General features: G+C 57.0%; 38 protein-coding genes and 2 pseudogenes (1 of these 40 only partly in view). 19 read left to right on the top strand and 21 right to left on the bottom strand.

Translation table 11 applies throughout. From position 1 onward, the window contains the following. Together tehB and tehA are read right to left on the bottom strand one after the other, a co-directional pair. Positions 1-253 carry the 5' end (the start) of a tellurite resistance methyltransferase TehB gene (gene tehB, locus ACOTZF_RS10400; protein WP_013096650.1) on the bottom strand. The gene continues 341 nt to the left of window position 1, outside the view, so 253 of the gene's 594 nt are visible here — the first part of the coding sequence; its start codon is at positions 251-253; its stop codon lies off the left edge, out of view. Continuing rightward, the gene (gene tehA / locus ACOTZF_RS10395) at positions 253-1,254 is read right to left on the bottom strand and encodes a dicarboxylate transporter/tellurite-resistance protein TehA (RefSeq protein ID WP_129251664.1); all 1,002 of its coding nucleotides are present in this window, start codon (positions 1,252-1,254) and stop codon (positions 253-255) included. Before tehA ends, tehB begins: the two co-directional genes overlap by 1 nt. A 122-nt stretch (positions 1,255-1,376) precedes the next feature. On the opposite strand from tehA, the gene ydcK reads away from it, so the two are divergent. Further along, on the top strand, positions 1,377-2,357 hold the full coding sequence (ydcK, locus tag ACOTZF_RS10390; RefSeq protein WP_129317606.1) for a YdcK family protein: 981 nt from the start codon (positions 1,377-1,379) through the stop codon (positions 2,355-2,357). Positions 2,358-2,496: 139 nt separating this feature from the next. On the opposite strand, the gene ACOTZF_RS10385 is transcribed toward ydcK, so the two are convergent. From ACOTZF_RS10385 to ACOTZF_RS10375, 3 genes are all read right to left on the bottom strand, one after another. Continuing rightward, complete coding sequence (locus tag ACOTZF_RS10385; RefSeq protein ID WP_013096654.1) at positions 2,497-4,152, bottom strand: glucan biosynthesis protein D; 1,656 nt, start codon at positions 4,150-4,152, stop codon at positions 2,497-2,499. Between the two features lie 243 nt (positions 4,153-4,395). Continuing rightward, a complete protein-coding gene (locus ACOTZF_RS10380; RefSeq protein ID WP_014831878.1) occupies positions 4,396-5,169 on the bottom strand; it encodes an ABC transporter substrate-binding protein in 774 nt (257 codons plus the stop codon). A 10-nt stretch (positions 5,170-5,179) separates the two neighbouring features. After that, positions 5,180-6,349 carry a pyridoxal phosphate-dependent aminotransferase gene (locus ACOTZF_RS10375; RefSeq protein WP_129251872.1) on the bottom strand — a complete coding sequence of 390 codons (1,170 nt, stop codon included), beginning with the start codon at positions 6,347-6,349 and terminating at the stop codon, positions 5,180-5,182. Positions 6,350-6,462: 113 nt separating this feature from the next. On the opposite strand from ACOTZF_RS10375, the gene ACOTZF_RS10370 reads away from it, so the two are divergent. Beyond that, positions 6,463-7,305, top strand: a complete 843-nt coding sequence (locus tag ACOTZF_RS10370) for a LysR family transcriptional regulator (RefSeq protein WP_129317605.1) — start codon at positions 6,463-6,465, stop codon at positions 7,303-7,305. Here ACOTZF_RS10370 and ACOTZF_RS10365 read toward each other — a convergent pair. Together ACOTZF_RS10365 and hglS are read right to left on the bottom strand one after the other, a co-directional pair. Next, complete coding sequence (locus ACOTZF_RS10365; protein ID WP_129251662.1) at positions 7,292-8,797, bottom strand: carboxylesterase/lipase family protein; 1,506 nt, start codon at positions 8,795-8,797, stop codon at positions 7,292-7,294. The genes ACOTZF_RS10370 and ACOTZF_RS10365 overlap by 14 nt on opposite strands. A 42-nt stretch (positions 8,798-8,839) precedes the next feature. Beyond that, the gene (gene hglS / locus ACOTZF_RS10360; RefSeq protein ID WP_020688588.1) at positions 8,840-10,183 is read right to left on the bottom strand and encodes a 2-oxoadipate dioxygenase/decarboxylase HglS; all 1,344 of its coding nucleotides are present in this window, start codon (positions 10,181-10,183) and stop codon (positions 8,840-8,842) included. A 528-nt stretch (positions 10,184-10,711) separates the two neighbouring features. Between hglS and ACOTZF_RS10355 the strand changes: the two genes are divergently transcribed. From ACOTZF_RS10355 to ACOTZF_RS10320, 8 genes are all read left to right on the top strand, one after another. Further along, complete coding sequence (locus ACOTZF_RS10355) at positions 10,712-10,897, top strand: general stress protein (protein ID WP_004150795.1); 186 nt, start codon at positions 10,712-10,714, stop codon at positions 10,895-10,897. 89 nt (positions 10,898-10,986) lie between these two features. Beyond that, positions 10,987-11,481, top strand: coding sequence for a ferritin-like domain-containing protein (locus tag ACOTZF_RS10350; RefSeq protein WP_014831873.1), 495 nt, complete (start codon positions 10,987-10,989; stop codon positions 11,479-11,481). 23 nt (positions 11,482-11,504) lie between these two features. Continuing rightward, complete coding sequence (locus ACOTZF_RS10345; RefSeq protein WP_013096662.1) at positions 11,505-11,708, top strand: hypothetical protein; 204 nt, start codon at positions 11,505-11,507, stop codon at positions 11,706-11,708. 25 nt (positions 11,709-11,733) lie between these two features. Further along, a complete protein-coding gene (locus ACOTZF_RS10340) occupies positions 11,734-12,240 on the top strand; it encodes a ferritin-like domain-containing protein (protein ID WP_013096663.1) in 507 nt (168 codons plus the stop codon). Positions 12,241-12,255: 15 nt separating this feature from the next. After that, the gene (locus tag ACOTZF_RS10335) at positions 12,256-13,128 is read left to right on the top strand and encodes a manganese catalase family protein (RefSeq protein ID WP_129317604.1); all 873 of its coding nucleotides are present in this window, start codon (positions 12,256-12,258) and stop codon (positions 13,126-13,128) included. A gap of 67 nt (positions 13,129-13,195) precedes the next feature. Further along, the gene (locus ACOTZF_RS10330; protein WP_013096665.1) at positions 13,196-14,599 is read left to right on the top strand and encodes a cytochrome ubiquinol oxidase subunit I; all 1,404 of its coding nucleotides are present in this window, start codon (positions 13,196-13,198) and stop codon (positions 14,597-14,599) included. After that, positions 14,599-15,609, top strand: coding sequence for a cytochrome d ubiquinol oxidase subunit II (gene cydB, locus ACOTZF_RS10325; protein ID WP_020688583.1), 1,011 nt, complete (start codon positions 14,599-14,601; stop codon positions 15,607-15,609). Before ACOTZF_RS10330 ends, cydB begins: the two co-directional genes overlap by 1 nt. Positions 15,610-15,617: 8 nt before the next feature. Beyond that, a complete protein-coding gene (locus ACOTZF_RS10320; protein WP_062934432.1) occupies positions 15,618-17,243 on the top strand; it encodes an alpha-amylase family protein in 1,626 nt (541 codons plus the stop codon). Here ACOTZF_RS10320 and ACOTZF_RS10315 read toward each other — a convergent pair whose 3' ends face one another. Genes ACOTZF_RS10315 through ACOTZF_RS10300 form a run of 4 tightly spaced genes read right to left on the bottom strand, consistent with a single transcriptional unit; the run spans position 17,244 to position 19,725 of the window. Next, positions 17,244-18,230: an SDR family oxidoreductase gene (locus ACOTZF_RS10315; protein WP_020688581.1), complete on the bottom strand. Its 987-nt coding sequence runs from the start codon at positions 18,228-18,230 to the stop codon at positions 17,244-17,246. It lies immediately after the preceding gene. Between the two features lie 17 nt (positions 18,231-18,247). Continuing rightward, complete coding sequence (locus ACOTZF_RS10310) at positions 18,248-18,754, bottom strand: 2-oxo-tetronate isomerase (protein ID WP_028027876.1); 507 nt, start codon at positions 18,752-18,754, stop codon at positions 18,248-18,250. A gap of 11 nt (positions 18,755-18,765) precedes the next feature. Continuing rightward, positions 18,766-19,212 carry a DUF421 domain-containing protein gene (locus ACOTZF_RS10305; protein ID WP_013096670.1) on the bottom strand — a complete coding sequence of 149 codons (447 nt, stop codon included), beginning with the start codon at positions 19,210-19,212 and terminating at the stop codon, positions 18,766-18,768. 9 nt (positions 19,213-19,221) lie between these two features. Beyond that, positions 19,222-19,725 (bottom strand): hypothetical protein, encoded by a 504-nt coding sequence (locus tag ACOTZF_RS10300; RefSeq protein WP_129251660.1) that lies wholly within the window; start codon positions 19,723-19,725, stop codon positions 19,222-19,224. A 138-nt stretch (positions 19,726-19,863) separates the two neighbouring features. On the opposite strand from ACOTZF_RS10300, the gene ACOTZF_RS10295 reads away from it, so the two are divergent. From ACOTZF_RS10295 to ACOTZF_RS10280, 4 genes are all read left to right on the top strand, one after another. Further along, positions 19,864-20,253, top strand: coding sequence for a YdeI family stress tolerance OB fold protein (locus ACOTZF_RS10295; protein ID WP_013096672.1), 390 nt, complete (start codon positions 19,864-19,866; stop codon positions 20,251-20,253). Positions 20,254-20,315: 62 nt separating this feature from the next. After that, a complete protein-coding gene (locus ACOTZF_RS10290) occupies positions 20,316-21,200 on the top strand; it encodes an SDR family oxidoreductase (protein ID WP_013096673.1) in 885 nt (294 codons plus the stop codon). A 165-nt stretch (positions 21,201-21,365) separates the two neighbouring features. Then, positions 21,366-22,289 (top strand): LysR substrate-binding domain-containing protein, encoded by a 924-nt coding sequence (locus ACOTZF_RS10285; RefSeq protein ID WP_014831860.1) that lies wholly within the window; start codon positions 21,366-21,368, stop codon positions 22,287-22,289. A 265-nt stretch (positions 22,290-22,554) separates the two neighbouring features. Beyond that, positions 22,555-24,939, top strand: coding sequence for a glucose/quinate/shikimate family membrane-bound PQQ-dependent dehydrogenase (locus ACOTZF_RS10280; protein ID WP_129317602.1), 2,385 nt, complete (start codon positions 22,555-22,557; stop codon positions 24,937-24,939). An 81-nt stretch (positions 24,940-25,020) separates the two neighbouring features. Here ACOTZF_RS10280 and ACOTZF_RS10275 read toward each other — a convergent pair whose 3' ends face one another. The 3 genes from ACOTZF_RS10275 to ACOTZF_RS10265 all read right to left on the bottom strand — a co-directional run bounded on the left by ACOTZF_RS10275 (position 25,021) and on the right by ACOTZF_RS10265 (position 28,298). After that, positions 25,021-26,712 carry a methyl-accepting chemotaxis protein gene (locus tag ACOTZF_RS10275; RefSeq protein WP_129251657.1) on the bottom strand — a complete coding sequence of 564 codons (1,692 nt, stop codon included), beginning with the start codon at positions 26,710-26,712 and terminating at the stop codon, positions 25,021-25,023. A gap of 160 nt (positions 26,713-26,872) precedes the next feature. Then, positions 26,873-27,991 (bottom strand): S-(hydroxymethyl)glutathione dehydrogenase/class III alcohol dehydrogenase, encoded by a 1,119-nt coding sequence (locus tag ACOTZF_RS10270; protein WP_023619503.1) that lies wholly within the window; start codon positions 27,989-27,991, stop codon positions 26,873-26,875. 31 nt (positions 27,992-28,022) lie between these two features. Further along, on the bottom strand, positions 28,023-28,298 hold the full coding sequence (locus tag ACOTZF_RS10265) for a metal/formaldehyde-sensitive transcriptional repressor (RefSeq protein WP_013096678.1): 276 nt from the start codon (positions 28,296-28,298) through the stop codon (positions 28,023-28,025). A 560-nt stretch (positions 28,299-28,858) separates the two neighbouring features. On the opposite strand from ACOTZF_RS10265, the gene iraM reads away from it, so the two are divergent. Then, positions 28,859-29,242, top strand: a complete 384-nt coding sequence (iraM, locus tag ACOTZF_RS10260) for an anti-adapter protein IraM (RefSeq protein ID WP_306295019.1) — start codon at positions 28,859-28,861, stop codon at positions 29,240-29,242. Between the two features lie 169 nt (positions 29,243-29,411). Here iraM and ACOTZF_RS10255 read toward each other — a convergent pair whose 3' ends face one another. Beyond that, a complete protein-coding gene (locus tag ACOTZF_RS10255; protein ID WP_129317601.1) occupies positions 29,412-30,338 on the bottom strand; it encodes a LysR family transcriptional regulator in 927 nt (308 codons plus the stop codon). A gap of 82 nt (positions 30,339-30,420) precedes the next feature. Between ACOTZF_RS10255 and ACOTZF_RS10250 the strand changes: the two genes are divergently transcribed. The 3 genes from ACOTZF_RS10250 (at position 30,421) to ACOTZF_RS10240 (ending at position 32,028) form a co-directional block, all read left to right on the top strand. Further along, the gene (locus tag ACOTZF_RS10250) at positions 30,421-30,897 is read left to right on the top strand and encodes a GNAT family N-acetyltransferase (protein WP_040020818.1); all 477 of its coding nucleotides are present in this window, start codon (positions 30,421-30,423) and stop codon (positions 30,895-30,897) included. Positions 30,898-30,980: 83 nt separating this feature from the next. After that, the gene (locus ACOTZF_RS10245; protein WP_020688571.1) at positions 30,981-31,649 is read left to right on the top strand and encodes an epoxyqueuosine reductase QueH; all 669 of its coding nucleotides are present in this window, start codon (positions 30,981-30,983) and stop codon (positions 31,647-31,649) included. A 106-nt stretch (positions 31,650-31,755) separates the two neighbouring features. Next, positions 31,756-32,028, top strand: coding sequence for a DUF883 family protein (locus ACOTZF_RS10240; protein WP_013096686.1), 273 nt, complete (start codon positions 31,756-31,758; stop codon positions 32,026-32,028). Positions 32,029-32,056: 28 nt separating this feature from the next. Here the strand turns inward: ACOTZF_RS10240 and ACOTZF_RS10235 are convergent, their stop codons facing one another. Beyond that, positions 32,057-33,520: an EAL domain-containing protein gene (locus tag ACOTZF_RS10235; RefSeq protein ID WP_129251655.1), complete on the bottom strand. Its 1,464-nt coding sequence runs from the start codon at positions 33,518-33,520 to the stop codon at positions 32,057-32,059. A gap of 327 nt (positions 33,521-33,847) precedes the next feature. Here ACOTZF_RS10235 and ACOTZF_RS10230 point away from each other — a divergent pair, with 327 nt between their 5' ends. Then, entirely contained in the window at positions 33,848-34,732 is an 885-nt protein-coding gene (locus ACOTZF_RS10230) for a MarR family transcriptional regulator (RefSeq protein ID WP_129251654.1), read from the top strand. 40 nt (positions 34,733-34,772) lie between these two features. Here the strand turns inward: ACOTZF_RS10230 and ACOTZF_RS10225 are convergent, their stop codons facing one another. The 5 genes and pseudogenes from ACOTZF_RS10225 to ACOTZF_RS10205 all read right to left on the bottom strand — a co-directional run bounded on the left by ACOTZF_RS10225 (position 34,773) and on the right by ACOTZF_RS10205 (position 57,661). Continuing rightward, positions 34,773-35,948, bottom strand: coding sequence for an HlyD family type I secretion periplasmic adaptor subunit (locus ACOTZF_RS10225; RefSeq protein WP_013096690.1), 1,176 nt, complete (start codon positions 35,946-35,948; stop codon positions 34,773-34,775). Beyond that, positions 35,945-38,125 carry a type I secretion system permease/ATPase gene (locus ACOTZF_RS10220; RefSeq protein WP_095453722.1) on the bottom strand — a complete coding sequence of 727 codons (2,181 nt, stop codon included), beginning with the start codon at positions 38,123-38,125 and terminating at the stop codon, positions 35,945-35,947. Before ACOTZF_RS10220 ends, ACOTZF_RS10225 begins: the two co-directional genes overlap by 4 nt. 71 nt (positions 38,126-38,196) lie before the next feature. Next, positions 38,197-55,854, bottom strand: a pseudogene (locus ACOTZF_RS10215) (Ig-like domain-containing protein); the annotation flags it as partial. A 3-nt stretch (positions 55,855-55,857) separates the two neighbouring features. Beyond that, a pseudogene (locus ACOTZF_RS10210) lies at positions 55,858-56,202 on the bottom strand (BapA/Bap/LapF family prefix-like domain-containing protein); the annotation flags it as partial. A 121-nt stretch (positions 56,203-56,323) separates the two neighbouring features. Further along, a complete protein-coding gene (locus tag ACOTZF_RS10205; protein ID WP_013096692.1) occupies positions 56,324-57,661 on the bottom strand; it encodes a TolC family outer membrane protein in 1,338 nt (445 codons plus the stop codon). Positions 57,662-57,671: the final 10 nt, after the last annotated feature.

The following is a 57,671-nucleotide window of genomic DNA, read 5'->3' as shown; positions in this document are numbered from 1 at the left end:
CTTTGATCGCCGTCTGCAGATTCGCTATGCCTTCCGCCGCTTTAATGCGTTCGATGTTATCGATGCTCATGGGGTTTTTATCCCACGCCGTCACATCGTAACCGTTAGCGGCCAGGTAGAGGCTGTTGCGGCCATTGCCGCAGCCGAGATCGAGCGTTTTACCGGGCTTAACGATCTCTGCGCTGTACAGCACCTCTGAATGGGTACGGGTGAGTCCATATTTCTCGGTAAAGTAATTTTCGTCAACAGCCATTATTGTTCCTCAGATTGCATAAGCCGTGCTTTCTCAGTGCGCACCAGAAGTTTGCCCTGTATCAGCAGGATGAATGTACGAACCAACAGCATCCCAATGATGAAGTTAGTGAAGATAAAGAGCGGCACAGCAATGGCGTGGAAAAAGCCTGACGCGCTGCTGTGCCCCAGATGCAGACCGGTGGTTGCCAGTGCCGACACGCCAAACGAGAAGCTCCAGAACGATGCGTTAAACGGCTGAGACATATACCACGGCAACAGACGCAACATAAACAGCAGTTGCAACAGGCCATAACCGAACAGCATTTTGGCAAAGGTATCGGCTTCCCCGCCGTTGACGCTAATCCAGGCGCTACAGGCAACCAGCGCCGGGGCCAGTTGTATACCCAGCGACGTACGCAGTGCGGTGGGCAGTTCACCCGCGCTGCGAAGGCGCTGGAGAATAACCGGTTCCAGGCTGAGCCAGGAAAAGACGCCTGCGCCGAGGAAGACTAACCCTGCATCGTGAAACCCCAGCGCACCACACGCCATCGCGCTGATAAAATTGTTTGCCACCGTAGGCAGATATAACCCCGGCGTTGTCGCCTCCTGAGGATGGTTACCGCGCCATAGCCCGGCGCTTTGCCAGGCGGCATAGGCAAGCTGCACCACCACGCCCACGGCAAATAACACCAGCGAAACCGGGCGGTACCAGGGGACAAACCCAATGGCAACCAGCATCGTGGTGGCCGGAAAAAGGCTGACAAAGCTGCTCATCACCGGGTGTCGCATTTCCGCCAGCACGCTACGCGGGAAACGCACCGCGCGCGTAATAAACGCCACCGTCAGTAAAAACCAACATACCACCGCAAGGGCAACCAACCCCTCACCCGGCCAGCGCGTAACCGGCCAGAGGGTGCTGGCATATCGCCAGGCGAACCCCATGCCGATAATGCCAAGGACCATGCCAAAATAACCTACGGGCAGGTTAAGTACCTGCCGGGTTTCGTCATTTTTATTCATTAATTTTAAAATTTAAAATGTATTTGAAATGCCATTTTAAGGTGTTTCCGCCTCGGATGCCAGCACAACGCAAAGCTGAAAGTTTGCTACGTTTAGTGAAGACGCTTACCAGGGATAACACGATGAAAAAGTATCGGCTCAGCGATGAAACCCGGCTCTGGCACTGGAAAAACGGCGAAACGCCCCACTCGGCTACGTTAAAGCAGATTATCGCCACGACAGATTTTAATGACGTTGTCGCCGGGACGAAAGGCGGCTGGATTGAGGATGAACGCGCCTTGTCTCAGGAGGGGAACTGCTGGATCTACGACGAAAACAGCGTGGTCTTCGCCGGTGCGACCGTCTCCGGTAATGCCCGTCTGACCCTGCCGTGCGTCGTCAGCGACCATGCCCATATTAGCGGCAACAGCTGGCTGGACGGGGCAAACGTGAGCCATGGGGCGCGAATAAGTGACAACGTCACCATTCAGAACTCCACCGTACGGGGGGAATGCCATATTTTTGGTGATGCCCGGGTGCTGCATAACAGCATGATTATCGCCGCCAAAGGTTTAACCCCAGACCAGGAACAGATCCTTAAAATCTACGACAACGCGACCGTCAGCCAGTCGCGCGTGGTGCATCAGGCGCAAATCTACGGCGAGGCCATCGTCAATTATGCGTTTATCGAGCACCGTGCCGAGGTGTTCGACAAGGCCATTCTTGAAGGGAACGATATCAATAACGTCTGGGTCTGCGACTGCGCAAAAGTGTACGGCAACGCGCGCCTGATTGCCGGATTCGACGACGATGCCATTCCTACCGTGCGCTACAGCTCTCAGGTGGCTGAGAATGCTGTGGTGGAAGGCAACTGCGTAATTAAGCACCACGTGCTGATTGGCGGTCAGGCGTGGCTACGCGGGGGGCCGATCATGATTGATGATAAGGTCGTGATTCAGGGGCGGGCGCGGATCAGCGGCGACGTACTGATTGAGCACCACGTTGAAATCACCGACAATGCAGTCATTGAGGCTTTCGACGGCGACAGCATTCATCTGCGCGGCGAAAAAGTGGTTAACGGCGAGAGTCGAATCACCCGCACGCCCCTGCTGGGCGCGCTATAGCGGGAAGATACCGGGATAATTTCGGATTTTGCTGCGGTTATTGCCCCTCACCCCAGCCCTCTCCCAAAGGGAGAGGGGGCCGTCTGTGCAGGCATTATTTATGGGGATCCCTCAGCCCGAAGGGAGAGGGAATCGATCGTTAACGCATTACCCGGTCGTCAACGTAATTACGTTTGTCCGGCGCTGGCGGGAAATACTGATACAGCCAGGTTTCACTGATGGCATCGCCCTGACAGCGCAGGAACAGGCGCATATCCACCGGCTCCGTCGAATCCGACGTCGGGTACCAGTCAAACAGAATGCGGTATCCGTCAAACGGCTCAACGTAGAGGATTTCCACCTGCTTCGCTTCACCGCTGGAGAGCGTGATCACCGGCTCAATCCCCTTCGGCGCGGCCGCTTTCAGATCGCCGCCGACAAAGTCGATGGCGAAGCGGCGGGCCCACACTTTCGGGTAGTGTTCACCTGGCGCCCAGCCTTCCGGGAAGCCGCCCATACCGGTACGCGTCGCGAAGACGTTGGCCAGCGGGGAACGTACCGGCGGCATGGCGCTCCAGTACAGGCGATATTTGAAGTCCAGCTCATCGCCCGCTTTGACCGCTTTTTCCGGCTGCCAGAAGCAAACCACGTTATCCAGCGTTTCACCCGTGGTCGGGATCTCCATCAGGCCAACCGCACCTTTACCCCAGTCGTTACGCGGCTCCACCCACAGGCTTGGGCGTTTGTTATACCAGCCCATCACGTCCTGATAGTGGGAGAAATCCCGGTCAAGCTGCAGCAAACCAAACCCTTTCGGGTTTTTATCGACAAAGGCATTGAACTGCAATTTCTGCGGGTTGTTCAGCGGACGGCAGATCCACTCGCCGTTACCGCGCCACATGGCCAGACGGTCCGAGTCATGGATCTGCGGATGAATGGTGTCGCACATACGGCGCTCGTTATTGCCGCAGCTGAACATACTGGTCATCGGCGCGATACCGAGCTGTTTGATGTCTTTACGCGCATAGAGATGGTTTTCTACTTCCATGATCACCTGGCTCTTCTCGCAGTGGATCACGAACTTATAGGCACCGGTAATGCTTGGGCTGTCCAGCAGCGTATAGACGGTAAAGGTGGTGTCGCCCGGTTTGACGGTTTCAAACCAGAAGGCCGTGAAATCAGGAAACTCTTCCGGCGTGTCGGTAAAGGTGTCCACCGCCAGACCACGCGCCGACAGGCCGTACTGGTAAGTGTCATCCACCGCACGGAAATAGCTCGCGCCGAGGAAAGAGACAATATCGCGACGCGCCAGCTCAGGCGCTTTGAAGGCGCGGAAGCCGGCAAAACCGAGGTCGCTCTGCCCTTCCAGCTGTTTGGTATCTACCCCGGTATCCCCGTAGCTGAAGAGCTCCGGGCGGAAGTGGATCTCACGCGCCTGGGAGGTCGACTGGTCCAGGGAGAACATCCGCACGCGGCGGCGGAAGCCCATCCCCATGTGGAAGAACTGCACGTCAAGCTGACGGCCTTCAATGTTGTTCCACAGGGACTGCTTTTCATCGTACCGGATGGCGTTATAGGCCTGCGGCGTCATGGTTGCCAGCGTTTCCGGCAGCGGACGCGGCGCACCACCCCACGGGGTTTTCGCCAGGTCATGGGCCATGGATTGCAGTACGGAGAAGTCAAAACGACGGCTCTGGCCATCGGCGATGTCAGAGTCAGCGGCATAGGCCGCTCTGGAGAACAGTGAAGCAAGGCCAGAAGTGCCGCTCAGGGCTGCCATTGCCAGCGAACCTTGTAAAAAACGTCTGCGATTCATGCCTGGAAAAACGTCCTTATGGTCGTGTGAATGTGTTTCGCGCTCGGCGAAATGACGGCAAGAAAGAACGCACAGCCTAAACAAAAACGGTTAAGAATCCAATTGTTGGCCGGTGAATATATGAGCAAAGTGAGAAATATTTTCTGTCGACCAGAACGGCCCGAAAGTGGTGTAAAGAAAGCCTGGAAAGTGTGAAGAAAAATGCCCCGGTGCGACATCGACAACCGGGGCGAAATGAGGTGGTTATTTTACGCTGACATCGATACCCGGGAAGTACTTATCAGCGAGTTTTGCGATCGTGCCGTCGGCACGAACTTTATCAATCGCGGCATCAAGCTGCTTTTTGGTGGCCTCATCCCCTTTGCGCAGCCCAAAGCCGATCCCGCTGCCGAGGATGGTGTCGTCAGACACCGGTTTGCCGATAAAGCCAAACCCTTTCCCCTGCGGCTTGCTCAGGAACCCTGCCTGCCCGGCCGCGGACATCACCAGCGAGGCGTCGATGCGGCCATTCAGCAAATCGCCCCACGCCATATTCTGATCTTTATACGACACTACCGTGACACCCTGCTTTTCCCAGTGCTCTTTGGCATAGGTTTCCTGAATGGAACCCTGCAACACGCCAATGGTTTTGCCCTTAAGCCCTTCAGGTGTCGCCTCTACTGCGGTTCCGGCCTTGCCGACTAACTGCGAGGGGATGCGGTAGATAGGTTGGGTAAAATCGATACTTTTGCGCCGCTGTTCGGTGATGTTCATCGCCGAGTTGATGGCATCAAATTTTTTCGCCACCAGCCCCGGAATCAACGCATCAAAGGATGTTTCCACCCAGGTGCATTTCAGCGCTGCGGCTTTGCAAATGGCATTCCCCAATTCAACGTCAAACCCTTCCAGCTCGCCGGAGGCATTGCGGCTCTCAAACGGTGGATATTCCGCTTCCAGTCCGTACCGCAGTTCGGTGGCCGCGAATGACGAAAACGTACACAGCAGTCCCATGCCGACAACTAACGCGCGTAATTTCATCTCAAACTCCTTAGCGTGGTTTAACCCGACACAGGGCCTGGGCACCTGCCCGTAACGTCGCCTCATCTTTGGCAAAAGAGAGACGAATCAATTTATTGTCCGTACCATCCGTATAGAAAGCGGACAGCGGAATGGTCGCGACACCGCACTCAACGATCAGCCGTTTCACCATCCCGCTGTCGGGCTCGTCGCTGAACGGGCTGTAATCTGCCAGCAGGAAGAACGAGCCCGCGCTCGGCAGCAGTTTAAACGGCGACTCAGCCAGCAGAGTTTGCAGCAGATCGCGCTTGCGCTGATAAAACACCGCCAGCGACAGCCAGGTTTGCGGATCGGTCATATGTTCGGCAAACGCATGCTGCATTGGCGTATCGGCAGAAAACATCAAAAATTGATGCACTTTACAAATCTCTTCCATCAGTGCCGCCGGCGCAACACAGTACCCCACGCGCCATCCGGTAACGTGATAGGTTTTTCCGAAGGAAGAGATAATGACGCTACGCTCCGCCAGCTGCGGATGTGTAGCCATACCGTGGTGCGGTTCACCGTCAAAAACGACGTGCTCGTACACTTCGTCAGACAAAATAATGATATCGGTATTGCGCGTCACGGCCACCAGCTGCTGCAGGTCATTCGCGGAGAACACCTGCCCGCTTGGATTATGTGGCGTGTTGATGATGATCATGCGCGTTTTGGGGGTGATGGCCGCGCGGACCTCATCCCAGTTCACGGCAAAATCCGGCACCGTGAGTTTGATGGCGACCGGGGTGGCGCCCTGAAGGCGAACAATCGGCGCGTAGCTATCAAATGACGGTTCGAAGTAGATCACCTCATCGCCCGGATGCACCAGCCCGCTGATGGCGGAATAGAGCCCCTGGCTGGCACTGGCGGTAACCAGCACCTCGCGCCCCGGGTCATACGTGGTGCCGTAAAGGGTGGCAATTTTCTCCGCGATACGCTCTTTCAAAGGCTGCAGGCCGGTCATCGCGGCATACTGGTTATGCCCTGCCTCCATTGCGCGGGTTACGCCCGCAATCAGTTTCGGGTCGCAGGAAAAATTCGGTGCGCCCTGAGAAAGATTGATGGCGTTGTGCTGAGCAGAAAGCTGGCCGATTACGGTAAAAATGGTGGTACCCACATCCGGTAATTTGGAACGGGTTTGTACCGCGGTCTTCAGGGTCATCATTTATCCTTCTCATGGGGATTGCATAACTATTCAAACAACAACGCCGTTGCCGGGACAATCGAATTGTTGTCATAATAGCCATGAGAAAAATGCATAGCTGAGGTGTTTTTATGTCGCGCCGTTCGCTCCCGCTCAATGCCATCGACGCCTTCCTGGTGACCGCGCGTCACCTGAATCTCACCCATGCCGCCAGAGAGCTTTGTCTGACTCAGGGGGCCGTGAGCCGTAAAATCGCCGCTCTGGAAGCGTGGTTTGGCTTTCCGCTGTTTGAGCGCCACGCGCGCGGGTTGCGCCTCTCTTCCCAGGGTAGCGCCCTGCTGCCGGAGCTACAATCCGCTTTCGAACAGATGCTGAACGTGGCCGATCGGGCCCGCACCCAGCATACGGTGATCCGGCTGAAAGCGCCCACCTGCGCCATGCGCTGGCTGGTGCCGCGCCTGCTGGAGGTAGAGCGCGAACAGCCCGATCTGCAAATCGCGTTGACCACCACCACCGATCATAACGTCAACTTTAAAACCGAATCCTACGACGCCGCCATCGTGTTTGGCACGCACATGAGCGCGGGCGATCTGCTGTTCGAAGAGGCGTTAACTCCGGTGCTCAGCCCGCTGCGGGCGGGGACCGGACTGGGTTCATTAACCTTTCTTCACCCGACACGGGATAAAACCGACTGGTCACTGTGGCTGGCGAAACAGGATGAGCCGGGCGTTGTTATGCACAAAAATCAACACTTCGACACGATGGATCTCGCCATTACGGCGGCCATTCAGGGACTGGGCATCGCCATCGCCGATGAAACGCTGGTGGAAGAGGACATCCGTGCAGGAAGGCTGGTGCGGCCTTTTGCGACCAGCATCAAAACCGGTGCGAGCTACCGGCTGGTGCTGCGCGAAGCGCCAGGCACAGAAAACGGCCTGGCCGCGTTTCGCGCCTGTTTGCTTAATCGAGGTTAACGTGGTGCTTCATCACCCGTTTAAAGAGGCTCATGCGGGCGCGCATAAAGCGGTTTTCAAGCTTAAAACCTGCATGCTTATTCACACCAATGCGTAACAGGACGTCACGCCCTTTACGGCAGGCTGGCCAGTGCGTCGGCCCAGGCAGGCTGTCACGATGCCCCGCATCGCGGGCAAAACTCACCCAGTAGTCGGCCACGTGGGCGGCGAACTGTAAATCATGCGCGTTCACATACTGCCGTGAAGGTTCCACCTCTCCGAGCGTATCAAACACATACGGCACCTCGTTGCCGTGCCAGGCACCGTTGATATAGGTGGCGTGCTCGGCTTCGGCCACATAGTCAAACCAGTAGCGCCAGCACGGCGCGCCGACGCGCTGCTGGGCCTGCATCACCACATAGCCCATGGTGGTGAACGCCATATCCCGGCACACCTGCCTTCCCAGCTCTTCATCGCCTTTCACGCCTGGATAGAGCAGCTTGATCAGCCCCAGACCAAAGCGCCGCTCCCGGCGGAGCTTCTGAATTTGTCCGGCGAGATCGATGCCAAACACCGCCATTACGCTCGCCTCGTCGCTGTTGGAGCCAATCATGATGGGGACAGGCTGCTGACGGGCGGCGAAGAAAACATCCAGCATTGCCTCCGGCAGCACACAATCTCCGGCGACAGGCGCCGGGGCGATATTCAGCGGTGCCGTTAACGGCCAGAACGACTCAGGTGGAATAGCGCGCAGCTGCTCCGCTGTCGCGTTCTCCAGCCCAAAATGCGCGGCCAGCGCTTCCCCTTTTCGCAGGGCCTGCTCGCGCGGGGTATCCGGCAAGGTATAGCCACTTTGCACAATCGCTTTATGAAATAACCCTTTCGCCAGCGGCGAGGCCAGCAGCGACAACACGCTGCGTGCGCCAGCTGATTCACCAAACAGCGTGACGTTTTCGGGATTGCCGCCAAAGGCGGCGATATTGTCCCGCACCCATTCGAGAGCGGCGATCTGATCCAGCAGGGCAAAATTGTGCACCACGCGATCTTCTTCCCCCTCCAGCGCAGGATGGGCGAAAAAGCCGAGATGACCAAGACGGTAATTGAGGGTGACCACCACCACGCCGCGTTCCGCCAGCGCCCTGCCGTTATAGGGCGGTAACCCACCCGCGCCGAGCGTGAACCCACCACCGTGCAGCCAGACCATCACCGGCAGCGGCTCAACGCGGTCAACGGGCGACCACACGTTAAGATAAAGACAATCCTCTGAAAACTGTCCGGGATCCCCGCCGCCCAGCTCCTGGCAATATTCGCTGCTTTGCCAGCTTGAGGCGGAAAACGCCGTTGCCGCGCGAACCCCATCCCAGCGTTCGGGCGGTCGCGGTGAGCGCCAGCGCCAGTTGCCAACGGGCGGTGCGGCGTAGGGAATGCCGTACCACGCCTGAACAGTATTATCCGTAAAACCAGCCAGTGCGCCGTAGCGCGTTTCAACCACAGGGGCGGAGGGATATTGCATAACTACCTTCTTTTTCCATCACACCCCTGAAGAGTAACGATTTCAGAGCAAACCGCAACGCTGTTTGCTGCGGGTTTCCGCCTCCTCGTACAGTGCGAACTCGTCATAGACCGGGCAGCCCAGCGCCGCTTCGAAGGCATCCCGGCTGGCGTTACCGTGGCTGCGCGCCTGGGTTTCATTCCCGAGATTGGACTGGAAAATCCCTGCGGCGCTGACCGGCAGGAAATCTTCATAGGTGATCGGCTGGGCAACCACCCACCCGCGTTCAATTAACGGCTGCGGATCGTCGCCCGGACGAAACGCATGACGATGCGCTTCACCCGCTGGCGTCAGGCGATAGCGGAAATACGCCAGCTCCTGTCGGCGCATCATCAGCTCGCTGTCCGGGAAGGCGCTGAACACTTCACGCAGATGAAGCTGATGGGTCAGGTTGTCTTTGCCGGTGCCGGACTCGGCGAGCAAACTGTCATAAAGCTCGCGACCTTTCGGCGTCAACGCCACCCCGCGCTGTTCAATTTCACCAAAGCGCGCGGTATGGGTGCCTTTATGTTCCCCGGCAAACAGCACCGGCTCTTCCAGCGCCTTGAAGCTGGTCTGACGCAATAACACCGGCACCTCGCGGCGCGGCGGCCCTTCAATCAGAATTTTGGGTTCAATGCCGTACTTCGGCATCAGCTCCTGCACCCGGTCAATATCCAGCGTGCGTGGCGTAAGGTGGTTGATGTGGCATCCCGGGAAACAGACCACATCCGCAATCAGGCGATGCTCATTATGCAGCGCCAGATAGGTCTCCTGATCGACCGTCGCATGACGGTGCCAGCGGAAGGTTTCTAACGCTTCCTGAACAAACTCCCGCGCCTGCGCCTCGGTGAACGCCCCTTCTTTTTCATGCAGTTCGATGAGCGCCAGGCAGCGCGGCGTAAAGATGTTGCGGTGAGAGAGGATCTCCGCCGCCCGCTCGCGCAGGGCAACGTTCTCAATCAACTCAAGGCGCAGCAGTGAGGTAAAGATACGAAACGGGTTACGGCACAGCGCCGCATCATCCACCGGGCGAAATGCCGTCGAGTGAACCGGAACGCCCGCCTGAGAGAGATCATAGTAGCTGACCGGGTACATGCCCATGATGGCAAACATACGACGTAAGGTAGAAAGCTCTTTTGCGGTGCCCACGCGGATAGCCCCGTGACGCTCCACATTCAGGCGCGCCAGCTCATCTGCATTCGCCAGTTGTTCATGTAAGAGTGGATTGTTTTCCAGAACCGCCAGGTTTACGTCCGCGACCAGCTCAAGCAAGGTGCCGTACTGCGGAACTTCCTGCTGGTACATCGCCGACATAGCCTGCGAAAAATGTTCCCGAATATCATCAGCCGTGATGGTGTTCGCCATGGTGTCATGCCTCCAGTGAATATTACCTGGAGTGTAGAGAAACCCGTTCCTTCCGGGGGGAAGAATTTACGATTTGTGATCTTACGACGACAGTGGTCAAACCGTGTGCTGCCCGAACCTGTCGCGGCCGTACCAGACCCCCTTCCTTTCCCCCCAGCCCGTCGTCCAGGAGTTTCCTTATAATTAATGATTATTCTGTTTTCTAGCTATAAAGGAGTAATTTCGGAGGCCATCCCGGCTAAAAATTGAACGAAATTGTGGCGCTACAATTTTTATCCTCACCTTTCAGGTTTTTAGCGGCAACTTAGGATTAATCCGAGCATTTTTTTACAAGTCCTTCCCACTCATCCATATTTTTTCGCCAAACGAAGCGTAAACCCACCAATATTTTTAAATAACGCAACCGTGAATGGCGAAACGCATTTGACGCATGCCGCACAGCGTCTAAAGTTATTACTCGAACGACGAGTGATACGGAATATTTCTGTATCGTACTGACATAACCAATATATGACTATGAGGTTTAATATGGCAGAGCATCGTGGTGGTTCCGGTAATTTCGCTGAAGACCGTGAAAAAGCATCAGAAGCTGGACGTAAAGGCGGCCAGCACAGCGGCGGTAATTTCAAAAACGATCCGCAACGCGCATCTGAAGCAGGTAAGAAAGGGGGTCAGAATAGTCACGGCGGAGGCCGTAAATCTGATAACTCCTGATTTTATTAAACTGTCTCAGTAATACCAGAGAGCATGCTGCGGGCCGAAAGGCTCGCAGTTCCCTTAACGTTTTAACCGGAGCAAAATATATGAATATGAAAAGTATCGAGGATGTTTTTATTCATCTACTGTCCGATACCTACAGCGCGGAAAAACAGCTCACCCGAGCCCTGAGCAAACTTGCCCGTGCCGCCTCCAGTGAAAAGCTCAGCGCGGCTTTCACCGCCCACCTTGAGGAGACGCAGGGTCAGATTGAGCGTATCGATCAGATTATCGAACAGGAAGACGGTATTAAGCTTAAGCGAATGAAATGTGTGGCAATGGAAGGCTTAATTGAAGAGGCCAATGAGGTCATCGAAAGCACAGAAAAAAATGAAGTCCGTGATGCAGCATTAATTGCCGCTGCGCAAAAAGTGGAACATTACGAAATTGCCAGTTACGGTACCCTTGCCACATTAGCAGAACAACTTGGCTATAAAAAAGCCGTTAAACTTCTTGCCGAAACACTGGAAGAAGAAAAAGAAACCGATCTTAAACTCACCGACCTGGCCGTAGGAAATATTAACCAAAAAGCGCAAAAATGACGCTATAACACAGGTTAAATATAATTAGCATCAGTCCCAGGACAATTAAACGGTGCCATTTAACGGCAGCTATAATATGGTTCATTCTTGCTATCCCTTCCGTAATATGGTGGAAAAATAGCGTACTATGGGTCATTATCATCAGTATTTACGCCAATATTGTCGGCCATTTATCTGGCTACAGTGCCGCACGTGCCGATCAGGCTGCTGAAAGTGAGACCAAATAAGCGAACCTATAATGAGGAACGAAATATGAATCACGTAGAACACTACCATGACTGGCTACGCGATGCCCATGCAATGGAAAAGCAAGCCGAATCAATGCTGGAATCGATGGCCAGCCGTATTGAAAATTATCCTGATGTTCGCGCCCGTATTGAGCAGCACCTTAATGAGACAAAACGGCAAATCACATTGCTGGAGGAAATCCTCGATCGTAATGATATTTCTCGTTCGGTTTTAAAAGACTCAATGAGCAAAATGGCTGCGCTCGGCCAGTCCATCGGCGGCATGTTCCCGTCCGATGAGATTGTTAAAGGCTCCATCAGCGGCTATGTTTTCGAACAGTTCGAAATTGCCTGCTACACCTCCCTGCTGGCCGCGGCCAAAAAAGCGGGCGACACCGCCTCTGTACCCGCCATTGAAACCATTCTCGCCGAAGAGCGCGAGATGGCCGACTGGCTGATTCGTCATATTCCGCAAACGACGGAACAGTTCCTGCTGCGTTCTGATGCATCAGGTGTCGAAGCGAAAAAATAAACCACAGGAGAGTGTATGTTTCGACACGTCAAACAGCTGCAATACACGGTTCGCGTTGCTGATCCGAATCCCGGCCTCGCCAATCTTCTGCTGGAACAATTTGGCGGGCCGCAGGGTGAACTGGCGGCCGCCTGCCGCTACTTCACCCAGGGCCTGAGTGATGACGATCCTGGCCGTAAAGATATGCTGATGGATATCGCGACCGAAGAGTTGAGCCACCTTGAAATCATCGGGACGCTGGTCGGCATGCTGAATAAAGGGGCCAAAGGCGCGCTGGCGGAAGGGGTAGAGAACGAAGCCGAGCTGTACCGGTCCATGACCGAAAACGGCAACGACAGCCATATCACCTCCCTGCTCTACGGCGGCGGTACCCCGCTCACTAACTCCGCGGGTGTGCCCTGGACGGCGGCCTATGTTGATACCATTGGTGAACCCACGGCGGATCTGCGCTCGAACGTGGCCGCAGAGGCGCGGGCAAAAATCATCTATGAGCGTCTGATCAACGTGACAGACGATCCCGGGGTGAAAGATGCACTGGCGTTTCTGATGACGCGAGAGGCGGCGCACCAGCTCTCCTTCGAGAAGGCGCTTCAGTCTATTCGCAATAATTTCCCGCCGGGGAAATTGCCGCCAATCGAGGAATTCACCAACAAGTACTACAATATGTCTGAAGGTGGCGAGGTCCGCGGAAGCTGGAACAGCGATAAGCATTTCGACTACGTTGAGGCCCCCCAACCTGCGGTTGACGGTGGAGACGGGAGTGCAAGCGTGACGCTCTCGACCGAACAGGCTACGCTCGTCAAGGCGATGTCTGCTCGCACAAAATCCGATCCGAACGCCGACCCGTTAACAGGTGCCGAGCTAGGCGCCGGTAAGAAAAAACCGTAACCGGTTTTGCCAGGCAGCTCCCGCTGCCTGGTAATTCTCGTGCCCCATCGTTCCAGAGGTACGGACCATGTTCGAACTCGACGCGTTTCATCTGGCGAGAATTCAGTTCGCTTTTACCGTCTCGTTTCATATTCTCTTCCCGGCGATCACCATCGGGCTTGCCAGCTATCTGGTGGTGCTCGAAGGGATGTGGCTGCGTACCAAAAACGACGTCTGGCGCTCCCTGTACCATTTCTGGCTCAAAATATTTGCCGTCAACTTTGGTATGGGCGTTGTGTCCGGGCTGGTCATGGCCTATCAGTTCGGCACCAACTGGAGCGGGTTCTCTCAGTTTGCAGGCAGCATCACCGGGCCATTGCTGACCTACGAGGTATTAACCGCTTTCTTCCTGGAGGCCGGTTTTCTCGGCGTAATGCTGTTCGGCTGGAACAAGGTTGGACCGGGACTGCACTTCTTCGCAACCTGCATGGTGGCGCTGGGTACGCTAATGTCCACCTTCTGGATCCTCGCCTCTAACAGCTGGATGCACACCCCGCAGGGCTTCACCATTGAGAACGGCCAGGTGATCCCTGAAGACTGGCTGGCCGTCATCTTCAACCCCTCTTTCCCGTACCGGCTGATCCATATGTCCATTGCCGCATTCCTGTGCAGTGCGCTGTTTGTGGGCGCGTCGGGGGCCTGGCACCTGCTGCGCGGCAACGACACGCCCGCCATTCGCAAAATGTTCTCGATGGCCATGTGGATGGCCCTGCTGGTCGCCCCCATTCAGGCCGTAGTCGGGGATATGCATGGCCTGAACACGCTTGAACATCAGCCTGCCAAAATCGCCGCCATCGAGGGGCACTGGGAAAATCCGCCAGGGGAAGCCACCCCGCTGCTGCTGTTTGGTCTGCCGGATATGGAAGAGGAGCGCACCAAATACGGGCTTGAGATCCCGGCCCTCGGCAGCCTGATCCTCACCCACAGTCTGGATAAACAGGTCCCCGCGCTGAAAGATTTCCCGAAAGAAGATCGCCCGAACTCCACCATCGTCTTCTGGTCGTTCCGCATCATGGTTGGCATGGGGCTGTTGATGATCGCCCTCGGCGTCCTGAGCCTGTGGCTACGCTATCGCCACCGGCTGTATCACTCGCGCCCGTTCCACTGGTTTGCCCTCTGTATGGGGCCTGCCGGTCTGCTGGCGCTGCTCGCCGGGTGGGTGACCACCGAAGTGGGTCGCCAGCCGTGGGTGGTCTACGGCTATCTGCGCACCATCGACGCGGTCTCTCTGCATAGCACGCTGCAGATGAGCATCAGCCTGCTGGCCTTCATCGTCGTTTATTGCTCGGTGTTTGGCGTGGGCTATGTCTACCTTGTGCGTCTGATTAAGAAAGGACCACAGCCGGTGGACACGCTAACCTCAAACACCTCGGGCACTCCCGCCCGTCCGCTGTCTGCCGCTGAGTCTGTTCCGGAAGAGGAGAGAATCTGATGGGCGTCGATATCTCGGTTATCTGGTTTGCCATCATCGTCTTCGCCACCCTGATGTACATCATCATGGATGGCTTTGATTTGGGGATCGGTCTGCTGTTTAACTTCGTGGGCGATGCTAAAGAGCGCGACGTGATGGTGAACAGCGTGGCCCCCGTCTGGGACGGCAACGAAACCTGGCTGGTGCTGGGCGGCGCAGGGCTGTTTGGCGCCTTTCCGCTGGCCTATGCGGTGATCATCGATGCGCTCACCATTCCGCTTACCGCCATGCTGATCGGTCTTATCTTTCGCGGTGTCGCCTTTGAGTTCCGCTTCAAAGCGACGCCCTCTCACCGCCAGTTCTGGGACTATGCCTTTGCGGGAGGCTCGCTACTCGCCACCTTCAGCCAGGGCGTGGTGGTCGGCGCGGTGATCAACGGTTTTGAAGTAGAAGGCCGACGCTACGTGGGGTCTGCCCTCGACTGGCTGACCCCCTTCAACCTGTTCTGCGGTATCGGGCTGGTGGTGGCCTACACGCTGCTGGGCACCACGTGGCTTATCATGAAAAGCGAAGGTGCACTGCAAAACCGCATGCGCGAACTGACCCGCCACGTGCTGCTGGCGCTGATTGTCGTCATCGCGGTGGTGAGCATCTGGACGCCACTCGGCTGGCAGTACGTGGCCGAGCGCTGGTTTACCCTGCCTAACTTCTTCTGGTTCCTGCCGGTGCCTCTGCTGGTAGGCGTATTTAGCCTGTGGATCTGGCGCTTGACCCGCAACCCGGCCAGCCACGCGCGTCCGTTCCTGTTGACGCTTGGGCTTATCTTCCTCGGTTTTAGCGGACTGGGCATCAGCCTGTGGCCGAACATTATTCCGCCGCGCATTAGCCTGTGGGATGCCGCGGCCCCGCCCGCCAGCCAGCTCTTTATGCTGGTGGGGACGTTACTGATTATTCCGGTGATCCTGGTGTACACCGCCTGGAGTTACTACGTCTTCCGGGGAAAAGTTTCTGATACAGAAGGTTACCACTGAGGTGCAGGATGGCAGGATGGCATACACGGGCCATTATTTATCAAATTGATACGGCACTGTTTTACGATTTAAACGGCGATGGCTGCGGAGACATCGCCGGAATAACGGCCAAGTTGCGATATATACGCCGCATGGGGGCGACAGTAATCTGGATCACCCCATTTTACCTTACCCCTTTTCTGGACGAAGGGTATGACGTCAGCGACCACCTGCAGGTCGATCCCCGGTTCGGCAAACTGGCGGATATTATCGCTTTTATTGAGCAGGCACGTGAGCTGGGGATGCAGGTCATTATCGAGCTGTTGATCCAGCATACGTCGGACGCCCACCCCTGGTTTCAGGAGGCCCGGCGCAACCCGAAATCCCCCTTTCGCGACTATTATCTGTGGTCAGATAATGACGATGACGATACGCCTCCGATGTTCCCCGGCGTGGAAAAGAGCATCTGGACATGGGATGACGAGGCGGGCCAATACTACCGGCATATGTTTTATCGCCACGAGCCGGATCTCAACCTCACCTCACCTGCGGTAATTAAAGAGATAGAGAACATTATCCTCTTCTGGCTCAAGCTTGGCGTATCGGGATTCCGTCTGGATGCCGCGTCGCATCTCACCACCCAGGCCGGAGGCGGTGACGAGAAAAAGGGGCTGTGGATCCTGGAGCACCTGCGCCGCCTGATTACCCAACATAACCCGCAGGCGATCCTGCTCGGGGAAGTTGACGTAGAGGTGGAAGCCTACAAGGACTATTTTGGCAATAACGACCGCCTGCATCTGGTGCTTAACTTCTGGCTTAACAAATATTTCTACGTGAGCCTGGCCAGGAAAAGCGCCCGCCCGCTGCGCAACGCGGTGAAGAAAATGATCGTCCCGCCGGACTCCTGCTGCTTTGCCAACTGGCTGCGTAACCACGACGAGCTGGATCTGGAGGGGATCGGTAAAAAGGATAAACAGTTCGTCCTCGACACGTTCGCCCCGGATGAAGAGATGAACGTGTACCAGCGTGGGATCCGCCGTCGCCTGGCGCCGATGCTGAATGGCGACCAGAAGCGGCTGGCGCTCTGCCACGCCGTGCTGTTCTCCCTGCCCGGGGTGCCCGTTATGCGCTACGGGGATGAAATCGGCATGGGTGATGATCTGGATTTAGAAGAGCGTTACGCCGTGCGTACGCCCATGCAGTGGGCGCCCTCTCAGGGCGGTGGCTTCTCTGACGCAGACCCGCAGAGCTTTATCGCGCCCATCATTGACCACGGGCCCTATCGTTATCAGAAAATTAACGTGGCGGATTCGCTGTTGCACCGCAACTCACTGCTGCACCGGATTATCGATATCGCCAACACCCGGTCTGAATTCCCGGAGATTGCCGTGGCGCCGTTTCATCTTATCGCCATCGATAATGATGCAGTGCTGGGGATTTACTACGAGGCTGAAGATCGCAGCATTCTTACCTTTGTTAATTTCAGCGATAAACCGGTGACCTTCACCGCCAGAGGGATCCGCCACGCCACCTGGACCGCCTGCCTGGCAGACAAACGCTACGAGGATGCGCTGGTCTGCGGCAAAACCGTTGAGCTGGATATAGGCGGCTACGGCTATCGCTGGTTCTGGACAAACCGTAGCGCGCTGCGCTGACTACTTTTTGCGGCCGCGCATCAGGCGTGTGAGCACAATCCCTGCGACGGCCAGGGAGCCCAGCAGCACTTTCCCGGGCGCGCCGGAGGAGACGGCGCTGGCGCGCGTTTTCGCCTCAGCGGAGAAATGGCCGTGGATTTTATGCAGGTCGTTGACCGGCTGGTCGAGATAATCCCGCCGGTCTTCTGCGTTCAGGGTGTCGGTCATCTGCCCTTCCCAGGCCTTTTTCACCATCAGACGATCAAGAAAGCCGGGGAAGAGGAACTGGCCGACAATCGACTGGATGGTACTGCTGCCCACCCACAGCTCGCGCACCGGTTTTTGCGCCACCCTGAAAATGGCACTCGCGGCCACTTCCGGCTCAAACACCGGCGGAACCGGGCGCATCGCCCAGGCAAACTTATTCCGTGCCCATTCAAACTGCGGGGTATTCAGCCCCGGCATCTGGACCATGGCGAGCTGCACCCGGCTGTTCTCATGCATCAGCTCGGTACGCACCGCATCGGTAAAGCCCCGGATCGCGGCTTTGGCGCCGCAGTAGGCGGACTGCAGAGGAATGGAGCGGTAGGCCAGCGCGGAGCCAACCTGAATAATCACGCCCCGATCGCGCGGCACCATCAGTTCCAGCGCGGCACGGGTACCGTTCACGTAGCCAAGGTAGGTGACTTCTGTGACGCGGCGAAATTCATCCGGCGTCATGGTCCGAAACGGCGCCAGCACCGCCCCCATGGCATTATTGACCCACACATCTATCGCCCCAAGGCGATACTCAATTTCGTTGGCGGCATCCACCACCGCCTGACTGTCGGCCACATCCGCCTGCACGGCCAACGCATTGACGCCAAAACGGCGTAGCTCTTCCTGGGTCGAGTGAAGGCTTGTCTCCTCGCGCGCAATAATGCCCACATCGTAGCCCGCTTTTGCAAAGTGCAGCGCCGTGGCTTTCCCCACGCCCGCCGTCCCGCCAGTAATGACCATCACAGCCATAAAACCTCCGCGTTATTTCAGCCCGACAATTTCGTCACTAATTCAGCCAGCGAGTAATGCACCGCTTTTTCCACCACGTCCTGACAGTCGCCGGAAAAGAGCACCCTGCTCGTTTCCGTCTTTCCGCCGATATTCCAGGCGAAGCACACGGTCCCCGCCGCCGTGCCGTCTTCTCCCCCTTCCGGCCCGGCATACCCGCTGATTGCAATACTGACATCGGCCTGGGCAATGTCGCGGATGCTGGCCGCCATCTCGGTGACGGTCTGTTCACTGACGGCGGTAAACCGCGCGAGGGTTTCCGGGCTTACGCCCAGGATCCTCTCCTTCGCGCTATCGCTGAAGACGACCAGCCCCACATCATAAAAATCGGCAGTGTTCTCTTCCGCGCAGAGCGCCACCGAAAGCTTCCCGCCGGTGCAGGATTCTGCGGTTGTTAAGCGAAGCCCTGCATCGATTAACCTGCTCGCCAGTTTTTTGGTCAGTTCAGCCACGGTAATGGTGTTGTCGTGGTATAGATTGCTCATCATCAGGCCTCTCATTTTTTCTCAGGAATAATGGAAATATGGCCATTGCGTTCCAGAATGGCATATTTAATTTCACTTAACTTTGTAATGCCATTATTCTGCCGGGCCGAAACCAGAATATCATCACATGAAACATCGACCTTTTTGAGTTTATCTGCTAAGGGCACGCCGTTCTCAACCAGAATTACCGGCGTGCCATCCAGGATATTCTCCACCGGCGAAAAATACTTTTTCATCAGTCCAAAAATAATATCCACAACCACCAGCGTGGTGATGGTTATCATTGCGCCCGTGACCGAAAAATCCTCCCCCAGCAGGGCCTGCTGGGTTGCTTCGCTGATAATTAACAGGAGAATAAGGTCAAAGCTGGTCATCTGCAGCAACGCACGTCGTCCGGCCACTTTGAAGACCACCACCAGAAACAGGTAAATCGCCAACGCCCTAAAAACCATATCCATGGCAGCCTCCTAAGGGTAAATAAATTGCCAGAAAGGAATATCCGGCAGGTTGTTTACACGAATGACGTTGTGCCATTTACCGCCTCTGGTCGGGGTAATGAACAGCCAGACCGCAAAATGTGGCGATTTTTCAAGATGATTATAGACAAAATAGAGCGTGTTCCCGCGGCTGTACATGCTGTCTGGCTGCGGCCAGACGCTGCCCGGCTCGTAGGCGTCGCTGCTCTCGCTGGTCATGCTCACGGTGTATTTGCCCTCGCTGTTGACCGGAAAGGTCAGCTGAAGTCGCGACTCCGTTTGCCGTCGCGCAAAGCGCTCATAGTTGAGGGTCAGGTTTTTTGCAGAATTGGTTTTCTCCGTGTCACTCACTATCCCACTTGAAAACAGACCGGCAATCGCCGCGATGATAATACTCAGTAACACAATAAATCCGACCTGGCGAAATGCATATTCAAACCTCAGCAAGCGATAACTCTCATTTATCCCGGGTAACTTTTCATTTTTATCATTCATGGTAGCTATCACCGTTTCGCTTATTTACCAAACGTTCTGTTTTGTATGGCGAATGTTTTTAAGACTTATCACATTTGCCACATAAAGGAATAGCAACAATACTTAATAAGTCAAGACACCTTAAATGAAGGATATCAGATGAAATTATCACTTATTTCCGCTTTTTTAATATTTATGGTGCCAACCGCATGGGCTGATAATAACGGCGGGTTACAAAAGGGTGAAGCGCCGCCCCCTCCGCATGCGCTGGATAGCGGTTATCGCGGCACCGATGATGCCCGTATTATGACCATCGACCAGGCGAAACAAATGCATGATGGCGCGACCATTTCACTGCGCGGCAACCTTATTGACGGTAGCGGCGATAAGTATGTATTTCAGGATAAATCCGGAAAAATCGACGTTATTATCCCAAAAGCAGTTTTTGACGGCAGAACAGTCAAACCAGACCAGATGATCAGCATTAACGGTTCGCTTGATAAAAAGTCATCGCCTTCCGTTGTACGTGTCGATCATCTGCAGAAATAACTCAGCGAAGCGTTAACGCTGTATTTTCATCCTAACTCACCTATTGGCTTAAGGAGTCAGCTATGAGTGATACTCAACAACGTACGAACGCTTATCCGCAACCCCCTTTCCCGGAACAGCCGCAGACGCCACCAGGACTGGCTTCTGAGATGCAACCTGTTCCCGATCACGGGGAAACGAGCTATAAAGGCCACGGCCGTCTGGCGGGCAAAAAAGCGCTGATTACCGGCGGTGACTCCGGTATCGGCCGCGCGGTGGCCATTGCCTACGCCCGTGAAGGCGCCGATGTCGCCATTAACTATCTGCCTGAAGAAGAGAAAGACGCCGCAGAGGTTATCGACCTGATCAAGGCCGAAGGCCGCAACGCCGTCGCGCTGCCGGGGGATGTCCGGGATGAAACCTTCTGCCAGAACCTGGTGGAAGAAGCGGTGGCTAAACTTGGCGGACTGGACATTCTGGTGAACAACGCCGGTCGCCAGCAGTATCGGGAATCGCTGGAAGAACTCACTACCGAAGATTTCGATGCCACGTTTAAAACCAACGTTTATGCCCCGTTCTGGATCACCAAAGCAGCGCTTCGCCATCTGAAAGCCCCTGCGGCAATTATTAACACCTCCTCGGTGCAGGCGGTAAAACCCAGCCCTGTTCTGCTCGACTATGCCCAGACCAAAGCCTGTCTGGCGGTGTTTACCAAATCCCTTGCCAAACAGCTTGGGCCGAAGGGCATTCGCGTTAATGCCGTGGCTCCCGGGCCTTACTGGACGGTGCTGCAATCCAGCGGCGGCCAGCCGATGGAGAAAGTGAAGCAGTTTGGGGGTGACACACCGCTGGGCCGTCCGGGCCAGCCGGTGGAGATTGCACCTTTATACGTCACTCTGGCGTCAGATGAGTGTTCCTTTACGACCGGCCAGGTATGGTGTTCCGACGGCGGTGATGGCGTGATTTAACGTTTCCCTCCCCGAATGTGCAATAAATGAACAAGGACGTTCAGCCCCCCGCCAAAAACATGTTGTAACTCAAACAGATCAAATGTTAAAAATATTTTGCTATCAAGTTATCAAAATTAAACAACTTAGCTTGTCACCCGCATCGCTCTGTTTTTAACATCGCCTATGGAAAAAAATGGTCTGTTCAGTCAGCGCATACGCTTGCGCCATTTGCATACATTTGTGGCCGTCGCTCAACAGGGAACGCTGGGGCGTGCGGCTGAAACCCTTAACCTGAGCCAGCCTGCTCTCTCAAAAACGCTTAACGAGCTGGAACAACTGACCGGTGCCCGTCTGTTCGATCGCGGCCGTCTGGGCGCACAACTGACCCTGGTCGGCGAGCAGTTTCTGACCCATGCAGTCAAAGTGCTTGATGCGCTCAATACCGCCGGACAGGCGTTAAACCGTAAAGAAGAGCAGACGCACGAGATTGTCCGTGTGGGTGCCCTGCCCACGGCGGCGCTGGGCATTCTGCCGCCGGTGATCGGTCAGTTTCACAAACAGCAAAAACATACGACCCTGCAGGTCGCCACCATGAATAACACCATGCTGCTTGCGGGGCTGAAATCCGGCGAGCTGGATCTGGGTATCGGACGGATGTCAGATCCTGAACTGATGGTGGGTCTGAATTATGAACTGCTGTTCCTGGAATCCCTGAAGCTGGTGGTACGCCCCAACCATCCTCTGTTGCAGGATACGGTAACCCTAAGCCGGGTGATGGAGTGGCCGGTGGTCGTGTCACCAAAAGGTACGGTTCCACGGCAAAATGCCGAAACGTTACTGCAGATGCAGGGCTGTACGCTGCCGACAGGCTGTATTGAAACCCTGTCCGCTTCCCTGTCACGCCAGCTTACCGTGGATTATGACTACGTCTGGTTCGTCCCCTCCGGTGCGGTTAAAGATGATTTACGCCAGGGCACGCTCACCGCACTGCCGGTGACCTCGCCCGGCGCCGGCGAACCGATTGGCATTTTAACCCGCGTTGATACGCCGCTCTCCTCAGGTGCACAGACGCTGCTGAGCGCGATACGTAAATCGATGCCTGCCTGATTCCTTTCCCCTTGCCCTGACCCTCTCCCCCGGGGCGAGGGTCATTCCTGCGTTCTAATCATTTAATGCGAAATCATTTATTAACAATTGCGCAAAACAATTTAACAGTTTTATCATAGCGACGAATTCACCAAATGGTTCGTAAATGTTTTATAAACCCCGAATTCAAGCGTATTAATCATTATTCCCACTGCATTTATTACCCACCTGGTACACTTCCGGCACGTTGTCGTGCTGTGCAGCGGGGGATCTTAAGGAGAAAGAGATGGCATTTGGCAGCGCGCCACGTGGGATACCCCGTATCCTGCAGTGGCTCCTTGCCGGACTGATGGCGATCGTCGGTCTGGCCGTTGGCGGGTTGGGTTTTAAACTCGTCACCGTAGGCGGAAGTGGATACTTCCTGATCATGGGCGTGGTAATGGTGATTGCCGCGATCCTGATTTTCATCAACCGCAGCAGCGGGATTGTGTTGTATGGCATCGCGTTTATCGCGTCGCTGTTCTGGGCGGTAAGCGATGCCGGCTGGGATTTCTGGCCGCTCTTCTCACGCCTCTTCACTTTTGCGTTTCTGGCATTCCTGTGTGCCCTCGTCTGGCCGTTCCTGCGTGCGGCAAACCGTGCGACGCCGGTGAAAAAAGGCCCGGCCTTTAGCGTGGCGGCGTTGCTCGCCGTGGCAATGCTGGTCAGCCTGGGCTGGATGTTTAAACCCCAAACGCTGGTGGCGGCGAATGAGCCGGTGCCGGTGAAACCGGTCGCGGCTGGCGAACAGCAGAAGAACTGGGAACACTGGGGTAACACCACCCACGGGGATCGTTTTGCGGCCCTCGACCAGATCAACAAGCAGAACGTTAACGAGCTGAAAGTCGCGTGGGTTGCCCATACCGGGGATATCCCTCAGAGCAACGGCTCCGGTGCGGAAGACCAGAACACGCCGCTGCAGATTGGCGACACGCTCTACATCTGTACGCCGTACAGCAAAGTGCTGGCGCTGGATGTGGATTCCGGGAAAGAGAGGTGGCGTTACGACGCCAAAGCCACGGCCCCGAACTGGCAGCGCTGCCGTGGGCTGGGCTATTTTGAAGATTCACAAAACGTGACAACGTCACAGACAGATGCGCAGCCCGCCGCCTGCCCGCGCCGTCTGTTCCTGCCCACCACCGATGCCCGCCTGATTGCCATCAACGCCGATAATGGTAAAGCCTGCGAAGACTTTGGTGACAAAGGTACCGTGGATCTGAGCGTGGGTATGGGTGAGATAAAACCGGGCTACTATCAGCAAACCTCCACGCCGCTGGTGGCAGGAAACGTGGTGGTGGTCGGCGGACGCGTGGCGGATAACTTCTCCACCGGCGAACCGCCGGGCGTGGTGCGCGCCTATGACGTTCATACCGGTAAACTGGCCTGGGCGTGGGATCCGGGTAATCCGAACCTGACCGGCCTGCCGCCGGAAGGCCAGACCTACACGCGCGGTACACCGAACGTCTGGTCTGCAATGTCCTATGACGCAAAACTGAACCTGATTTACCTGCCAACCGGTAACGCCACGCCAGATTTCTGGGCCGGAGAACGCACCGCGCTGGATGATAAATACAGCTCCTCCATCGTTGCCGTTGACGCCACCACCGGCCAGGTCCGCTGGCATTTCCAGACCACCCATCACGACCTGTGGGACTTCGATCTGCCTTCTCAACCGCTGCTGTACGATCTGCCAGACGGTAAAGGCGGAACCACGCCGGTACTGGTGCAGACCAGTAAACAGGGCATGATCTTTATGCTCAACCGCGAAACCGGCAAACCGGTGGCGAAAGTGGAAGAACGGCCGGTCCCGGCGGGTAACGTGCAGGGCGAACGCTACTCCCCGACACAGCCGTATTCCGTCGGTATGCCGATGATTGGCAACCAGACCCTGACCGAGTCCGATATGTGGGGCGCGACGCCTGTCGACCTGCTGTTGTGCCGCATTCAGTTTAAAGAGATGCGCCATCAGGGGGTCTTTACCCCGCCGGGTCTCGATCGTTCCCTGCAGTTCCCTGGCTCACTGGGCGGGATGAACTGGGGCAGCGTCTCAGTCGATCCGAACAACGGGCTGATGTTCGTCAACGATATGCGCCTGGGTCTGGCCAACTACATGGTACCGCGTGCCAGCGTGGCGAAAGACGCCAGCGGGATTGAGATGGGTATTGTGCCCATGGACGGCACGCCGTTCGGCGCCATGCGCGAGCGTTTCCTGTCACCGCTGGGTATTCCGTGCCAGAAACCGCCGTTTGGCACGATGTCCGCGGTTGACCTGAAATCCGGCAAGCTGGTGTGGCAGGTGCCGGTGGGCACCGTGGAAGATACCGGCCCGCTGGGTATTCGCATGCATATGCCGATCCCTATCGGGATGCCAACCCTTGGCGCGTCACTCTCCACCCAGTCTGGCCTGCTGTTCTTTGCCGGCACTCAGGATTTCTACCTGCGCGCGTTCGATACCGCCACCGGAAAAGAGATCTGGAAAGACCGTCTGCCGGTCGGCAGCCAGTCCGGGCCGATGACCTACGTTTCACCGAAAACCGGTAAACAGTACATCATTATTAACGCTGGCGGCGCCCGCCAGTCACCGGATCGCGGTGATTACGTTATCGCGTATGCGTTACCCGATAAAAAGTAAGCGATGAAAAAAGGGACCGAAAGGTCCCTTTTTATTTGTAGGTCGGGTAAGGCGAAGCCGCCACCCGACACAACACGCCACTCAGAACGTCTCCCAGTTATCCCCGGAAACCGCTGCCGCCGGACGCAGCGGCGCATTCTTCGCCACTGGCGCAGACGTTGCCGCCCGACCTTGCTTCGCGCCGCTCAGTCGAAACGCACCCACCGCCTCGGTCAGACGCGCGCCCTGTTCTTCCAGCGACGCCGCCGCGGCGGAAGCCTCTTCCACCAGCGAGGCGTTCTGCTGGGTCACTTTATCCATCTCAGAAATCGCCTGGCTCACCTGCTCAATACCACGGCTCTGTTCATCAGACGCGGCAGCGATCTCCAGCATAATGTCCGTGACGCGTTTAACCGCTTCGACGATTTCATTCATGGTATTACCGGCGGCGACGACTTCGCCCGAGCCCTGGTCAATCAGCGAAACGGATTCGTTGATCAGGCTTTCGATCTCTTTGGCGGCATTCGCACTGCGGCTTGCCAGAGTACGAACTTCGCTTGCCACCACGGCAAACCCGCGCCCCTGCTCACCCGCACGCGCCGCTTCTACCGCCGCGTTAAGCGCCAGAATATTGGTCTGGAAGGCGATACTGTTAATCACGGCGGTAATTTCAGAGATCTTCTTCGAACTGGTAGAGATATTGCCCATGGTTTTAACCACCCCGGAGACCATCTGGCCGCCACGGCTGGCTTTACCGGAGGCATCTTCCGCCAGCTTGCTGGCATGGTGCGCGTTATCGGCGTTCTGTTTCACCGTTGCGGTGAGCTGCTCCATGCTGGCTGCCGTCTGCTCAATGGCAGCCGCCTGCTGCTCGGTACGGGAAGAGAGGTCGGTGTTGCCTGCGGAGATTTCGCTGGTGCCACGATAGATCTCTTCCGCCCCCTGACGCACGGTTCCAACGGTGTTCTCCAGCGAGTGCTGCATGGTTTGCAGGTCGCGCGTCAGGCGGCCAATTTCGCTGCGTCCGGCCACATCGTCCGGCATGGTGAGGTCGCCTTTGGCGATATTTTCAATGCGTTTCGCGGCGCGCTGCAGCGGGGTGATCACCGTGCGACGCAGCACGACAAAGGTCATGGCCGTCAGCACCAGCGCCAGGGCAAACGCCCCCACCATAAACATCAGGCCCAGCTGGGTGCGGCTGTGTGCCTTAACCGTCAGGGCGTTCGCGCGCTCGGTGCGGATCTTTATCGCCTTCAGCAGCACGGCGTTGTAGGCGTCATCCAGCGGGCGGGCGCTTTCGTTTTCATGGTTAATGATGGCTTCAAACATGCCGTTTTTAGCATACTTAAGCATCGGCTGCAGGCCTGCGATATAGGCGTCATAGCGTGTTTTCAGATCGGCATCCAGCGCTTCATCCTCAGGCGTACGAACCGCGCGATTGATATAGGCATTAAACCCTTCCTGAGACTGTTTGATCCGTTTTTCCGCCTCAGCGATGTTTTGCTTCATCGCATCCATTTCCGCGATACGGCTCGCCGCCCCGGCGTGGATCATATTGATACGCGCGGTTCGCAGATGGTTTGAGCTATTCGACAGCCCCATACGCACCTGAATTTCAGACGTGACATCCTGCTGATCGGTGTCGGCCTGTAAAAGGAAATACCCCGCCAGACCTGCGCTCAAGGCAAATAGCAGAATAATGCCACCGAGAATGGAGGAAAACAGCGGAACCAGCCTGATGTGATGCAAGAAGCCCAGCTTGCGCTGCGCTGGCATCGAAGTAGTGTTGTCCATGACCGTCGACTCTCTTGTAGGTAAGATGCGTAAAAACACGCCTGTTAAATAGTCATCGGCACGGCTGAGATTTAGATTACGGCTAAAAACGCCGCACTGGTCACACTTTAGAGAAGATTATTAAAGAAACGCCAGCGGCGAAAAACCGCTGGCAGAAGAGTTACTTGTCGCCGAAATGAATGACGGTACGAATGGATTTACCTTCATGCATCAGATCGAACGCCTCGTTGATCTGCTCAAGCGGTAAACGGTGGGTGATGAACGGATCGAGCTGGATTTTCCCGGCCATCGCATCTTCAACCATCCCCGGCAGCTGCGTGCGCCCTTTCACGCCGCCGAACGCTGAGCCACGCCATACGCGCCCGGTTACCAGCTGGAACGGACGGGTTTTGATCTCCTGGCCCGCACCGGCCACGCCGATGATAATGCTCTCGCCCCAGCCTTTGTGGCAGCATTCAAGCGCAGAACGCATCACGTTCACGTTACCGATACATTCGAAGCTAAAGTCCACGCCGCCGTCGGTCATCTCAACAATGACCTCCTGAATCGGTTTTTCGTGATCTTTCGGGTTCACGAAATCGGTCGCGCCCATTTCACCCGCCAGTTTGAATTTCTCCGGGTTGGTATCCACCGCGATGATCCGCCCGGCCTTCGCCTGGACCGCGCCCTGAATCACCGCCAGACCAATCCCGCCAAGACCGAACACCGCCACGGTGTCGCCCTCTTTCACTTTCGCCGTATTGTGTACTGCACCAATCCCGGTGGTGACGCCGCAGCCCAGCAGACAGACTTTATCCAGCGGCGCCTGCGGGTTCACCTTCGCCAGTGAGATCTCCGCGCAAACGGTGTATTCACTGAAGGTGCTGGTGCCCATGTAGTGGTAAACCGGTTCGCCGTTATAGGAGAAACGGGTGGTACCGTCCGGCATCAGGCCCTTGCCCTGAGTGGCGCGAACCGCCTGGCAGAGGTTGGTCTTACCGGATTTACAGAACTTACACTCGCCGCATTCTGCAGTGTAGAGCGGGATCACGTGGTCGCCCGGCTTCAGGCTGGTCACGCCTTCGCCCACTTCCACCACCACACCGCCCCCTTCATGGCCGAGCACCGCCGGGAAAACGCCTTCCGGATCGTCGCCCGACAGCGTAAAGGCATCGGTATGGCACACCCCGGTATGGGTAATTTTGATCAGCACTTCGCCCTTCTTCGGCGGAGCAACGTCAATTTCAACGATTTTGAGCGGCTGGCCAGGGCCAAATGCGACGGCTGCGCGAGATTTCATAGTGTCTTCCCTTATTGTGTGGTGTGTGGGTTTATTTTAGATAAGCGCGCAGCAAATGGCCGACTTCTGCCATGCGCACGGCTCGCTGATCCGGCGTGGTTTCCCCCGTTACCAGCTCATCTTTGAGGTGAATTTCGACCATTTCGCCCATCAGGCCATTGGCAGCGCCGCGCACGGCGGCAATTTGCTGCAGGATGGCCAGACAGGGGTCGCCCGACTCCAGCGCGCGTTCAAGGGCATCAACCTGGCCCCGAATGCGACGAACGCGAGTGAGGATACGTTTTTTATCTTCGGGTGAGTGCGGCATACGGCCTCCTGATACTATAGGGGGGTATGGTACCTTTTAAAGCAACATTATGTAAACAACAGCTTTCATAGGGTTATCAGGCTCTTGAATCGCATTATCATACATAAGTAATTCTGAATAATTTCTCTTTGAAATGCTGGCCTCTACATTCGAATTAAGCCATTTTCTATGGCTAAGCCAAAAAAAAGCGTCACCAGTACCCTTTATTCGCTGGAATCGATAAGCAGCATTGATAATAATTCAAAAAACCTTCTAAACCTTAAACCTGGTAACAGGTTGAAATGAAATGGTTTCCGCCATGATTAAATTTTCCTTAATAATAAAGGCTTCTACGAAATCTTATTTTTTGGCGTTCAGAATCTGTAAACGGTCAAAATCAAACCACTCCTCTTTGATGTAAGATATATAATTCAAAATAATTATCGAAACCATATTGCGCAAGCCATTGTTATATATAGAGAAAAATCAAAACACCTTAAAATAACGATCAATATCAATGAGTTACAAGATTGATCGATGTCTGATCACGTGCTAAACCTAAATCCAGGTAAAAATATCTTATGGAGAAGAGTATGATGTCGTGGCGAGTATTAAGTTCTGTCATTTGCCCTAACACAGGAATCGTTTATTCGCACATTGTTGGTTTGAAATTATTAAGATTAATAATTTGGTACGAGAGTGACATCTATCTTTTGCCCGGAGACAGAATACATACAACAAAAAATGGAATTTTTGTAAATGGCGTGTTCAACCAAATATCCCTTTATAACGTCTCGCCATACAATGAGAACCTGTGGGACGAAATAAAAAACAAAATGGCCTGTCCTTTTAATAAAAACCTGGATTCTGAAGACTGCTCATACGCTGAGCATTGCAATGCGCGCAAATGCCCGCACGGATTTGAGACAACCCCTTTGATAATAAGAGTGCCCCGCGATAGCTAGTCATTTAATAAGTTAACTTTTGGATCCGCTGCCCCCTGTTACAGGGACCGCATGCTTAACATATATTTTACTGAGATACTAACTGAAACCCTATCAGTTACGGCCCCCGCGCGCCTGCCAATGACTTGCGGCAGGTGCGCGTTCATATTTCAGACAATATATTCATTAATCATTTATCACCCTGTTGCGCCAGCGCTTGCAACTCTTCTTTCAGCCAGCGGGTTGCGCCCCGCTGACCGCTGCGTTTATGGGAGTAAATTTTCACGTCAAATTTTTGAATGGAGAACGGTAAGGTAAAAATGTTGATATTCACGGCCGCCTTCAGCTTTTCGGCTGCATACCGGGGAATGGCCATCAGCAGATCGCTTTGCGCAACGATAAACGGTGCGCTGAGCATTGACGGGGTTTTGATTGCAATGTGCCGGGTATAGCCCAACTCCTCCAGCCGTAAATCCAGCACGCCCTGCTTCTCATTCCAGGGGGTGACCACCAGATGGCGGGCCGCGAGATAATCCTCCAGCGTCAGGCGCGTCCGGCTTGCGTTGCTGATGACCACATACTCATCTTCAAACCAGCTTATCTCCTCCAGTTCAGGATGGCGGATCTCCTCCGCCGTGCTGAAACCGAGCGCCAGATCCACTTCGCCCGCCAGCAGCTCCGTCAGCGCGGGGCTGTGTGGCAGATAGCGCAATTCAAAACGCAAACCCGGCGCGGCATCCTGCAACGTGTGCATCAGGGCCGGGAAAATGCAAAGCGCGGTAAAATCCGTAATCGCAATGTGCAGGCTCTCGCTACTTTTGGCCGCTTCAAACTCCGGCTGCGGGGTAAGCTCATGATTAAGAAACGACAAAGCAGAAGCAATGGACGGCGCGAGCTGTGTGGCATACACGCTGGGTGACATGCGATGCCCTTCCCGGAAAAATAGCGGATCATTCAGCGTCGTTCGCAAACGTGACAGCGCATGGCTCAGTGCCGATGTGCTCATCGCTAACTCATCGGCGGCCAGGCGAACCGAACGGTGACGGTAAATGGCGTCGAAAACGGGCAGCAGGTTTAAATCAAGGCGTTTCAGGGCCGGATGCATAATATTCATCATTTGTTGATTTCATTGCACTTAATTCTTCGGACAATACTCCGTATGCTTAGCGCCATCAATCGCAAAACATGCAGGAAATAACATGAGCATTACCATTCGTCAGGCCCGCCCCGAGGATGCGGCGGCTATTTACGCCATGATTTATGAGCTGGCGGTCTATGAAAAAGCGCCGGAAGAAGTGATCACCACGCCGGACGAGATCCGCGAAACCCTCTTTGGCGCAGACAGTAAAACCGAAGCGCTGATCGCGGAGTATGAAGGTAAGATCGCTGGCTATGCCGTGTTCTTCACCAGCTATTCAACCTGGCTTGGCCGCAACGGTATCTATATGGAAGACCTGTATGTATCCCCGGATCATCGCGGTAAAGGCGCGGGAAGAGCCTTGCTGAAACATATCGCGCAGCTCGCCGTAAAACGCCAGTGTGGTCGTCTGGAATGGAGCGTACTGGACTGGAACCAGCCGGCAATCGACTTCTACCTGAGCATTGGCGCGCTCCCGCAGTCCGAGTGGGTGCGCTATCGCCTGGATGGAGAAGCGCTGCTGAAATTTGCCGGGTAAATGGCGCGCACTGTGCAGAGATCCCGGCTGTGCGGGATCTATGCTACAATTCCATAAATTTCATTAACATATTGTCGAATACCATGAGCACAGCCCCCTTCATTCGTCCTCAACTTACCCTGCCAAACGGCGCTGACAAACTGCTGCTGCACTCCTGCTGCGCGCCCTGCTCCGGCGAGGTAATGGAGGCCATTCAGGCCTCGGGCATTGATTACACCATCTTCTTCTATAACCCCAATATCCACCCGCAAAAGGAGTACCTCATCCGTAAGGAAGAGAATATTCGTTTTGCGGAAAAACACGGCGTGCCCTTTGTTGATGCGGATTACGATACGGACAACTGGTTTGAACGCGCAAAAGGGATGGAATGGGAGCCTGAGCGTGGGATCCGCTGCACCATGTGTTTCGATATGCGTTTCGAACGCACGGCGTTATACGCGGCGGAAAATGGTTTCAGTGTGATCAGCAGCTCCCTTGGCATCTCGCGCTGGAAGAATATGCAGCAGATCAACGACTGTGGTCAGCGCGCGGCAGCCCACTATCCGGGCATGGTCTACTGGGATTATAACTGGCGCAAGCAAGGCGGATCGTCGCGGATGATTGAGATCAGCAAGCGCGAACAGTTTTATCAGCAGGAGTACTGCGGATGCGTATATTCCCTGCGTGACAGCAACCTTCACCGCAAGTCTCAGGGGCGTCCTCTCATCAAAATTGGCAAACTGTTTTACGGCAAAGACGAGTCTGACGAGTAAGGCGGCGCGAAGGGAGACATATCCTAAAACGCGCCAGAATCCGCATTACGGCTCTCAGATGTTGAAATAGCGGCTATCCTTTAATTATCCACAAAAGGAGGTAACAATGTCTGATTTCGACGCTGATAAAAATGCACAGTATGCTGGTGATAAAGCCAAAAATAAACTCGACGAACTGACGGGCTCTGCTCAGCAGCAGTTTGGTGAATTCGTTGACTCCCCTAAACATCAGGTGAAAGGGGCAGCACGGAAATATGCTGCGCAGGCCAGTGATGCCGTTTCTGATGTCACTGAGGCAGTCAGAAATAACCCGTTAACCGGCCTGATTGCGGCTGGTGCAGTGGGTATAGTTCTGGGCCTGTTACTCGGCCGTAAATAATCTCAGGCCCCACGGGGCCTTATTTTTATTAACTAAACAATCTTACCATGCGATCTAACTCCTCTTCCTTCACGGCGCGGGAAAGATAATATCCCTGAAAACTTTTTACGCCTAACGCCACCAGCTTTTCAAATTTCTCTTCGCTATCCACCCCCTCTGCAATACATTCGCTGCCGGTCATATCACTGTAAATCTGAATCGCTTTGATAAGTTTGTAATCATTGTCATTAGCGACAAACTTTCCGACAATATCCCGGTCAAGCTTTAAACCATCAAAATGAACCTGCCTCACCGGAAACATGGTTTGATGGCTGGAGAAGCAATCATCCAGGAATAACCGACACCCCGTACTGCGCAGGCGACGCATGGTTTCTGGGATGGTTTTATCTTTGGTCACATCAATATCTTCAGCAAATTCAAAGACCAGGTTCCCGGCCCACTGGGGTTTGAGCAGCATCTTGATGGCTTTTTTGGCCATCTCGGGCAAGGCATTTCCGGCCGCGAGTTCCGGCGGTATATTCACCGAAAAATAATATTTCCCGTTATATTTGTTGATGCCAGAAACAGCGGCATGCAGCACCAGCGCCGTGATATTCAACCATAGCTCACGATTTTTCACCCCGGTAAGAAAATGGGCAGGCTTGATAATTTTACCGTTCTTGTTCCAGCGTAATAAAATCTCAAACCCAACACCTTTTTTATTTTCATCGGTGATGATTTGATACGCAGGAAATATCTCCCTCTTAAGCAGCGCATTAAAGACATCCACCTCAGTACTGGACAGTGATTCTATTTTCCCCTGCCGTTCCCCACTCCCTGGTGCAGAAAAACCCTGAGAATTTTTATACCACAACTGGATTAATTGCAGCTTTCTTAAACCGGCCTTGCGATGTGTATATACCGTTTTATTCGTCAGCCCAAATTTTTTGCACTGTTTATTTACCGACATACCCCGGTAGAAATGTAATAAGACATCGAGTTCTCTGTTTGTGAGCCCTTTTTGACGATCTTTAAAGCTACAGTCCGCATGATGATCCTGCAATGAGCGAGATCTGTCCCTGCATGCGTCGCTTTTTTTCTGGACACGCGCAATAATATCGCCGCTGTTGGCGATGCGGATCAGAGATAATTTTTGATTGTTATTCAATAAACTACGCAAGGTCCCGTACAGCCAACTGTCAGGTATATTGCCATACAGAGTGACCGGGCGGATAACGGGAAGCGTGTTAAGAAGATCGGCAAGGTGCCTGAGGCTCTGCAAAAGATCCACGATCTCTTCCCCGAGAAAGACCGTAATTTTAGCGTCCTGATTTTTGATAATAGTGTAGACATCTTCCCGATTTGCGACGTCATCCTCAAAACGCACCTGTGACGCCACCCCTCCCTGCTCTTTCAGTAACAGACGGTACCCCTGGAACGTAAAACTGCAGGCTGAAATAACAAATTCCTGTGCATGACAATCATGATTATTGTGAGAATTGTTTTGAATCATAATGCGCTCCTGGGTACAAAAACACCGTTGCCCTGGTCAATAATGACCAGCACATCGAGACTAAAAACATGCGGAAATGTCACAAGCCTGAATATAACCTGCGTAACAGGTTAATTTTATCTTACCCCCGTAGGTTAATAAACCGTTATCAGCGTCTCGCCCTGCAACATCTTTGCGTTAATCACCGCCTGGATCCATATGCTGTGCAAATATAACAATCTTTGCAAATAACGACGGAAAATGTTTTCCCCGCAAGGTATAATGAAAATTCCGAAAAAGAAGTCTGGACACTTCATTACGTCGGCTTGCTCAAAAAGAGAAAATGCTATGGATAATCATATCTCATCCAGGGCCTTGCTACATCGAAGGGATGTTATTAAGAACAACCCGCGGTTTAGCGAGGCAATAATAGAACACTACAAAATCAATGACAGCATCTATAAAAAACAACCCTTGTTCTACAAAACAATGCTCCAGGAATCACGATTCAATATTATTCTTGCCATGTGTTGTTTTATATTCGGCAATCAGGCCGAATCTGTTTCAGAGATAAAAGCATTATGTTCGCGATACAAAATCGCCAGTCCCAACAGCGTTATTGCTATCATCACCTTACTGAGAACTACCGGGCGGATTAAGACCTGGCGCTGTACGGAGGATCGCCGAAAGACGCGCATCGCCCCCACGCAAAAAGGACTGGATGAACTAAAACGTTACATGAGCGGCGCATTTATACCCGTCAGTATTCTTTACCCGACATTTAACATCGACCTTAACCTGTTAGATAACGATATTCTGAGAAATAACTTTTTCCGCCGGGCGGCTGAGTATCTGTTTCGCGGATTAACCTTCAAAGCCGTGTTACCGGAAGTGGGGTTATTTATTGATAAAGATGGAGGGCGAATGATTATGCTGTATTTATATTTGCAGGCCATTAAAAACAAAACTGCACATGGCGCGATAATTGATTATTCGCCCGGCACGCTGGCGAAAGCGTTTTTTGTCTCACGTATCCACGTGGCGCGCATAATTAAATCCGCGCAAGAGGCAGGTTATCTTAAAGACAGAGGGGATGGCCGCATGACCATTTATCCTGCATTTATGCAGCTCGTCGAAAATTATGCCGGGTTATATTTTGCCTATGTCACGCATTACATCAACGTGGTTCCGAAGGAGCGACGCCAGGGGGGTGACGTAACCTCCCCGGTATAATCCTGGGGCGTTCGGTTTCCCGAGCGCCCTTTTCTGTTCGTCAGCGTTCCCGCAACGCCTCTTTCGCCTTGTTCAGCGGTTTCAGCAGATAATCCAGAATGGATTTACTGCCCGTTTTAATATCCACCGTCGCAATCATCCCCGGAAACACCGGAAATTCCTTGCCCTGTTTATTGGTCAGGTGGTTACTGTCAGTACGGATATAGACGCGGTAGTAGTACACGTCTCTTTTGACCTCATCCTGAAGGGTATCGGGTGAAATCATGGTCACCTCACCCGTCAGTCCACCATAAATCGAGTAGTCATAGGCGGTGATTTTCACCAGCGCTTTTTGTCCGGGGTGGATAAACGCCACATCACGCGGTGAAATTTTCGCTTCAACCACCATCTGATCGTCAAGAGGCACCAGGCTCATCAGTTTCCCATTGGGCGGGATCACCCCGCCGACGGTGGTGACGTCGATGTCCTTCACAATCCCGCGCACCGGCGCGTTGAAGGTCAAACGGGTCAGGGAATCCTCGCGTCCTTTCATGACCGAGCGCTGGGCTTCGATCTCCGCATTCGCTTTCGCCAGCTCTTCACGGGCGCGCACGTAATACTGGTTTTTCATTTCGGTGATTTTGTTCTCAAGCTCGTTTTTTTGCCGCTCCAGACGTAACACCTCCACCTTGCTCGCCGCCCCCTGAGTGACCAGCGGACGGGTTAACGACAGCTCGCGCTGGACCAGTTCAGCCCCCTGCCGTAAACCGGCCAGCCCTTTTTCCAGGCTTTCGCGACGGGACTGGAAGAGCGCCGTTTCCTGTTTGACCAGTTCAACGTCGTCATCCAGCTCTTGCGGAAACGTCAGTTCCGTGTCGTTCACTTCCGCTTTCAGGCGCGCAGCCGTGGCCAGCGCGGCATTCAGACGAGACTCACTCTCCAGCACGCTGGATTCTGTCTTGGTGCGGTCAAGCTGAGCCAGCCGCTGCCCACGTTCAACGATGTCACCTTCGCGCACCAGCAGGCTATGGATAATGCCCCCCTCCAGCGACTGAATGACCTGCTCGTGAGAAGACGGGATCACTTTGCCGTTGCCGGTGGTGACTTCATCAAGCTGGAACAGACTCGCCCATGCGATAAACGCCGCAAGCAGCGCGAACAGCGACCAGGCCACCCACGTTGAGCGCGGCAGGCGCGGCTCTTTCAGGCGGCTGTTATAGCGGGATAGATCATTCATGCCATTCCCTCCTCGGCCACGGCCGCCGGTTTCATGGTCACGGTACGCTGCGCTGCCTTTTGCGGCGCCATACCGTGCTGACGCAAGATCGCGTCGCGCGGGCCATCCATCACCACTTTGCCGTTTTCCAGCACGATGATGCGGTCAACCAGATCCAGAATCGGCAGCCGGTGTGTTGCCACCACCAGCGTCCGGCGCTTGCCCAGCCATTGCTGTAAGTGCTGAATGAACTGCTTTTCGCTCATCTCATCCAGCCAGGCGGTAGGCTCGTCCAGCAGAAGAATATTGGGCGACGTGATCAGGGCGCGCGCCAGCAACAGCGCCTGTCGCTGGCCGCCGGATAACCCGGCCCCCCCTTCATTGATGAGGTAGTTCAGCCCCATTTTCTGCTTACGCACGAACTCCAGCGCACCGCTGTTAACCAGCGCCTGATGGATCTCCTCGTCGGTAGCAAGCGGGTTGCCCATCAGGATATTGTCGCGCACAGAGCCAAAGAACAGCCGCGCCTGCTGGCTGAGCAGCTGCATATCCCGGCGCACATCGGCGGTGTCGAGATGATTTAAGGCAATATCATCCAGCAGAATGCTTCCCTGCTGCGGTTCCTGCATCCCGGCCAGAAGCTGCAGCAAGGTACTTTTGCCGGAGCCGTTGCGCCCCAGCACCGCCACCCGTTCGCCGGCGCGGATCTGCAATTTGCTGATGTGCAGCACGGTCAGTTTTTCCTCGTCGTCGTACCAGAATCCCACGTCGTCGAGGGTATAGTTCCCGCGCAGATGGGCTTTATGCACCTTTTTACCCTGCTGAGGATCGTCAATCGGGCGCTGCATCAGGTCGTCCAGACCCTTTCTCGCCACCTTCGCCGACTGCCAGCGGGACAGCACGCCCGAAATCTGTGAGAGCGGCGCGATGGTGCGCGAGGCCAGAATCGAGGTCCCCACCAGCGCACCGGTGGTCATGTCACCGCTGATGACCAGATAGCACCCCACCAGCAACACTACCGCGTAAACTATGGACTGTACCTCCTGCGTCCAGGTCAGGAGCAGCCCGGTCAGCCAGCGCTGTTTCATTCCGACGGTGGCCGCCACATCGTTGGTGTTGTTCCACTGATTCTGAAAACGCTGTTCGGCGCGCATCAGCTTGATGTCCTCAATGCCCTGTACCGCCTCCACCAGGGTGGCGTTACGAATGGCGGATTCGCGCATCCCTTCGCTGGAGAGTTTTCCCAACGGGCGCTGTACCAGCAGGCCCGGGATCAGCAGCAGCGGCACGGCAAGCAGAACCACCAGCACCAGCGGACCGCCAATCATCCACAGAATGAACACAAACAGCAGGAAGAACGGCAGATCGGAAATCGCCGCAATGGTGGTGGAGGTAATCAGCTCGCGCACCGACTCCAGCTCGCGGATCTGGGCGATAAACGACCCGGTCGATTTAGAGCGGGCGCCGTTTTTGATCCGCAGCGCGTGAGCAAACACCCGCTCGGAGATCCGCAGATCCGCTCGCTTACCTACCACATCCGAAATATGCACGCGCAGCATGCGCATAATGAATTCGAAGACGATGGCGAGCATGACGCCGCCAAACAGCACCCACAGCGTGGCTTCAGACTGCGAGGGCACCACCCTGTCGTACACCTGCATGGAGAAGACCATGCCGGAGAGCGCCAGCACGTTCGCGACCAGCGCCACCAGCATGATGTCGCTGTAGCGTCGCCAGTCTTTCAGCGCCAGCTGCCAGAACCAGTTTTTCTCATAGGGTTTGATGTAATCATCCACGCGGGCATCCGGCGTGGATTCGAGCGGGCGCAACACCAGCAGTGTTTTCAGCCGTGCGCCGAGCGCTTCCCGCGTTAATGTTGTCTCCAGCCCGCCATCGCCGCTGAACTGCAGGCTGACGTTGCCGTCGTTGTCCATGCGGTTAATAACCGCGATCTGTCCGCCAGTGAACTCCGCCAGCAGCGGTAAACGCCACGGGTCGAGGGAGACGGCGTCTGCTTCCACCTTACGCATCCCAAGCCCAAGCTGGCGCGCCATCTCCTCCAGCACCAGCTGGCGCGGGGACTGGCTTTCATGGTTAATCGTGACCCGAACATGCTCCGCCGAAAAATCCAGCCGATAGTGCTTCGCGATGGTGAGCATGCCCTGCAACCAGGGTTCGTACTGTGGATGTGTCTTCATAATCTCCGGGTTAACGCAAGTCGTCTAAAGAAACGCAAAAGGCCGCGGGGATCGCTCCCCGCGGCAGGGTTTTACGCAATTAACAGTTGATGATTGGCCAGCAGCGTCGCCAGATCCGTCTGGACGCCGTTCAGGGTCACCAGCGTGGTAGGCGAGAACTGACCGCCCGTACCGTCGAGGTCAACCTGGATTTCGGTATTGCTGCCGTTTTGCACCACGCGGATGTAATCGGTGATGTTCCCCGCGCTGCTGTCCAGCGTTGCCACCCCGTTCACATAGCTCGCCGAGCCCGTGCCGGTATAGCCGCTGTCGGAGAGCAGATCGCGCAGGTCGATACGGTCCGTATCCGCCGTGCCTTCCCAGGTGCCGACGGTAAAGCCGTTCACCACATCGTGACCGTTACCACCCGTGGCATCCGACGCGTTGATGAGCTTATAGAGCAACGTGTCGTGGCCGCCGCTGCCGATATTGAAGGTGTCGTTTCCGCCCCGGCCTTCGAACTGGTTATCACCGCTGTTGCCGGTAATGACATCGTCGAAGTCCGAGCCGTTGATCCCTTCAATGTTCAACAACCGCGTGGTGCCAAACCCGGTGTCCTGCGCAGTGGAGAGGCGTAAATCAACGGTAATGCCGGACGTGGCGTTACGGTAATCCACCACGTCCATCCCACCGGTGTTGCTCCAGGTGTCATAGTCGGAATGGGTATTCCAGCCGCCGGAACCGTTATAGGTATAAGTGCCATCCTCTGCGATAAAGGTGTCGTTATACCCGGTGCCGGTAATCGTTCCGCTGTGGCCGCCGGTGGCCGCTTCGGCAGTGAGCACGTAGCCCTCCTTACCGTTGCCCGCCTCCAGGCCGCTCCAGGTGACGTTATCCGACACGCCGTTAGTGATCTTGACAATCTCGGCCGAGTAGGTCTCATTCGGATCCAGCCCGTAGAAACTCACCAGCGCAGAGGTATCGTTCGAGCCGATACCGGACTGGGCGTTGATGATCTGCGAGGCCACCAGCACACCCGCGGCGTTATACAGATTGACCGTGTTGCCGTAGTAAGCGTTGATACCCTCACTGTCGACAATGTGCAGGTGCATCGCGGTGCCGTCGGCAATGGTTTTGCTGTTTTGCACCAGCACCACCTTGCCGTTTTGCTGCGACACCAGCAGATCCTGTGCGCCGTCCCAGTTGTAATCCACCGCAGCCACGCCGGTGACGTTGGCAAGCCCAGACGCCAGCTGGCTCGAGGTCCAGGTGGAACCGTAACCGTTGTTGGTGAACAGGGTCGCGGTTTGTGACGCGCCGTAGGTGCTGAGCTTGATGATGTCCATCTGCCCGTCACCGTTCCAGTCCACCGCCACCGACAGATACCCCGCCGTGGCGTTAGAAGCTTCTACCGCGCTCTTGGTCGTGGACAGCTGCCCTGCACCGTTGTTGTAGTAGATCACCCCGCCGGTGTTGTTGTAGCTGCTGCCCAGGTACAGATCCATGTAGCCATCGCCGTTGAAGTCCGCCCACGTCATGGAGGCTGCCGTGGTGGTATTCGCCGCGTTAACCACAAACACGTTGGTCAGGTTCTGGCCGATGGAGAGCGTGCCGTTGCCGTTGTTGTTCATCACGGTTAACGAGTACGCGCCGCTGCGGTTGGTGTGCTGCACAATGTCTACGGTGCCGTCGTTGTTCAGGTCGACGCCGGAGATTTCACGCATGGTGGTGAATTGTCCCCAGAAGCCTGCCCCGCCGTTGGTACCGTCTGGTGTCAGCACGCCATTGTTGTTGATCAGATAGGTTATGGAGTCCGCACCCGCATCGCCGTATGCCAGATCCAGATAACCATCCCCGTTTTTGTCGTACGCCACCACGCCGCCGTACCAGATGGTGGTCCCCATCGCCAGCTGGCTGGCGTTATAGGTGCTGCCATCGTAGGTCCACATGACCTGCGTGGAGCCTGCGTAGCCGGTTTCAGTACCGAACACATCCTGTGTGCCGTTTCGGTCAAAGTCTGCTGCCGTCTGGCTCACAACGTAGTAAGAACGCGTGTTGGTCAGCGCATTACCCGCATAAGTGGAGCTATCGCTGCTGGAGTAAGACTGGCCGTTAGCAATGATATTCCACAGGCCGCTGCTGTTCGTGCCGACGGTCATGGTCGAGTTATTGCTGTTCCCCGCCGTGGTCGCCCAGTCGGTATTCACGGTGGTGGTATCAATCACCAGGCTGCCGTTGGCAATACCGGTGGTATTACCGTTGCCCGCGCTGCTCTTCACCTGAGCGGTGACGTTATAGCTCGCCACGCCCAGCGCATCGCTGTCCGGGATCTGCAGATACCAGGTGTTGTGATCCGGGTCGACCACTACCGCACCGCCGGTCTGGGAGGTGTAGGTTTTCCCGTTCACCGTCACCACCAGATATTCACCGTTCACCAGGTCTGCGGATACCGTACCGCTGACAATCGGCGTGGTATCGGAGGTGGTCTGGGCGGTAATTGCCGCCGTGGTGGTCGGCACGCTGGTATCGACATTCAGCACAAACCCGTCCGATTCCGTGTAGTTACCGGCTTTATCGGTGACGCGCACAATGTAGGTGTGGTTGCCATCGCTCAGGCCGTTGTCCTGGAAGGACCAGCTGGCGCTGCCGTTCATGGTTACCTGACCAAGCAGAATGCCGTCGCGATAGAGCTGCACAATTTCGCCGTCGTCCGGGGCGCGGTTCAGCGTGCCGTTGATCAGCGGTGAGGTATCATCCGTCGCCACCGACGTACCGTAAGTGCCCTGACGCTCGCCTTCACCGTCGGTGTAGCTCACCACGGTACCGATGGTGGTTGGCGGCGTAGTATCGACCGTCACCACCTGCGACGCGGTGGAGCCAACGTTACCCGCCTGGTCGATAATCCGCACCTGGTAGGTGTAGTCCCCGTCATCCAGATCGCGGGTATCGGTGTAGCTCCAGCGCTGGTTGGTGACCGTGGTGTCAACCCACGTATTTCCGCCGTCGAGGCTGATCTGCACGCGCTCGTCGTCTGCCAGCGCGCTACCGAGCGAACCGTTAATGGTCAGCGTGGTGTCCATGGTGATGAAATCACTGCCGGACTGTCCGGTATCGTCGCTGATGCTGTCGATAGTGACGCCGTACTGCGGCGCCTGCGTATCCACCGTTACCACCTGCGACGTGGTAGCCCCGACGTTCCCCGCCTGGTCGACAACACGTACCTGGTAACTGTAGCTATCGTCGGTCAGCGTGCGCGTGTCGTTATAGCTCCACTGCGTGCCGCTCACGGTGGCGTAGACCCAGGTGGTGCCGCCATCCATGCTCACCTGAACGTACTCACCCGCTCCCAGTTCAGCACCGAGCGTGCCGTGCAGGGTGTAGGATGTCGAGCTGGTCAGGAAGTCGTTATTGTCGAAGCCGGTATCCACGGTGATGTTATCCACGCTCACCGTAATCGCCGCATCCGGGGCCACCGTGTCAACGGTGACCTGCTGATGGGCGCTGGCACCCACGTTACCTGCGGCATCCACCACGCGAACGTAGTAGTCGTAGGTCTGGTTAGCCAGCGTGCGGCCATCCACGTAGTACCAGCTGTTGCCGGTGACAATCACGTTCTGCCAGGTCACGCCGCCGTCAATACTGATCTGGGCATATTCCCCGTCGGCCAGCGTCGCGCCGAGCGAGCCGTGCAGCGTCAGCGAGGTATCGCTGGTGATAAAGTCGCTGCTGCTCAGGCCGGTGTCATCGCTGATGCTGTCGATGGCGATCGTTTTGCTGGCGTCCGGCACAACGGTATCGATGGTCACTACCTGGCTTACGGTAGCGCTGATATTCCCCGCATCATCAATGACGCGCAGCTGGTAGTTGTAATCCCCGTCGGCCAGCGTACGGCCATCCACATAGGTCCAGCTCAAACCGCTGACGCTAACATCGGTCCAGTTCCGTCCGCCGTCGAGGCTGATCTGGACGTGGTCACCGCTGCCCAGCGCCGCGCCCAGCGTCCCTTTCAGGCTGATCTGCGTATCGCTGGTAATAAAGTCGCTGTCGGACAGACCGGTATCCTGGGAGATGGAGTCAACCGTAATGCTCGTTGCCACAGGCGCGGTCAGATCAATCACCACGTCCTGGCTGTCCGTTGCCCCCACGTTGCCCGCGTTATCGATCACCCGCACCTGGTACTGGTACGTATCGTCCGTCAGAGTGCGGCTATCGGTGTAGCGCCAGGTCGTGCCAGTGACGCTCAGATCACTCCACGTGGCCCCGCCGTCCAGGCTGATCTGCGCCTTCTCGTTGTTGCCGAGCTGCGCGGTCAGGGAACCGTTGATGATAATCTGGCTGTCGTTGGTGATGAAATCACTCGCGCTCAGACCGGTGTCGTTTTGCAGGGAATCAATGCTGATCCCCATCGACGGCGCAGTCAGATCCACGGTAACGGTGTGGTTGTCGCTGGCGCTGTTGCCGATGGTGTTGCTCACCTGCGCGTTAATGACATACGCGCCGCCGTCTGCCAGCGCGGAAACATCTGCGCTGCCGAGCGTATAGCTCCAGCTGCCGTCATTCTGCACGGTCGTCGTATAGGACTTGCCGTTCAGGGTCACCGTCACCGTCTGGCCCGCTGGCGCGTCGGTAGTACCGCTGATCACCAGCGGCGTACCGTGTTCGGCGGCGCTGACGATGTCGTCCTGGGCAAAGGTGTTAATAACGATCGTCGGTACCTCGCCGTTCAGCGTCACGTCGTGCGTGGCGCTGCCCGGGTTGCCCGCCTTATCGCTCACCGAGGCGGTAAGGGTGTAATCCCCGTCGCTCAGGCCAAGGAAATCTCGGCCCGGTACGAAGACCGACCACGTACCGTCTGCCGCGACGGTTGCCTGATAGCTGTGGCCGTTAAAGGAGACGGTCACTGTCTGGCCCTGTTCCGCCGTAGTGGTGCCGCGGATGGTCTGGCCGGCCAGCTGCTCGGCGTTGTTGACAATATCGTCATCGGCCACGGTGCTGATGGTGACGGTCGGCGCAACGGTGTCCACCGTTAAGGTGTGCGTGGTCTGGCCGTTATTACCGGCGTTGTCATTGACCGACGCGGTCACCGTCAGCGCGCCCTGGCTGAGTGCAGCCAGGTCAGTGGCCGGAACATCCAGCGTCCAGGTGCCGTCATCTGCCACGGTGGCAGTGTAGGTTTTGCCGCCCAGGGTCACGGTGACGGTCTGGCCCGCCTCTGCACTGGAGGAGCCGTGCACGGTCAGCGGCTGCTGCGCTTCCGCTGCGTTCAGCACGTCATCGCCCGACAGCGTTGCAATGCTCACCACCGGCGCAGTGGTATCCACGCTGATGCTGTGCGTTGCCGAAGCGCTGTTGCCCGCGCTGTCCTGCGCCGAAACCGCTACCTGATAGTTCGCGCCATCGGCCAGCGCACCCACATCGGCTGCCGGTACGGTGGTGCTCCAGCTGCCGTCGCTCTGAATGGTGGCCGTATAGCTCTTGCCGTTCAGGGTCACGGTCACCACCGTGCCGCTGGCAAACTGGGCACTGGAGCCGTTAATCACCAGAGACGTAGCCGCTTCTGCTGCGTTGATTACGTCATCGCCACTGAGGGTATTAACCGTCAGCGCCACGGAGGCGGTGTTAACCACCACGTCGTGGGTCTGGGTGCTGCTGTTGCCCGCGCTGTCGGTGATGGTTGCGCTGAGGGTCACGGTGCCGTCATTGAGCGCAGAAATCACGCTCGCCGGTACGCCCACGCTCCAGTTACCGCTGGCATCAACGGTGGTAGTGTACTGGTTTGAACCCAAGGTGATGACGACCTTATCGCCTACGTTCGCGCCGGTGGACGTGCCGCTGACGATCTGCGCCTGCGCATGTTCCACGCTGTTGATGACATCATCGCCCGCCACCACGTTAAAGCTGACGGTCGGCGGTGTGGTATCCAGCGTAATCGCTTTGTTCGCGCTGCCCGGGTTACCCGCCGTATCGCTGACGCTCACCTGCACCGTATAGCCATTATCAGCCAGTGCGGACAGATCGGCGGAAGGTACGTTGACGCTCCAGGTGCCATCCGGTTGTACCTGGGCGGTATAGCTGTTGCCGCCCAGCGTCACGGTAACCGTCTGCCCGGTTTCTGCCGTGGTCGTGCCGGAGACAGTCACACCAGCGGATGCTTCGCTGCCGTTAATAACGTTATCGCCTGCAACCGTATCAATGGTGACGCCTGGCGCGGTGGCATCCACGCTGTACTCACGCCCTGCGGACGCGCTGTTGCCGTGCGCGTTGGTGACGCTCACCTGCACGCTGGCATCGCCGTCTTTCAGGCCCGCGAGATCCGCGGACGGCACGGTGGCGGTCCAGTTGCCGTCGGCATCGACGGTGGCGGTATAAGACTTGCCGCCAAAGGTGACGGTAACGGTCTGGTTTTCTTCCACGTTGCTGGTGCTACCGGAGAGCACCAGATCCGCACCTTTCTCCGCCGCGTTAATCACGTCGTCAGCGGCGATGGTGTCAATGCTGATGGCGACCGCGGTCAGATCGACCGTGACGTCATGGCTGATGGTCACCGGGTTGCCTGCTGCGCTCTGGCCTGCAACGGTGACGGTGACCGTACCAGCAGCCAGCGCCCCGACGTCTGCGGCCGGGATCGCCGCGCTCCACGTACCATCTGCCAGCACGGAAGCCGCATAGGTTTTGCCATTCAGGGTCACGGTGAGCGTTGTGCCCGCCGCCAGCCCGTCGCTGGAGCCGGTGACAATCAGGTTCTGACCATGTTCGATGCTATTGATCACATCGTCGCCCGCCACGGTGTCCACACGCAGACCCGGCAGGTTGGCGTCGATGGTGATATCGCGTTCGCCCGTACCGGTGTTGCCGTGGCCGTTGGTGACGGTCGCTGATACCGTTAAATCGCCGTTGCCCAGCGCGGTCAGGACCGACTCCGGAACGCTCACGGACCAGCTCAGATCGCTCTGCACCGTCGCGGTGTAGCTGTTGCCGCCAATCGTCACGGTTACGGTGTTGCCCGCTTCGGCATTCGCCACGCTGCCGCTGATGGTCTGGCCTGCCGCCACTTCTGCTGCGTTAATCACGTTGTCGCCCGCCACGGTATTAATGGTGACGGTCGGCAGTGCGGTGTCGACCAGCAGGTTCGCCGTATTGCTCACGCTGTTGCCCACGCCGTTGGTGGCGGTCGCGTTCAGGGTGTAGTTCGCCTGTCCCAGCCCCGCCAGGTCGGCGGCCGGAACCGTCAGGCTCCAGGTACCGTCTGCCGCCGTGGTGGCCGTGTAGTTTTTACCGTTCAGGGTCACGGTCACCACGGTGCCTTCTGCCAGGTTGGCGCTGGTGCCGCTGACGTTCAGATCCTGGCCTTTCTCCACCGCGTTCAGGATGTTGTCATCGCTGATAGTGTTGAAATTAACCGAAGGCAGACCGGTATCGACGGTCACGCTATGGGTGCCGGTGCCGGTATTGCCCGCCGCGTCAGTGACTGACGCAGTCACGGTCACGCTGCCGTCGCTGAGGCCGGAAATGACGCTGGCCGGTACGCCCACGCTCCAGTTGCCCGCCGCGTCCAGCACGGTGGTGTAGCTCTGGCCGCCAATCGTCACGGTGACCTTATCACCCGCCGCCGCGCCGGTGGCAATGCCGCTGATGATTTGTGCCTGGCCGTGTTCTGCGATGTTAATGACGTCATCGCCCGCGATGGTGCTGATGGTCACCTCAGGCACGGTCATGTCCACCGTCAGATTATGATCAACCGATGCCGGGTTACCCGCCTTGTCGCTGACCGATGCGGTGACGGTCACGCTGCCGTCGCTGAGCGCCGCCAGATCCGCTGCCGGGACGTTCAGCGTCCAGTTACCGTCTGAACCGACCGTTGCGGTGTAGTCCTTGCCGTTCAGGCTCACGGTCACCGTCTGGCCCGCTTCCGCGGTGCTGGTGCCGGAGACGGTCAGGTCAGACTGTGCTTCTGCGGCGTTGAGGATGTCGTCCGTCGCGAGGGTGTTGATGGTCACGGATGGCACGGTGGCGTCCACGCTGTACTCGCGTCCTGCGGACGCGCTGTTGCCATTGACGTTGGTAACGCTCACCTGCACGCTGGCGTCGCCGTCTTTCAGACCGGCAAAATCCGCCGCTGGCACGGTGGCGGTCCAGTTGCCATCGGCATCGACCTGCGCAGTATAGATTTTACCGCCCATGCTCAGGGTGACGGTCTGCCCGGCTTCCACGTTGGTGGTGGCGCCAGAGAGCACCAGATCCAGGCCCTTCTCCGCCGCGTTAATCACGTCGTCGGAGGCAATGGCATTGATGCTGATGGCCACCGTTGCCAGATCCACGGTGACATCATGGCTGATGGTAATTGGGTTACCCGCCGTGCTGTCGCCGGTGACGCTGATCTTCACGGTGCCTTCCGGCCACGTGCTCACGTCCGCCGCCGGGACCGCCGCGCTCCAGGTGCCGTCCGCCAGCACCGTTGCGGAATAGTCTTTCCCGTTGACGGTCACGGTCAGTGCGGTGCCTGGGGTCAGCCCGTCGCTGGAGCCGGTGATAATCAGGTTCTGGTTGTGCTCAATGGTGTTGATCACATCGTCGCCCGCCACGGTGTCCACACGCAGGCCCGGCAGGTTGGCGTCGATGGTGATGTCACGTTCGCCCGTACCGGTGTTGCCGTGGCCGTTGGTGACGGTCGCGCTCACGCTCAGACTGCCGTTGCCGAGCGCGGTCAGAACGTCGGACGGCACGCTTACGGACCAGCTCAGATCGCTCTGCACCGTCGCGGTGTAGCTGTTGCCGCCAATCGTTACCGTTACGGTATTGCCCGCTTCGGCATTCGCCACGGTACCGCTGATGGTCTGGCCCGCCGCCACTTCCGCCGCGTTAATCACGTTGTCGCCCGCCACGGTGTTAATGACGACGGTCGGCAGCGCAGTGTCGACCAGCAGATTCGCCGTATTGCTTACGCTGTTGCCCACGCCGTTGGTGGCGGTCGCATTCAGGGTGTAGTTCGCCTGACCCAGACCCGCCAGATCGGCAGCCGGAACCGTCAGGCTCCAGGTACCGTCTGCCGCTGTGGTGGCCGTGTAGTTTTTACCGTTCAGGGAAACGGTCACCACGGTGCCTTCTGCCAGGTTGGCGCTGGTGCCGCTGACGTTCAGATCCTGGCCTTTCTCCACCGCGTTCAGGACGTTGTCATCGCTGATAGTGTTGAAATTAACCGAAGGCAGACCGGTGTCGACGGTCACACTATGGGTGCCGGTGCCGGTATTGCCCGCCGCGTCAGTGACTGACGCAGTCACGGTCACGCTGCCGTCGCTGAGGCCGGAAATGACGCTGGCCGGTACGCCCACGCTCCAGTTACCCGCCGCGTCCAGCACGGTGGTGTAGCTCTGGCCGCCAATCGTCACGGTGACCTTATCGCCCGCCGCCGCGCCGGTGGCTATGCCGCTGATGATTTGCGCCTGAGCGTGTTCTGCGATGTTAATGACGTCATCGCCCGCGATGGTGCTGATGGTCACCTCAGGCACGGTCATGTCCACCGTCAGATTATGATCAACCGACGCCGGGTTACCCGCCTTGTCGCTGACCGATGCGGTGACGGTCACGCTGCCGTCGGCTAAACCTGCCAAATCCGCCGCCGGGACGTTCAGCGTCCAGTTACCGTCTGAACCGACCGTTGCGGTGTAGTCCTGGCCGTTCAGACTCACGGTCACCGTCTGGCCCGCTTCTGCGGTGCTGGTGCCGGAGACGGTCAGGTCGGCCTGTGCTTCTGCGGCGTTGAGTATGTCGTCAGTTGCAAGGGTGTTGATGGTCACGGACGGCGCGGTAGCATCCACGCTGTACTCGCGCCCTGCGGACGCGCTGTTGCCGTTGACGTTGGTGACGCTCACCTGCACGCTGGCGTCGCCGTCTTTCAGACCGGCAAGATCCGCCGCTGGCACGGTGGCGGTCCATTTACCGTCTGTCCCCACGGTGGCAGTGTAGCTCTTGCCGCCGAAGGTAATCGTGACGGTCTGGTTCGCTTCCACATTCGAGGTGCTGCCGGAGAGCACCAGATCCGCGCCCTTCTCGGCCGCATTAATCACGTCGTCGGTGGCAATGGCGTCAATGCTGATGGCGACGCTTGCCAGATCCACCGTGACATCGTGGCTGATGGAGACCGGGTTACCCGCGCTGCTCTGACCTTCAACGGTCACGGTGACCGTGCCTGCAGCCAGCGCCCCGACGTCCGCCGCCGGAACCGCTGCGCTCCAGGAGCCGTCGGCCAGCACCGTCGCCGGGTAGGTTTTGCCGTTCACGGTGACGGTTAATCCCGTACCCGGCGTCAGACCGTCGCTGGAGCCGGTGATAATCAGGTTCTGTCCGTGCTCGATGGTGTTGATCACATCATCGCCCGCCACGGTGTCCACACGCAGGCCCGGCAGATTGGCGTCGATAGCAATATCGCGCTCAGCGGAGCCGCTGTTGCCCACATTGTTGGTTACGCTGGCGCTCACCGTCAGTTCGCCGTTGCCCAGCGCCGTCAGATCCGATTCCGGTACGTTGACAGACCAGGTGAGATCGCTCTGCACCGTGGCCGTGTAAGTGTTGCCTCCCAACGTCACGGTCACGGTATTGCCCGCTTCTGCATTCACCACGGTACCGCTGATGGTCTGCCCGGTTGCCAGCTCCGCCGCGTTAATGACGTCGTCACCCGCGACGGTATTGATGATGACCCCCGGCAGTACAGACTCCACGTTCACGGTGTGCGAGGTACTAGCACTGTTGCCAACGCTGTCCGTGGCTGACGCGGTGACGCTGTAAAGCGCTTCACCCAGTTGCCCCACCTCGCTCGCCGGAACGGTGGTGCTCCAGAGACCGTTATCATCCACCGTCGCGCTATACGCTTTGCCGTTGAGCATCACGGTAACAACCGCACCTGCCGTCAGGCCGGTGGTCGTACCGGTAATGGTCAGATCCTGCGTTTTCTCGGTGCTGTTGATCACATCATCACCGGACACGGTATCGATGGTCAGCACCGGGGCGGTCAGGTTCACCTCCACGTCATGGGTCGCGCTATTGCTGTTACCGGCTTTATCGGTCAACGCGGCGGTGATGGTGTAATCGCCCGCGGTCAGCGCACTGACGTCCGCCGCAGGTACCCCCACGCTCCAGTTGCCTGAGGCATCCACGGTGGCGGTATACGATTTGTTGTTAATGGTGACGGTAACCACATCGCCCGCTTCGGCGCCGGTCACGGAACCGGTCACCATCAGGGCCTGCGCATGCTCGGCGCTGTTGATCACGTCGTCGTCGGACACGGTGTTAATGGTCAACTGCGGAACCGTGATATCCACCAGCACGTCGCGATCCGCAGAGGCCGGGTTGCCCGCTTTATCGGAGACGGCGGCACTGATGGTGTAGTTGCCGTCCACCATGCTGCCCAGGTCCGCAGACGGCACGGTGACGCTCCAGCTGCCGTTGGCCTGTACGGTGGTGGTGTAATCCACGCCGTTCAGGGTCACGGTAACGGTCTGGCCCGCTTCGGCGTTGGTCACGCCGTTGATGTCCAGATCCTGCTGCGCTTCAAGCGCGTTGATGATGTTGTTATCGCTGACAATCTCAATAGAAACCGTCGGCGCGGTAGCGTCCACGCTATATTCGCGGCCTGCCGACGCGCTGTTGCCATTGACGTTGGTGACGCTCACCTGCACGCTGGCGTCGCCATCTTTCAGGCTACCCAAATCAGCCGATGGTACGGTGGCGGTCCAGTTGCCGCTGGCATCTACGGTGGCGGTGTAAGACTTGCCGCCGAAGGTGATGTAAACCGTCTGGTTTTCTTCCACGTTAGTGGTGGAGCCGGAGAGCACCAGATCCGCCCCTTTTTCTGCCGCATTGATCACGTCATCGGTGGCGATGGCGTCAATGCTGATAGCCACTGTCGCCAGATCCACGGTCACGTCATGTCTGATAGTCACCGGGTTACCGGCGCTGCTCTGGCCGTCAACGGTCACGGTGACCGTGCCCGTATTCAGCGCGCTGACATCTGCGGCAGGGATCGCTGCCGTCCAGGTGCCGTCTGCCAGCACCGTGGCCGCGTAGGTTTTACCGTTGACGGTGACCGTCAACGCCGAGCCAGCGCTCAGCCCCTCGCTGGTACCGGTGATAATCAGGTTCTGCCCGTGCTCAATGCTGTTAATCACATCGTCGCCCGCCACGGTGTCCACACGCAGGCCCGGCAGGTTGGCATCAATGGTGATGTCACGCTCGCCATAACCGGTGTTGCCGTGGCCGTTGGTGACGCTGGCCGTCACGGTCAGGTCCCCGTTGCCGATGGCGGTTAACACGTCAGACGGCACATTCACCGACCAGCTTAAATCGTCCTGAACGGTTGTCGTATAGTTGTTGCCGCCAATGGAAAGCGTGACAGTGTCACCGCTCGCGGCACCGCTCACTTTCCCGCTCAGCGTCTGGCCAGACGCCACTTCCGCAGCGTTAATGACGTCGTCGGTGGCAACCGCATTAATGGTGACAACCGGCAGCGCGCTGTCCACCAGCACGTTATGGCTTGCGCTCGCGCTGTTGCCTGCCGTATCGGTCACGCTCGCCGTCACGGTGTAGCTGGCTTCACCCAGCGCCGAGACGTTGGCTGCCGGAACGGTCACGCTCCAGTTGCCGCTGGCGTCGGTGGTGGCGGTATAACTGATACCGTTCACGGTTACGGTGATGGTGGTGCCGTCCGGCTGATTGCTGGTGCCGGAGAGCAGCAGATCGTCGCCCTTTTCGATCGCGTTAATCACGTCATCGGCCGCAAGGGTGTTGATGGCGATAACCGGCGCGGTCAGGGAGACCGTAACATCATGCGTGGCGGTGGTGCTGTTACCCGCTTTATCGGTGAGGGTTGCCGAGAGGGTCTGATCGCCGCTTACCAGCGCGCCGACGTCCGTGGCCGGAATGCCGGTGCTCCAGTTCCCGGAGGCGTCCAGCATGGCGGTGTAGTCTTTGCCGTTGAGGGTGACGGTAATCACGTCTCCCGCCTGGGCACCCGTGACCTTACCGGAGACGATCAGCGCCTGGCCGTGTTCGGCGATATTCAGGATGTCATCACCCGCCACAACGTCAAACACGATCTGCGGCACGGTGGTATCCACCAGCACGGCCGCATCGGTGCTCGCCGGGTTGCCGGCTTTATCAGAAACGGATGCCGTGACCGTGGCATTACCGTCGGCGATGCCCGCCAGATCGACCGCCGGGACGTCGAGCGTCCAGCTGCCGTCTGCCTGCACCTGCGCGGTATAGGTGTTGCCATTGAAGGCCACGGTCACCGTCTGGCCCGCTTCGGCGGTGGAGGTACCGCTGAGGGTCAGATCTTGCGCCGCCTCTGCCGCATTCAGGATGTTGTCACCGCTGATGGTATTGAGGGTGACCGTCGGCGCGGTGGTATCCACGCTGTACTCGCGCCCCGCCGACGCGCTGTTGCCGTTAACGTTGGTCACGCTCACCTGCACGCTGGCATCGCCGTCCTTCAGGCTGCTCAGATCCGCTGCCGGAACGGTGGTGGTCCAGTCGCCGTTGGCGTCTACCGTCGCCGTATACGTTTTCCCGCCCAGGGTAACGATCACGGTCTGTCCCGCCTCAACGTTGGCCGAGGTGCCGCTGAGCACCAGGTCTTCGCCTTTTTCCGCCGCGTTCAGCACGTTGTCAGCGGTCACGCTGTTAATGCTGATGGCGACCGGGCTGAGATCCACATCAACGACGGTGCCAATCGTGACCGGGTTGCCGGAGGTGTCCTGCGCGCTGGCGCTGATGGTCAGTGAACCGTCAGCCCACTGGGAGACGTCCGCCGCAGGCACGGCCGCCTGCCAGGTGCCGTCCGCCAGTACCGAGGCGGAATAATCCTTGCCGTTAATGGTGACGGTAACGGTGCTGCCTGCCGCCAGATCGGTGCTTGTGCCCGACACAATCAGGTTCTGACCGTGCTCGATGATATTGATGACGTCATCGCCTGCGACCGTATCAATACGCAGGCCCGGCATCTGGGCGTCGATGGTGAAGTCCAGCGAGGAAGAGCCAGTATTGCCGTGCACGTTGGTGACGCTGGCCGATACGGTCAGTTCGCCGTTGCCAAGTGCGGTTAACTGGCTCTGGGTTAATGGCAGGCTCCAGGTGAGATCGTCCTGAACCGTGGTGGTGTAGGTCTGGCCGCCGAGCATAATGGTGACAGTGTCACCTGAAGCAGCATTAGTAACCTTACCGGTCAACGTCTGCCCCGCGGCCACTTCCGCCGCGTTAACGATGTTATCGCCCGCCAGCGCGTTGATGGTCACAACCGGCAGCGAGCTGTCCACCAGCACATCGTGCGTGGTTGAGGCGCTGTTGCCCACGCTGTCGGTGACGCTGGCAGTCACGGTGTAATGTGCCTCGCCCAGCGCGCTGACCGCAGAGGCAGGTACGGTGACGCTCCAGTTGCCGCTGGCGTCGGTGGTCGCGGTGTAGGTGATGCCGTTAAGGCTAACGGCAATCGTCGTCCCTTCCGGCTGGTTGCTGGTCCCGGAAAGCAGCAGATCCTCGCCTTTCTCCGTCGCATTGATCACATCGTCCGCCGCCAGGGTATTGATAGCGATTTCCGGCGTCACGGTGTTGACCACTACGTCCACTGCGCTACTGCCGGTATTACCGGAGCGATCGGTCACCGAGACGTTAACGGTCCAGGTCCCGTCTGTCAGACCCTGTACAACGGAGGCTGGCAGGCCGAGGCTCCAGTTCCCCGCCGCATCCACCACGGTGGTGTACTCCACGTTATTCAGGGTGATGGTCACCAGGTCACCCGCTGCCGCACCGGTGACCGACCCGCTCAGGATCTGCGCCTGTGAATGTGCGAGCTGGTTAACGGTATTGGTGTCGGTGACAAAATCGTTAATGGTTACCTGCGGGACGGTCGCATCCACCAGCCCAACGCGGTCTGCGCTGCTGCTGTTGCCTGCCACGTCACTCACGGTTGCCGTTACCGTGACGGTGCCGTCGGTCAGAGCGCCGAGATCCGCAGCCGGTACGTTCACCGTCCAGGTCCCGTCACTCTGGACCGTGGTCTGATAGTACTTGCCGTTCAGCGTAACGGTAACCGTCTGTCCCGCCTCAGCATTGCTGCTGCCGCTTAAGATCAGATCCTGCTGCGCTTCGGCCGCATTAATGATGTTGTCGTCGGTCAGGTTATCGATCGTAATGGACGGCGGTAAGGTATCCACGGTCACCACGCGCGACGCGTCGGCGCTGTTGCCGCTGACGTTCGTCACGCTGACGCTGACCTGCGCGCGTCCGTCAATCAGCGTCTCCATGGCGCTGGCCGGCACGTTCAGGCTCCAGGAGCCATCCTGCTGCACCTGCGCGGTAAAGGTCTGGTCGGCGAATTTCACCACCACGGTCTGCCCGGCCTCTACGCCCTGCGTCTGGCCCGACAGCACAAGATCGGCACCTTTTTCAGCCGCATTCAGCATGTCATCGCTGCTAACGGTATCGATGGTCACCGCCACGGCGTTCAGATCCAGCTCGATGGGGTGCTCAGCTGAAACGGTATTTCCCCAGGCATCTGTCGCGCTGACGTGAACGGTGATATCTCCGGCCGTCCAGCCCTGCAGATCGGACGCCGGGACGCCGATTTGCCAGCTGCCGTTGGCGTTGACCACGGCGGCATACTCGACGCCGTTGATGGTGACGGTGACGTGCGTGCCCGCTGCCAGGTGGGTACTGGAGCCGGTCACGGTCAGATCCTGCTGCTGCTCGATGGCGTTGATCACGTCATCGCCAGAAATGGTATTCACCCGCAGGCCAGGAAGCTCGGCGTTGATGTTGATATCACGCTCGCCGCTGCCGGTGTTGCCGTGGGCGTTGGTGACAGAAGCGGTAAAGGTTAACGCCCCGTCGCCAAAGGCCTTCAGATCGGCTGACGAAATGGCCACGCTCCAGGTCAGATCGCTGCCTACTGTAGCGGTGTAGCTCTTACCGCCCACCGAAACAGAGACCGTGTCGCCCGCCGCCGCGCCGGTGACGCGCCCGCTCAGGGTTTGATCCACCGCCACTTCAGCATTGTTGACCAGGTTGTCACCGGCGAAGGTATTGATAATCACCTGCGGCAGCACGGTATCCACCAGCAGCGTCGCTTCGGTGGAGCCGCTGTTACCGGCGGCATCGGTGCCGCTCACGCTGACGGTGTACAGGGTGTTTGCCAGGTTCAGAACGTCAGACACCGGCACCTGAACTGACCAGATGCCGTTATTAACGGTGGCCTGATAGCTCACGTTATTCAGCGTGACGTTTACCACGCTGCCGTCTGGCAGGTTGCTGGTGCCGCTCAGGCTCAGCGGCTGCATCGCCTCCTGCGCGTTCAGCACGTTATCCTGGCTGATGGCATTCAAGGTGAATTCCGGTGGGATACCGCTCAGGGTAATGCCGTGGGTGGCGTTACCGGTATTGCCCGCCGCATCGGTCACCGAAACCGAAATGCTGTGGTTACCTTCCCCCAGCGCGCCAATGACTGACGCCGGTACGCCTACGCTCCAGCTGCCATTCGCCTGCACCACGCCGGTAAAGCTCTGGCCGCCAACGGTCACGGTGACCACATCGCCTGCTGCGGCTCCGGTCGCCTGGCCGGAAATAATCTGCGCCTGGCCCTGCTCACTGGTGTTGAGAATATCGTCGCCCGCGACGGTATTGATGGTCACGACCGGGGCGACAGTATCCACGGTGAAATGCGCCTGGGTGGATGACCCGTTCCCGGCTTTATCGCTGACGTTCACCGTCAGGGTGTGTTCACCATTCGCCAGCGACTGCACCTCGCTGGCTGGCAGCGTGACGGACCAGGTACCGTCGCTGCCCACCGTGGCGGTATGGTTTTTACCGTTCACTGTCACCGTGACAATCTGACCGGCTTCCGCCGTGGTTTTCCCGCTCAGCGTCAGCGGCTGATGGTGTTCAGCGGCATTGATAATATTGTCCTGCGCGACAGTATCGACCGCGATGGTCGGTGCCGCAGTATCCACGCCAATCGTCTGACTGCCGTTCACGGTATTGCCCGCCGCGTCCTTGCCGCTGACGTTCACCGTCCAGGTGCCGTCGCCCAGCGCCTGCGCATCCGCCGCAGGCACCTTCACGCTCCATGCGCCGTTTGCACCCACCTCAGCCGTATAGGATTTGCCGTTCAGCGTAACGGTCAGCTCTGTTCCCTGCGCCAGGTTCTTGCTGGCACCAGAAAGCGTAAAGCCTGTGGACTGCTCGCTGGCGTTGATGACGTTATCCCCCGCCGTGGTTGCCAGCGTCACGCTCGCCACGGCAGTATCAACGGTCACGGTGATGCTGCCTGCGGAGGTCGTTTTACTGCCGTCGATCTGCACGACTGACCAGGTATGTTCCCCGTCTGTCTGGGTCGGCAGTTTTACCGTCCAGGTGCCGTCTTTACTGACCATCGCGCTGGCAAGCGTATTGCCGCTGCTGTCTTTGATCTGAATGGTCGCGCCCGGTTGCCCGGTACCGCTAAAGGTTGGCGTGTTATCGTCGGTGATCGCATTTGCACTCAGCACGCCCTGCTTGTCGCCCGCAAGATCGGTGAGCATGAAGGTTGGCGTTGCGCTCTCAACTTCTTTCGTATTATCAATAACTTTTGTTTTTGTTTCGCCGTCACCACCGTGAGCCAGCAGTGCCCCAATAGCACCGCCGCCTAACGCCGCCCCCGCAATCCAGCCCCATGGCGCATCGCTCAATATGCTCTCCTGGGTCAGGAAAGGTTCAATGCTGCTAATAGGTGTGGCTTGCGCGGTTAATTCAGTAACGGCTGCGCCTGACGCTTCCCCGGCATCGACAAAAGAGATATGTGTTAATTCCTGATTATCGTTAAATACCAGTTCAGACTGGTTATGGGTTTCAGGATCTTCAACGAAATAGTTATTGCAGCGAATAACGCTGCCATCTTTCATATAAATGAGAAGGTCTTTCCCCTGGCGGACGTAACGCACCACGTCCTGTGCAGAACCCTGGATTTCAATCACGCTCGGAGAGGAAATGGAGACCGACAGATTTCCTTCGCCGGTTAATTTCGTTTTCTCCGCTGTCTTGCGAATGATGACATCTACAACTTTTACGTTACTCATATTTCTCTCCTTGCAGGTGCTCGGATTCCTGTGGATATGTCCACCAGATGGATGTAGCTATCCCTGGGAAATTTCACCCATTATTTTCAGATTTATTTCGCGCAGAAAGGCGCGGCTTTTTTCAACTCAAATCGGGTAATTTTGCGGCAGCGTTTTTTTCTACTCCAATAAGCGTCATGAGATTATCAACAGCGGAGGCGTAATTAATTGCCGCGCTCCAGCCATCATATTCAGCCATTATTTTGGCAGACGTGGCCTGCCAGACATCCTGTTCTACGCTGAGCAAATCATTAATGCTCCGCTTGCTCAGGGTGTATTCATTTTTGTAGACCGCGCGGGCACGTAACGCGTTTTCAAGCTGTAAGCTTCCGGCGGCCATTCTTCCACGCGCGCCGGTCCAGTCTGCCTGCGCGACGGAGGCTTTTTGCAGCACATCAAACCGCGCCTGATCGACCTGAGAGGAGGCCATCGCCCTGGTGCCTTCAGCCTGACGAACGCGTGCCGAAACGGCACCGCCCTGATACAGCGGTGCATCGATATTGAGCTGGATCTGGTCATCCCAGTAAGCGCGGTTATCCGACTCATAGCGCGTGCGGCCTCCTTTCAGGCTTAACGTTGGCCAGTGCTGAGATTTTGCGGTTTCCACCCCATACTGGGCTGAACGCTCCATATTCTGCGCGGCCATGACCGCCGGTATCAGCGAGTAATCGATCTGGTTGACGGCATTCTGCTCTACGGCAAGCTTCTCAGGGACCGGTGAATAGGCTTCAGCCTGCATGCCCGTCAACACCGCGAGCCTTGCGCGGGCGCTGTTGAGCGCGGCGTTGTACTGCTCCACCGTCGCCTGCATACCGGCGATCCGCGTGCGGGTCTGCAGCTCATCGGAGGTTGAGCTTACGCCTGCATCCGCGCGCAGTTTCGCCAGCTGCTCCACGTTTTTGAGGGCCTGCACATTCTCTTTAGCCGCCTGCAACAGATCGCTATAACGTCTGACCTCCACGTAGCTCAGCGCGGTTTTTTCCGCCACGGCGGTGAGCGTCTCCATCAGCTGATAACGATAGCTATCGCGTCGCGCTGAAGACTGGCTAATGCTGTTATTCGTCTTGCCAAAGTCATAAATGAGCTGCGTAAGGCTTAATCCCCATGCCGCTGAATTTCTCAGTGAACCGCTGGAATCGGTGGTTTGGCTATGGCCCGTACTGCCGTTCAGCGATATTTGCGGCATCCATCCGCTACGTGCTTCATCTATTTGCGCCTGACCAATACCCAATTGTGCCGCCTGCTGGCTGACCGACGGATCGCGATCGATGGCAAAAAGAATACTTTCTTTTAATGTTGTCGTCGGCACCGTGGCAAAACCCAACGCGCCGCTATTGGCATAGGTCGTATTAATGCATGCCGAAATTAACACCAGCACTGCGGATAATCGGACCCACTTATAATTTCGCTCTCTCATCATTTATATCTCC

The organism is Enterobacter cloacae complex sp. SHL021 (genome assembly GCF_049237765.1).
In the GTDB taxonomy this organism is placed as follows: Bacteria; Pseudomonadota; Gammaproteobacteria; order Enterobacterales; family Enterobacteriaceae; genus Enterobacter; species Enterobacter cloacae.
Note: the sequence above shows the minus strand (reverse complement) of the source record. Positions and strands in the feature narration are given on the sequence as shown.

What these genes read in the sequence shown, in the direction of transcription:
- tehA (WP_129251664.1), bottom strand. Translation starts at nt 1,254, where the DNA reads ATGAATAAAAATGACGAAACCCGGCAGGTACTTAACCTGCCCGTAGGT.
- ydcK (WP_129317606.1), top strand. Translation starts at nt 1,377, where the DNA reads ATGAAAAAGTATCGGCTCAGCGATGAAACCCGGCTCTGGCACTGGAAA.
- ACOTZF_RS10385 (WP_013096654.1), bottom strand. Translation starts at nt 4,152, where the DNA reads ATGAATCGCAGACGTTTTTTACAAGGTTCGCTGGCAATGGCAGCCCTG.
- ACOTZF_RS10380 (WP_014831878.1), bottom strand. Translation starts at nt 5,169, where the DNA reads ATGAAATTACGCGCGTTAGTTGTCGGCATGGGACTGCTGTGTACGTTT.
- ACOTZF_RS10375 (WP_129251872.1), bottom strand. Translation starts at nt 6,349, where the DNA reads ATGACCCTGAAGACCGCGGTACAAACCCGTTCCAAATTACCGGATGTG.
- ACOTZF_RS10370 (WP_129317605.1), top strand. Translation starts at nt 6,463, where the DNA reads ATGTCGCGCCGTTCGCTCCCGCTCAATGCCATCGACGCCTTCCTGGTG.
- ACOTZF_RS10365 (WP_129251662.1), bottom strand. Translation starts at nt 8,797, where the DNA reads ATGCAATATCCCTCCGCCCCTGTGGTTGAAACGCGCTACGGCGCACTG.
- hglS (WP_020688588.1), bottom strand. Translation starts at nt 10,183, where the DNA reads ATGGCGAACACCATCACGGCTGATGATATTCGGGAACATTTTTCGCAG.
- ACOTZF_RS10355 (WP_004150795.1), top strand. Translation starts at nt 10,712, where the DNA reads ATGGCAGAGCATCGTGGTGGTTCCGGTAATTTCGCTGAAGACCGTGAA.
- ACOTZF_RS10350 (WP_014831873.1), top strand. Translation starts at nt 10,987, where the DNA reads ATGAATATGAAAAGTATCGAGGATGTTTTTATTCATCTACTGTCCGAT.
- ACOTZF_RS10340 (WP_013096663.1), top strand. Translation starts at nt 11,734, where the DNA reads ATGAATCACGTAGAACACTACCATGACTGGCTACGCGATGCCCATGCA.
- ACOTZF_RS10335 (WP_129317604.1), top strand. Translation starts at nt 12,256, where the DNA reads ATGTTTCGACACGTCAAACAGCTGCAATACACGGTTCGCGTTGCTGAT.
- ACOTZF_RS10330 (WP_013096665.1), top strand. Translation starts at nt 13,196, where the DNA reads ATGTTCGAACTCGACGCGTTTCATCTGGCGAGAATTCAGTTCGCTTTT.
- cydB (WP_020688583.1), top strand. Translation starts at nt 14,599, where the DNA reads ATGGGCGTCGATATCTCGGTTATCTGGTTTGCCATCATCGTCTTCGCC.
- ACOTZF_RS10320 (WP_062934432.1), top strand. Translation starts at nt 15,618, where the DNA reads ATGGCAGGATGGCATACACGGGCCATTATTTATCAAATTGATACGGCA.
- ACOTZF_RS10315 (WP_020688581.1), bottom strand. Translation starts at nt 18,230, where the DNA reads ATGGCTGTGATGGTCATTACTGGCGGGACGGCGGGCGTGGGGAAAGCC.
- ACOTZF_RS10310 (WP_028027876.1), bottom strand. Translation starts at nt 18,754, where the DNA reads ATGAGCAATCTATACCACGACAACACCATTACCGTGGCTGAACTGACC.
- ACOTZF_RS10305 (WP_013096670.1), bottom strand. Translation starts at nt 19,212, where the DNA reads ATGGATATGGTTTTTAGGGCGTTGGCGATTTACCTGTTTCTGGTGGTG.
- ACOTZF_RS10300 (WP_129251660.1), bottom strand. Translation starts at nt 19,725, where the DNA reads ATGAATGATAAAAATGAAAAGTTACCCGGGATAAATGAGAGTTATCGC.
- ACOTZF_RS10295 (WP_013096672.1), top strand. Translation starts at nt 19,864, where the DNA reads ATGAAATTATCACTTATTTCCGCTTTTTTAATATTTATGGTGCCAACC.
- ACOTZF_RS10290 (WP_013096673.1), top strand. Translation starts at nt 20,316, where the DNA reads ATGAGTGATACTCAACAACGTACGAACGCTTATCCGCAACCCCCTTTC.
- ACOTZF_RS10285 (WP_014831860.1), top strand. Translation starts at nt 21,366, where the DNA reads ATGGAAAAAAATGGTCTGTTCAGTCAGCGCATACGCTTGCGCCATTTG.
- ACOTZF_RS10280 (WP_129317602.1), top strand. Translation starts at nt 22,555, where the DNA reads ATGGCATTTGGCAGCGCGCCACGTGGGATACCCCGTATCCTGCAGTGG.
- ACOTZF_RS10275 (WP_129251657.1), bottom strand. Translation starts at nt 26,712, where the DNA reads ATGGACAACACTACTTCGATGCCAGCGCAGCGCAAGCTGGGCTTCTTG.
- ACOTZF_RS10270 (WP_023619503.1), bottom strand. Translation starts at nt 27,991, where the DNA reads ATGAAATCTCGCGCAGCCGTCGCATTTGGCCCTGGCCAGCCGCTCAAA.
- ACOTZF_RS10265 (WP_013096678.1), bottom strand. Translation starts at nt 28,298, where the DNA reads ATGCCGCACTCACCCGAAGATAAAAAACGTATCCTCACTCGCGTTCGT.
- iraM (WP_306295019.1), top strand. Translation starts at nt 28,859, where the DNA reads ATGGAGAAGAGTATGATGTCGTGGCGAGTATTAAGTTCTGTCATTTGC.
- ACOTZF_RS10255 (WP_129317601.1), bottom strand. Translation starts at nt 30,338, where the DNA reads ATGATGAATATTATGCATCCGGCCCTGAAACGCCTTGATTTAAACCTG.
- ACOTZF_RS10250 (WP_040020818.1), top strand. Translation starts at nt 30,421, where the DNA reads ATGAGCATTACCATTCGTCAGGCCCGCCCCGAGGATGCGGCGGCTATT.
- ACOTZF_RS10245 (WP_020688571.1), top strand. Translation starts at nt 30,981, where the DNA reads ATGAGCACAGCCCCCTTCATTCGTCCTCAACTTACCCTGCCAAACGGC.
- ACOTZF_RS10240 (WP_013096686.1), top strand. Translation starts at nt 31,756, where the DNA reads ATGTCTGATTTCGACGCTGATAAAAATGCACAGTATGCTGGTGATAAA.
- ACOTZF_RS10235 (WP_129251655.1), bottom strand. Translation starts at nt 33,520, where the DNA reads ATGATTCAAAACAATTCTCACAATAATCATGATTGTCATGCACAGGAA.
- ACOTZF_RS10230 (WP_129251654.1), top strand. Translation starts at nt 33,848, where the DNA reads ATGGATAATCATATCTCATCCAGGGCCTTGCTACATCGAAGGGATGTT.
- ACOTZF_RS10225 (WP_013096690.1), bottom strand. Translation starts at nt 35,948, where the DNA reads ATGAATGATCTATCCCGCTATAACAGCCGCCTGAAAGAGCCGCGCCTG.
- ACOTZF_RS10220 (WP_095453722.1), bottom strand. Translation starts at nt 38,125, where the DNA reads ATGAAGACACATCCACAGTACGAACCCTGGTTGCAGGGCATGCTCACC.
- ACOTZF_RS10205 (WP_013096692.1), bottom strand. Translation starts at nt 57,661, where the DNA reads ATGATGAGAGAGCGAAATTATAAGTGGGTCCGATTATCCGCAGTGCTG.